Source organism: Paenalcaligenes sp. DL 463, assembly GCF_057475185.1.
The window spans coordinates 2,064,741-2,110,812 of the sequence record NZ_JBYBKX010000001.1; the positions used below are offsets into that span (position 1 = coordinate 2,064,741).

The following is a 46,072-nucleotide window of genomic DNA, read 5'->3' on the forward strand; positions in this document are numbered from 1 at the left end:
GAAGCTGAGGCACGGGATCGCCGTTTTTCCCGGTAGGGATCGGGGCACTAAGCTTGAAATTAAAAAAGTCGGTAGCGGGGTTACCTTCTAAATCAAAACCCTCGGCATGCACCTTGTTAACTTGGTCTGCAATACCGATGGCCAATCGACCCAACGCATTTTGTGTCGCATCTAAACTTTGGGCACGGTACTGCAACAACCCGCCTAATTGCCCACCGCTAAATGCCGTATCTTTTAACTGCACCGTTTGTGCCACGCCATCAACAAAGGCCGAGGTATACGCTATGACGCTTCGTGAAGGATCGGTATGAGACGCTTGAACTTCAAGCGGGAACACTTTGGTTCCACCCAGTACCACTTGGCCGTTGCCAATGCTGAGGTTAAATACACCGTCTTGCTCGTGAACCTTCACATCAACCAGTTGATTTAGTTCCGAGACCAACTGATCGCGTTGGTCGAGTAAATCGTTAGGGGCATGATGTGGGCTAGACGCTTTGGCTGCCGTAACTTGTAAGTTGAGATCGTTAATACGTTCTAAGTAACTATTGACTTGCGAGACGGTCGTGTTCAACTGCAAGTTAATATTTTCACGCTGATTTTGTAAAAACGCGTTGGCATCATTTAACTGCGTGACTAGACTTTCTGCGCGGCCCAGTAGCTCTTGCCGTGCGGCAGGGTCGGCTGGCGTCGAAGCCATGGCGTGCATACCATCAAAAAAGTTTTGAATCGCGGGATTAATACCTACCGTGCGATCGGAGAACAAGTTGGTAACCTGAGCAATTTCATGCCCATATGAAACCAGTGCCGCCCCCGTGCTTTGTGCTTTAACCAACTGGCCAGATAAAAAACCATCGTATGCACGTTGTACCGTAACGGCTTGCACCCCCCGACCGATATAGCCAGCCCCGGTACTGGTTGCACCGGAGGTTTGGGACAGCACCGTTTGTCGACTGTAACCTTCAACGGCTGCATTGTTAATGTTGTGGCCGATGGTTTGTAGGTTGTTTTGTGCGTTGACTAACGCCGACTTACCCAGACTGGAGAGGTTCATAACGCGTTCCGTGATCTGATGTGCCGTCGATTAGAGCGAGTAACAGCACATCGTGAATAGTATTACCTTGCTTAACGGCCACTTAAGCGAAAGCTTTAGGCCGATTAGCGAGGCGTTGAATCAAAATACGACATAATTGAAATAAGCTTCTGCGCATAAGAAGGATCGGTCGCATAACCTGCCTCTTGAATTCGTTGCGCGGCCTCTTGTGGCGTACTCGCCCGTAGAACCGATTCGTAACGAGGGCTGTTGCTTACCAATTTTGCATAGTCTAAGAACGAGTCGGTGTAGGAGTCATAAGCCCTAAAGGGTTGGCTTAGTTTTTGTGCTTTACCGTTCTCAAACTCGGTGGTCATAACGTTAACCACTTTCCCTGACCAACTTTTTCCGGCTTTAATACCAAACAGGTTATGCGAGGTTTGTCCGTTATCGTGTTTAATTTCTCGCTTACCCCACCCCGACTCTAGCGCCGCCTGACTGAGTATTAACTGTGCCGGCAAACCGGTATTTGCCGCGACTTCGGTGGCAGCGTCACGCATTTTTGACACGAACTCGCGCACATGCGCTGGCGCGCCACGAATGGCTGAATACACTTGATCTAACCCCACCGGCCCCGTTAGCTTATTAATCAACGCTGAAATCGTTGGGGCATCAATAATGCGCGCTTTCTCGCCCAGATGTGATTGCAGCTCGGGCAATCGAGAGGTGTTGACGTCGGGATCGCTACGTGTGGGCAATGCCACGGTGGCGTCACCCTGATTACGTCTCATTTGTTCCATTAACGCATCGGCCAAACCCATTCCCGGGTTTGAAAGCTGCAAAGCTAACTGCTCATCCCCCATACTTTGGGCCATTTGTACTTGCTGGCTATCAAACAGGCCATTTCCTGAGGCCACTGCACGGGCTTGTTTTAGTAGCTGCTGTATGAATAAGGCTTCGAACTGCTCCGCGACTTGGCGTTGCTGGTCCTGCGTGCCGCCTTGATTTTCACTGACTCCGCGACGCAATTGCGCCAACTGATCGGCGTCAAACATCGAAACGGGTTGGCTCTGGCCGGGGCGTGGATAGAAATTAACAGACATAAGGCGTTTAAATAATTTCCAGATCGGCACGTAATGCGCCTGCACTTTTTAGGTTCTGCAAAATAGACAGCAGGTCTTGTGGCGTAGCGCCTAAGGCATTCAGCCCTCTGACCACGTCGGCTAAATTCGCGCTGGTGCTGATGCGTTGCAAGCTACCGCTTTCAGAACGCAGTTCAATGTCGGTACGATCCGTAACAACCGTTTGACCTCCACCGAAAGGAGTATCGGGCTGATTCACCTCAGCTTGTCGGCTGATAATGACGGACAAATTACCGTATGCGATGGCAGCTTCATCAATCGTAACGGTACGATTCATGACCACTGACCCTGTTCGGGCATTGATCACCACTCGGGCACGTGCAGGCGGTAAATTAACGTGTAGGTTTTCGATTCGCGATAAAAATGCCGCTTGCTCATGCGGGTTAAGGGGGGCACGTACCTGAATAACGCGTGCGTTCATGGCGGTCGCGGTATGGCTGCCTAAATGATCATTTAGCGCCGTCACGACATTTTGGGCGGTACCGAAATCTGAGCTGTTTAGCTCAAGATTAATCAAACCATCTTGGATATAAGTGGTGGGCACATCGCGCTCGACGATTGCCCCACTGGGGATGGTCCCACCGTTTAACTGATTAATTTGTACGCTGGACCCACCTGCTTCGGCACCTGCGCCACCCACTAGCAAATTACCTTGCGCCATTGCGTAGACCTGTCCGTTCGCTCCTTTGAGTGGGGTCATCAATAACGTCCCCCCTCTTAAGCTTTTCGCATTCCCCATTGAGGAGACCACGACATCAACCGATTGTCCTGGTCGCGCAAAAGCCGGAAGCCGTGCTGTCACCATTACGGCAGCTACGTTACGAAGCTGCATATTGCTACCTTGCGGAATGGTGACCCCAAGCTGCGAAAGCATATTGGTTAAGCTTTGCTGGGTAAACGGCGCTTGACGCACTTGATCACCGCTGCCGTCCAAGCCCACAACAAGGCCATAACCGATAAGCTGGTTCTCGCGCACCCCTTGTATAGTCGCTAAGTCTTTAATGCGCTCGGCACTAACAGGCGTTGTCCACAACACCGCGCCCCCTAGTAATAGGGCACCCAAACTTTGGGAAAGTAAACGTAGGGCGGCACGCGAAAACATTGACATGAACCTAATTAAAATGGCGATATATTAAGGAAAAAGCGCTGTAACCAGCCCATTGTTTGGACCTCGTCCATCACACCTTTACTGCGAAACTCGATACGCGCATCGGCAACTTGCGTTGAAAGCACCGTGTTAGAGCCCGTGATTGAGCGAGGGTCGATCACCCCAGAGAAGCGCATGTACTCACTTCCTCGATTGATCGCGATTTGCTTCTCACCTGCTAACTGCAAGTTTCCGTTAGGCAACACACCAATAACCGTGGTGGTTAAGGTGCCGGTGAACATGTTGTCAGCGCGGCTGCTACCCGTACCCGTCGCTTGGTTTGAACCCTCGACGCCGAAATTCTGCCTAGCCCCTAAATCACCGGGTAAAAAGCTAGGTGCTGTACCGAAATCAAGCCCTGCTGCGGAGTTTCTGTTGGTGCTGGTGGATACGTTTTTCGCGGCGTTAGTACGCTCTTGAATCAGAATGGTGACCACATCGCCTACATTACGCGGGCGTCTATCTTCAAATAAAGGGTAACTTCCGTACGCACTGGGCTGATAGATAGCGCCGTTCGCCACGACTTCGGGGGCGATGGGTGCAGGCGGTGGTGCAGTCAATGGGCCTGTCACCACCGGTTCGGGTGGAACCATCGCGCAGCCGTGAAACACGAACACGGCCACCATCATGATGCTACGAAAGAATGTGCTTTTTTTCATTGCCCGATTTGACCGGTAAAAGACGAGATCATTACAGTTGAGTTAAACGGGCAAGCATCTGATCAGACGTTTGTACCGCTTTACTGTTCATTTCGTAAGCGCGCTGCGTTGTGATCATATTGACCAGCTCTTCAGCCACGTTTACGTTAGACGTTTCTGTGTATTCTTGTAATACCAGCCCTGCCCCATCCAACCCAGGCTGCAAGAAGTTAGCTACGCCTGAAGCATCGGTTTCCACATACAGGTTTTCCCCCATACTTTGCAAACCGCTGGTGTTCACGAACGTGGTCAATTGCAACTGCCCCACTTCTACGCTGGTACCGACGGCGCCGGGCTGAGTGACCGACACGATACCGTCTCGGCTAATCGAGATTTGCAAGGCGTTATCGGGAATCATGATGGGGGGCTGAATGGGATAACCACCCGCCGTTACCAGTTGACCATCTTGATCAATTTGCAGACTGCCATCGCGGGTATACGCGAAGGTACCGTCTGGCATTTCTACCTGCAGGAAACCTCGTCCTTGAATCGCGATATCTAACTCGTGACCGGTGTTTTTAAGGTCGCCTTGAGAATGGATGCGCTCGGTAGCCACGGTACGCACACCAGTCCCTAGTTGCAGGCCGGTGGGCAATTGGTTTGCTGCACCCACTTGCGCGCCAGGCTGACGTAAGGTTTGAAACATCAGGTCTTCAAAGACAGCTCGGCTACGTTTAAACCCTGCGGTATTAACGTTAGCCAAGTTATTCGAAATGACATCCATATTGGTCTGCTGTGCTTCCAGACCTGTTTTCGCAATCCATAGTGAGCGAATCATAATGCGTCCTTAGCAACGGTTACAGCACTACCGTCACATTAATAAAAACTAACCGTTAAATGAAAGAATAGAGTTGGCCCGTTCGGCATTGGTGCTTGCATCTTGAATGACCTTCATTTGCATCTCAAAACGTCTGGAGTTATTGATCATGCCCACCATGGCTTCTGCCGTACTGACATTACTTTTCTCAACAAAACCCGAAACAATGTGCACCGAAGGGTCTGGCTGTAACACAGGAGCCACAGCGCTTCTAAATAAACCGTCTGCACCACGCTCTAAGGTGTTCACATCAGGGTTCACAAGTTTCAGTTGCCCTAAAATCTGAATATCTCGGGGATTATCCCCTGCACCCAAGGCCGTAATTTGCCCATCGCTTGAAAAGGTAATCACACCTTGATCGGGCACCTCGATGGGCATGCCATCAGCCGATAACACGGGTAAGCCCGTTTTGCTAACTAAAAGGTTATCTACACCAACAGAGAAGTCTCCGGCTCGGGTATAGGCCTCGCCCTCTGGCGTTTGAAGTGCAAAAAAACCTTGATCAGAGATGGCCACATCTAAGGCGTGACCCGTTTCAGCTAAGGCACCCAACTGAAAGTTGGTGCCCGCAGTAACGGTGGCAGTCGAGACACGTGTGGGCAAACCCGGAGGGCCCTCTACGGGTACGGCTCGCTGTAACGCAAGCTGCTCACGGAAACCCGGCGTGTTTACGTTCGCCAAATTATTACTAATGGCTGACTGCTGCTCTAGCAAGCGCTGAGCACCATTCATTGCCGTGTAAATCATACGATCCATAATGGGCCCAAGCCTTAACGCATGGTGATCAGAGTCTGAAGAATCTGATCTTGGGTTTTAATGGTTTGCGCGTTAGCTTGATACGTGCGCTGCGCAATAATCATATTGACTAGCTCTTGGCTCATGTCTACGTTGGACTCTTCAACAGATTGTCCACGTATCACCGCCAAACCGTTCTCGCCAGGGCGACCTAATAGCGGCTGACCTGAGGTAGAGGTTTCTGCCCAAGCGTTGCCACCCAAGGCTTGTAACCCTTGCAAGTTATTGAAATCAGCTAAAACCAAGGTGCCCACATTCACGGTTTCACCGTTGGTGTAGTTCGCCATAATGGCGCCATCGGCAGCGACCGACATACTGGCGTACTCGCCCGTTGGGTAACCATCTTGAAGCGGAGTGGTGTTGAAATTACCGCCAAACTGGGTTGAGTTTGCATAGGAAACAGCCAAATCAATTTGTTCAGCGGGCGAATTGCCTGCCGGTATATCAATGGCTAAGTTAAAACTGCCCGTAGGCTGTGTTAAACGTCCGGCACTGCTAAAGCGCAACTCTTGAGGGTTAGCATCGTCACCCACGACGGCCCCGTTTAAGCGGTAATACACATCCCACACTGACTCGGTACCGGCATCGCCTTCGCGTTTTACGAAGTACTGCGTTAGCTGATGCGAGTTACCCAGCGAGTCATAAATATTAAGGGGGTAAGAGTTGGTGTAGGTATCGGGGTCTTCAGCGTCAAAATTGATAACAGTGGGATCCGTATCACGAGGCTTAGCGATCTCGTTAGCATTAAAGTTGGCGGGAAAATCGAGACGCGTTGTGGCTTTGGGATCGATATTACCGATGGGCACGCGAATGGGTGAAGGGGTATTTGAACCGGGTGCGTATCCGGTTAACTTATGACCTTGCGCGTTCACCAAAAACAGATCTTTGTTGGGCGCAAATTGCCCGTTTCGCGAATAAACAATGGCCCCACTGTGATCTTCTAGCCTGAATAAGCCTTTAGGGCCATCAATAGCCATATCAAACTGATTACCTGTGGTACTAACGTTACCCACCGTAAAACGCTGGTTAATACTGGCCACCCCTACCCCTAGACCCACCTTAGAGCTAGCGTAAACGTCAGCAAAGTTTACGGTTCCGGTTTTAAACCCTACCGTACTTGAGTTGGCGATGTTATTACCAATGACATCTAAGTTTTGTGAGGCGGCGTTTAAACCGCTAAGACCTTGTCCGAAGCCCATTATTTCCTCGCTTATTCTGTTTAACGACGACTGCCACCATTGGCGAGCCGGTCAGCCAAAATTACATAATTTTCCGTATATCGAGCAGGGAATAACTTCCTGCCAGACCCAAATCAAGCTGTAAGCCCTTAGAGCTATATGCCACACTCGAGACCCTGCCCGAGGTTAAGGCTTCGGCATACACATGCTGATTTTCTGCATCAAACGCATCGACCCGAACTTCGTAGGCACCATCTGCCAATGGGTTACCCGAGTCGTCATAGCCATCCCACTCGACGTCGTACACTCCCACCTGAAGTGGTTCGAGTTCGATCTGGCGTACCGCTTTACCGCTTTTATCGGTAATCGTGACCAATGTTTTCGCAGCGGGAGACACAATATCCACCCCAAAAGCGGTGGCCGTTTTAACATTAGGATTGTCTGGGTCGCTACCTAACAACACCTTGCTGCCAGGCACCAACACGTCTTTACCGATCATGGCCGCAGCCTGCATGGATTGCGAGACGTCGATCTGGCCTGACACCGCTAACAACGTGTCGTTTAATTGCTTAATACCGTTTACCGTCGATAGCTGCGCAATTTGTGTTGTGACCTGCGCGTTATCCATCGGGTTTAAGGGGTCCTGATTTTGCAGTTGGGTGACCAACAGCGTCAGGAAACGATCTTGGGTATCACCCAACAAATCGTTGTTTTGAGTACGTGCTAGCGCTAAGGCATCGGCTGCCGGATTCGCGCCATAAGTACTGTTGTTTACCACTGTCATTAACCAGACTCCTTATTGACCCAGCGTTAGCGTACGCATCATCAAATTCTTAGCGGTATTAACCACTTCGATATTGGCTTGATACGAGCGCGAGGCCGAAATCATGTTGACGGTTTCAGCAACCACATCGACATTGGGCATCGTCACATAGCCTTGCTCGTTAGCAAGGGGATGTTGCGGCTGATACTGCAAACGAGCCGGCGCATCACTTTGTATGACAGAAGCCACTTTGACCCCACCGACCTCTGCGGCATAGCCTTGATTTTCAAGGGGTGTAACTTGAAAAACCACGTGTCGGGCTTGGTACGGCATGCCATCTGGCCCCGCTGCGCTATCCGCGTTAGCGATATTGCTGGCGGTTACGTTCATACGTTGCGACTGCGCGCTAAGCGCTGAGCCCGCAATCTGAAAAATACTAAAACTGCTCATGTGGTCCCCGTACGTTATTGCTGCAAGGCAGCCATTAAGGTTTTAATACGCTGTGAAAGCACATTCAGATTGCTTTGGTAGTGCATGGTGTTGTCGGCGAAAGCCATTCGTTCGGTGTCCATGTCAACGGTATTGCCATCGAGACTAGGCTGCAAAGGCTGTCTGTATAACAACTCGGCACTAGGTGCCCCTTTTGCGGCACCCGGAATATGTTTGCTGGACGTCAAACTAAGCTGCGTGTTGGGCAGGGTTTTCTGATCCGACATCGCCTTATTCATGGCTTGGCTAAAGTCAAAGTCGCGTGCTTTGTAGTTTGGCGTGTCAGCATTCGCGATGTTGGCGGCTAACACTTCCTGTCGCTGCTGACGCAGATCTAAGGCCGTTTTATAGAAACTGAATTCGTCACCAATACGGTCAATCATGAGTGATCTCTGGTAAGGCCCAATAAAAGTATGGGCAACAATTAATGACTAATACGGCCGAACTGCAACCAATAGTCACCGAATAACGTAATGGTAACGGTTGGCTATCCGCTATAAAGGTAGAAATAGGCCACTAATAGTTAGTTAGTTCTATCGTTGCACTTGCCAGAGTCTTTTTAAAATAGCGGTATGCTTGCACTACGTCATACCCTATCTGGTCTTTTCATTATGGCTTTGTTATCAATAAGCCAGGCCGGTGCGTCCACCCAAAACGTGAATGACGTGATGGATGTGGTCGAAGACCACCTTTATACCCGCGCAAGTGCCTACCCCGGCACCCCTAGCATTACAGTCAGCACCCCTCAAATTCGTCAGCAAGCCAGTTGTGACAACTTAGACGTTCAGTCGCCTGCGGGCCAGCGGTTGCGCTCACGCATGACCGTTACGGTGCGTTGTAGTGCGCCCGAAAATTGGAGCCTTCACGTGCAGGCCGAGGTCTCAGTGGAAGGGTATTATTATGTAAGCAACCGTCGTCTTAACGTGGGCGAAATTATTTCGCTAGACGACCTTAACCCACGCGAAGGCGATATTTTACGACTGGCTTCAAGTGTAGTGACCGACCCCAGTCATATTATTGGCTTCATGGCCGGACAGCGTATCGCTGCGGGTAGTATGATTAAGGCATCAGCCTTACGCGACCCGCAATCTGTATTACGTGGCCAAACAGTACGTACCATTGCTCGAGGGCATGGTTTTATGGTTAGTAGCGAAGGTCAAACCCTACAAGCGGGGGCACCCGGCAGTCAAGTTCAGGTGCGCGTAGGAGCAGGCAATGTCATTACCGCAACAGTGCTGGATTCAAGCACAGTTCAGGTATTAATGTAAGTATCTATAACATGCCTAAAGTTCTTATCGTCGTAGCCGTTACTACGCTAAGCTTAACAACAACTCACTTGGCAGTTACTGCTCCTATACCGGAGACACCATGAAAATCACGCCCACTACCGTACAACACAATGCTAGCGATCGCGTTAGCACCACCCGTTCTTCTTCGGGCGCTGCTGCCTATGCTCAACAAGGCCAACAATCTGGCCGTGGCGAGCAAGCTGCCAGCGTAGACCTTAGCGCTACGGCACGGCAATTACAGCAACTGCAATCTTCTGACAACGATATTAATATTGAGCGCGTGCAAGAAATCAAAGATGCGATTGCCGCGGGTAAATTAAAAGTTGATACCAGCCGTATTGCCGACTCTCTGATTGCTAGCGCCCGCGAACTTCTTAAATAACGATTCATTATGACGGCGTCAAACTTGGACAATACTGCCCTACAACAAGCTCTGCAAAGCGAAATTGAGTTGCTGAATGCTTTTAATAACGCCTTAAGCCAAGAGGCCGAGCTTTTACTGGGCGAGCACGATAACGATGCACTTCATCACGTTACGCAGCAAAAAGTGCAATTTTCCGAGAAGCTCGCACAAGCGCACCAACAGCGTGACGACGCACTAAAAAACTTAGACCTACCCAATACTTCGGCTGGGTTGCAAGCCGCTGTCAACAAGCACGACACCCTCGCCCCATTGGTTGACGAGCTCTATCGCTTAGCGGATCAAGCTAAGACTCAGAACGAAAGTAACGGCATGCTAATCGATACGTTCTTACAGCATAACGAACAAGCGCTTAACGCCCTGTCTCAGCTTATCCAGCCAGCCGAGAAGGTATATGATGCGCGCGGCAAGGCCACAATACAACGTAGTAATAGCCGCGCATCCATTAAAGCCTAATCAATCGGGCTGCGTAGCCTGATCGTATTATTCCAGAACGTTTTTCAACATAAAGAGCTTAATGAAGGCTTCTATCGTCTTCGGCACACTTAAGGCCGTAGCACGACCAGAATGACTAAGCTGCTCAAGTGCCGCTAATAATGCCGCCTTATCAGCCATTAATAGAACGTTAGTTGTCGCCGCACTCAACAATGTGGTCATTCGAGCCTGCTCTGCCACTGACAACGATGACTGGCCTGCCCATTGCGCACTTAAGGCCCATGCGGCACTGACAGCACGTTGCGCTACCTTTAGCTCTGACTGCGCCACCATCCAATCCGCAACATTTGCAAAACTAGCGCTTGAGGCAGGTGTATGCATCACTGCAAAGTGGTCACGTACAACGTGATGCGTGTTGCGATCAATCAGTCGTAAACACACCAGTTTTAAGCTTAAGGCAGGAAGATTTCGAGTGCGAAGCTCGATGGGTTCAACAGCTAGCCATACGCCGACATCGCTCTTGGGTAGGCCGGCTACTTTGGTGTAATGCAAGTTCGATTCGGCGCTAGTTATGATCTGAAAAGCCACCTGCTTAGACAACGCCTTAGGAGTGGTGTGCCCATCTTTGTGCCACAACTTAAGTGAAGCAGGCAACGTTGATAGGAAAGCCGTTTGTGCTGCGACCAGTTCGCGCCAAAGTGCTGCATTCCCGCCGTCAAAAGCGTGTATTAGCTCACGGTCCGCCAAACTCTCGCCAACCCAATTCAGCGACTCTTTGGTTAGCTCTGCATTATTCCGATGGGTTAAACGATGCGCCCCCGAGGTGGACTGCCACTCGGACTCAGCCGCGATTTGTTGGTATGGAACGCTATAAATGCTGCCATTCGTGCCACATAAATAGGTGGTGGCAACGCGCGCTGAGCCCTGATTCGATTTTGGTGTTGAGGCCACTTGGTGCACACACAATAACGGTCGTTGCGCCTCTTCACTTAACTCGTGTTTCACGTCTCGCAACAGATCTTCGCCTTGTTGCAATAAATTGGCTGCCTCTGCACCCTCAATTTGTAGATCACGCCAATAATCAAAGACCGACGATAAGCTTAGGCATTGATCGATGGAGGCAATTTGTGCACGTAACTCGTCGACACTCATGGCCGCCGAAGTCGAATTACTGAGCAGTAGCTTTGTCATCATGGCGGTACGTTGTGTGTCATCTACCGACGACGATTCCGTCTGCTCGGGCATCGCTGCCGACAATAAAGCTGCCACGTCGCCCGCCGTGGGCGCATACAAGGCTTTAGCGTTACTGGATATTTTCGTAAACGCCATGTCGACTAATTGTTTAGCCGTCAAAAACTGCAGGTGTTCAGGTACTTTTTGCCCATTAGAAATGTAATGTATAGGCAGTTGATAACGTATGGCAGTGTCCAGTGCAGGGCCTATGCGGCTTGCTTCATCAACTTTTGTAATGATGCAGCCAATAAGGGGACTGCCCCCATCCGTTTTATATACCCTAGCCACCTCATCCAAGGTGTCACCATGGCTGGATGCGTTCAACGCCAATAAACGCTGAACACGGCGCCCTGAGCTGGCCAACAAGGTAGCCTGATCACCCACATAGCGATCACGCTGGCTAATGCCCACGTTATCGATCAGCACCACTTGCTCTGGGCGGATGCCCAACATGACCTGTCGCAACGCTTGCGCATCTTGAACCACATGCACTGGTACGCGCAATATGTCCGCATAAATTTTAAGCTGTTCGTGCGCACCGATTCTATAGGTATCGGTGGTGATAAGAACAAGCTTATCCGGGCCAAAGCGTTTAACGCAGCGTGCCGCAAGCTTTGCGATGGTGGTCGTTTTCCCCACGCCAGTGGGCCCCACTAAGGCCAAGGCGGTTCCAGGCTGCCACAGTAAATCTTCGTTAGCCACCACAGGAAGATGGGTATCTAGTTCATTGCGCGCCCATTCAAACGCTCGCCTGCCAGTTAGATGAGGCGGCAACCGTTTGAGCATAGCGCGTAACAGCGTGGTGCTAAACCCATAGGCAAGCAGGGTTTGAAACAACGCAATCGTTTCAGGCGTACGTTGAAGCTGATGACTCCAAAGCAACTCATCAATTCGGCTTTCCAAGGCGCCTTGCATGGCCCCAATTGCCCCCATTAGTTCAGCGCGTGGGGACGGCTCTGGTGCTCGATTTTGACTGCCAGTCGACGTAGGGGCCGCACTAACTGGCCGTTGTGGAGCCGATTGCGTTCGTGTGGGCTCTTGTGCCGTAGCCACGGCTGTTGCAGACTCTACCGAGGTGGCATCGGTGGCCATAATCTCAACCCCACCGTTAACACGACGGTTGGAAACGATCATGGCATCTGGCCCAAGAGCCATGCGCACCTGACGCATGGCTTCACGACTGGTGCTACCAAAAAAACGACTTATGTTCATGCATTATTCCCTATCACGGCGGTCACACGAATTGTGCGCTCGTCTGGAATTTCTTGATTAGACAACACTCCAAGCTGAGGAATGTGATGGCGTAAGAAACGCGACAATGATGCGCGTAATAGCGGAGGCACCACCAAAACAGGTGCATCGCCAGCCTCTTCCTGATGATGTGCTGTACGTTGCGCTTCGGTTAATAAGGTCTCTGCTAAGCCCGGCTCCAGTGCTCCACTGGTGGTCAATGCCTGAGTTAGCACACGTTCAAGACGCGCATCCAAACCAATCACCCGAAGTTCGCCATCGCCAGGGAACCATTGCTGCGTAATGGCTCGGCCTAGAGAGACGCGTGTTAGCGCTAAAAGCTCGGCCGCTTCATCCACATTGGTATGCGCCTGACTTTGAGCCTGGATACGAGGCGCATTTTCTGAAACCACTTCAACAATGCTACGCATATCACGTATGGGAACCTCTTCTGCCAGTAGGCCTCGTAGCACTTTATGGAACAAACTAAGACTAATGGTTTTGGGCACGAAGTCTTCAACCAAGCGCGGTTGATCACGAGCCACCCGATCCAGTAACTGTTGTACTTCCTGACGCCCCAACAAATCGGCACCATGGCGATGGAAAAGGTGATTTAAATGCGTGGCGATAACCGTGCTGGCATCGACAACGGTGTAACCAGCAATTTGAGCTTGCTCGCGCATTTCCACATCAATCCACACCGCTGGCAACCCGAAAGCAGGATCCGTTGTGGGGGTACCAGGAAGGCTCATCGCCACACCGCCGGGATCAATGGCTAGCCATTGGCCAGGCGTTGCCACACCACGCCCCACTTCGACCCCGAACAGTAAAATACGGTAGTCGTTCGGCTTAAGCTCAAGGTTGTCACGAATATGAACGACCGGAGGTAAGAAACCTACGTCTTGCGCAAACTTTTTACGCAGACTGCGAATACGATGTAATAGCTCTCCGTTCTGCGCATGGTCCACCAAAGAGATCAATCGGTAACCCACTTCAAGCTCTAAGGGGTCAACCATCGAGACATCATCCCAACTGGCTTCCGCTGCGGCCTCATCGGCAGCGGCCAAGGCCTCTTGTGGCCCAACACTCTCGGCCAGTAGCTCGGCTTTTTGGCGTTGTAATATCGCCCACCCGATGCCACCCACAATGATGGCTAAAGATAAAAACGACACATGAGGCATGTTCGGAATAATGCCTATTAGCGCAAGGATTCCAGCTGTTAAAAACATCACGTTAGGGTTGGCAAATAGCTGACTGACCATTTGCTCGCCCACGTCTTCGTCCGTAGCGACGCGAGACACCACCACACCCGCAGCAGTAGAAATCACCAACGCAGGAATTTGTGCCACTAAACCATCGCCGATGGTCAGTATGGTATAGACGCGTCCTGCATCGGAAAAACTCAGACCATGCTGCATTACACCGACAATTAGCCCCCCGACCAAGCTGATAACCATGATCAGCAACCCGGCTACAGCGTCACCCCTTACAAACTTACTTGCCCCATCCATCGAACCATAAAACTCAGCCTCTTGAGAGACTTCCTGACGACGTTTACGCGCCTCTTCTTCCCCAATCAAGCCGGCGTTCAAATCAGCATCAATGGCCATTTGCTTACCGGGCATGGCATCAAGGGTAAACCGTGCGCCTACTTCTGCAATACGCCCTGCACCCTTCGTGATCACAACAAAGTTGATCAGAACCAAAATGACAAAAACGACAATACCTACCGCAAAGTTTCCACCGACCAGAAAATGGCCAAAGGCTTCGATTACTTGCCCTGCTGCATCCGGCCCCTTGTGACCATTCAACAAAACCACACGCGTTGAGGCGACGTTTAACGCCAAACGTAATAAGGTGGCAAACAACAACACCGCAGGAAAGGCAGCAAAATCGAGCGGCTTTTTCGTAAACATCGCCACCAGCAATATCATGACGGCCAGTGCGATATTGAAGGTAAAAAATAGATCCAACAAGAACGGCGGCAGCGGCAGAATCATCATGGCTAATACCATGAGGATAAGCACCGGCCCAGCTAGCAAGCGTGCTTGACTGGAGCCATTCGTTTTAATTAATGCCAAAATGCTGTTCATGAATGCGGTTTACGTAGTTGACTGCAAAGGATCAAAACCTTCGGGCAGTGTTAAATCGGATGGCTGGGGAGGAGCAGCGCCAATGCCTTGACGCCAATTACGCAGTTGAAATACCCAGGCTAAAACCTCGGCGACAGCAGCGTATAGCTCGAGGGGGATCTCAAAGCCAATCTCGACATGTTTATGCAGCGCCCTAGCAAGAGGCGGAGACTCTAGTGTGGGTACGTGATGCTCGGCAGCAATCTCTTTAATACGCTGCGCCACCAACCCCGTGCCTTTAGCCACGACTTTGGGCGCGCCCTGCTCAGACTCTGCATAGCGCAGCGCCACCGCATAATGCGTTGGGTTCGTAATGATGACATCAGCCGTTGGTACATCAGACATCATCCTGCGCTGTGCCATACTGCGTTGCTGAGAACGTATGCGCCCTTTAACGTGTGGGTCACCCTCGCTTTCTTTATGCTCTTCTTTCATGTCTTGTTTAGACATGCGCATTTTTTTATGAAAGCTGAATAACTGCCACGGCGCATCGATCAACACAATCACCAAAAGACTGGCAACAATAAGGCCACAACTTAAGGCGACTAAGCCCATGCCTTTAATTAGCGCCTCGGTGGGATTCACGTGCATTAAGCTTGTCATTTGATCGCGATAGTGCCAAATAACCATGACAGCGACCCCACCAATCAGCCCAGCCTTAGCAAGCGCCTTGAGCAACTCGATCAAGGTTTGCGCTGAAAACATACGCTTGATCCCGGACAAGGGATTTAGCTTTTCAAACTTAGGTTCTAAGGATTTCCACGAGAACATAAGACCGCCCAGCAACGCTGAACCTAGAATAGCCGTCACAACGAGCGCCACAAACAGTGGAAACAAACTGAACACTGCTTCAATGGCCGACTGGGCCGCACTGGCAACCATTACGTCACTTTCACGGCCTATACGCGGATCAAACCACATACTATTGCGCATAATGCCGTCTAATGAGCGAAACATAAAACCGCCTGAAAACCACAACGTGCTAACGCCCACAGCTAGCAATAAGAACGTTGTTAGCTCTCTGGAGCGCGCAACTTGCCCTTCCTCGCGCGCTTTCTCTAAGCGCCGGGGGGTAGCCGGTTCGGTTTTTTCTAGATCGCTTTCCTCTGCCATGGATGAGAGATATCAGTCAGTGTGGTTACGCCATGCTTTGGTGTCTCGTCACATGCGTACGCACCCTAGCTTTGAAATTTTAGTTCACTGACGAATTCGCTAACCGCAGAGTAATAGCTATAAAACGGCCCTGTTCCCAGAGCCGATCTTTCTTAGGCCTCGTAAGAAAGGGTTTAGGGCCTAAAAGCCCAGACTCGACAATAGATCATCAACCTGATCTTGTCCGGTCACCACATCAGAGGCTTCCGGGTTCACCACCGGCCCATTTAACAAACTGCTTGTCTCTTCCCGACGCTCGGGAGGAACGCTGTCGATCAGCACCTGAACCAGTTCGGTTTCAATATTGCCAATCAATTGAAGCATGCGTTGTATTACCTGACCCGTCAGATCTTGGAAATCTTGGGCCATGATAATTTCAAGCAGATTATCTTGTGTTTGCTTAGTGTTGTTCTGCACAAAATCGAAAAAATCACGTGTGTCATCAACTAACTCACGCGCCACGGGCAGCTCAGCAGGTTCTTCAAACCAGTTTTCCCAACGCTCATCTAAGAACTTGGCTTCTTTCGCTAAGCCTTCTTGCAATGGCCCGGTTTGTTCTGCGGCGGTTAACACGCGATTGGCTGCTTGTTCGGTCATGCGGCCGACATAACGCAAGCGATCACGTGCATCAGGAATGGCATGTGCCGCATCCTTAACCGCCTGGTCCAGACCCAGCTCTCGCATACTGGCACGCACTTCGCGCGTTAGATGGGCGATGCGCTGAACTACATCGACAGGCATCTGTGTTGCTGCTGCCGCTGTTTCAGCGGCTTGCACAGCGTCGATTTCTTCAGGGGTATCCGTCTTGTGGAGCTTATCCATCAGACTCTCCTCGTTACACTAGCCCATTTTCTCGAAAATTTTATTTAATTTTTCTTCTAATGTAGCGGCAGTAAAAGGTTTAACCACATAACCATTAGCGCCAGCCTGTGCTGCCGCGATAATGTTTTCTTTCTTTGCTTCAGCCGTGACCATTAATACCGGCATGGATGACAAGTTCGCATCCGCCCGTATCTGCTTCAACATTTCCAAACCATCTAAATTAGGCATGTTCCAGTCGGACACAACAAAATCGAAACTTCCGTTGCGCAGTTTCTCTAGTCCCATTAACCCGTCTTCAGCCTCATCCACATTCTCATAACCTAAGTCTTTCAATAGGTTGCGGATAATACGCCGCATCGTGGGAAAGTCGTCTACGACGAGAATCTTTATATTTTTATTAGCCATTCATTAATTCTCCGTAATTAAGTAAGCCACGCTGAGCCGATGACATCGTTAAACTCGATGTCCGTAAGAGCCAGCGCTTGCCAATAATTTTTCACTAATTTCATTTAAGGGTAAGGCTTCACTTGCTGCACCAATGGCTAATGCCTCACGCGGCATGCCAAAAACCACACTGGTGGCCTCATCTTGAGCAAAGGTAATCGCTCCTGCATTTTTCATCGCCAGTAAACCCTGTGCACCGTCTTTACCCATACCGGTTAACACAACACCCACGGCATTCTTTCCCGCCACATTCGCGGCCGACATAAAGAGGACATCAACAGCAGGACGATGACGATTGACCGGTTCGCTTGGGTCGAGTTCGACCACATAGTTAGCCCCGGAACGCGCTAATTTCATGTGAGCCACACCGCCCGGTGCCAAATACACATGCCCTGGTAGGACTCGTTGGCCATGTTCTGCCTCGTGCACCTGCATGGCGCAAAGCGAATCTAAGCGTTGAACAAAAGAGCGCGTGAAGCCGGCAGGCATATGCTGAGTGATTAGAATCGCAGGGCTGTTCGCTGGCATGGGCTCTAAAACTTGTCGAATAGCTTCAGTGCCTCCTGTGGAAGCCCCTATCAAAATCAGCTTTTCTGTGGTCGCAAAGCGATGTGCCAAGGGTGTGCGTCGAACCGGAGGTTTGGCTGCAGCCTCTTTACGGTGAGGCTTAGACATGGCGGCGGCACGAATTTTATCGGCAATCAAATCTGAGTATTCGAGCAACCCATCACGCAGCCCCAGTCTGGGTTTTGTCACAAAATCGACAGCTCCGAGTTCAAGTGCACGAATAGTGACTTCTGAGTTTCGCTCGGTTAACGACGACACCATGACGACGGGCATTGGGCGCAAACGCATTAAACGCTCTAGGAAATCCAGCCCGTCCATACGAGGCATTTCCACATCAAGAGTTAATACGTCAGGATTCACTTCTTTTATTAGCTCTCGTGCAACTAACGGGTCTGGCGCCACAGCTACCACTTCCATGTCTGGGTGGCTGTTAATAATTTCAACCATCAAACTACGGACTAAAGCAGAGTCATCAACACATAAAACTCGTATTTTTTTCATGTTTGCCAACTACAAAATAAATTTAGCGAGAACCCTATACCCGCACGTATACCGTTTGCCCTTGCAATCGAAAAGCGGTACTTAACTGGGATATATTCTCTGAGTGCCCGACAAACAGCAGTGCCCCAGGCTTCATTAACTGGGCAAACCGCTCAAGCAGCTTAATTTGCGTATTCTTCTCGAAGTAAATCATGGTATTACGACAGAAAACCGCGTCAAATTGCTGTGACGAGGGCCAGTTTTCGGCGGAAATGAGATTCACGTTCTCGAACGTAACCATGTTTCGTAAAAGCGGTTTCACTCGCACTTTCCCGACATTACGCCCTGTGCCCCGTTGAAAATACTTCTTCAATAATGCTTCAGGTACGGGCTTAACTCGATCCATGGAGTACACCCCTTGCTGAGCATGTGCCAACGCCGTAGTATCAATATCAGACGCTAGAATGGTGACGGATGAATCGGCGTTTACTACCGACTCACGTAATGTCATCGCGATGCTGTAGGCTTCCTCGCCCGTTGATGCCGCACTGCTCCACACCGAAATAGGCTTACTTCGATTCGTCACAAACTTGGCTAAGACATCAAAGTGATGACGCTCACGATAAAAAGCCGTGTGATTAATCGTGAAAGTATTAATAAAATTAGACCACTCGTCAGCACGAGGATTAAATTCAAGGTGCTCAAGGTACTGTTGAACTGACCCATGGCCTAATTTTTTTGCACGCATACCCAAACTACGCGCAATCATGTCCTCTTTGTGTGAACCCAAAATAATGCCAGCACGCTCGTGTAATAACGCTGTTGCTCGAACGCAATCCGCAGAGGTCGCTCTGGGAAGCGTTGGCAAAGAATAAGCGAAGGTTTGGGCGGAGTTAGTCATAAGCAACGTTAATTACTCAACACATGCGAATGAAGGGACAGGCTCGCATTATTCGCAGACGCGTAGCCCAAACTTCCAGAGGAAGATTCGATGACCTCATCAGAATGGATGCGGAAAGCGGCCACGACATCCGTTAAACGTGAGGCCTGATGCTGCAACGCCGAAGCCGCACTTGCTGCCTGTTCGACTAAAGCAGCATTTTGCTGAACCACGGTATCCATTTGAGACACGGCCAAATTAACCTGAACAATACCGTCTGACTGCTCTTGTGACGCCGAGGATATTTCATCCATTAAGGTAGTGACCCCTTGAACTGAGCTCACAACGTCTCGCATTACGGCACCAGCATCTGCAACCTGTCGCGTTCCTGCACCGACTTTAGTTAATGAGGATTCAATTAAGGTTTTGATTTCACGGGCTGCCTGTGCGCTACGTTGTGCCAGCGAACGTACCTCGCCAGCCACCACAGCAAAGCCCCGCCCTTGTTCGCCTGCCCGTGCGGCTTCTACCGCTGCATTCAGCGCTAAAATATTGGTTTGAAAAGCAATACCGTCAATGACGTTCACAATGGCAGCGATCTGAGTAGAACCATCTGAGATATCGTCCATGGTGGTGACCACAGCGGCTACCGCTTGCCCTCCATTGGATGCAACATTTGACGCTTCGTGTGCTACTTGGTCTGCCTGCTTAGCGTTCTCTGCATTTTGACGTACCGTGCTAGAGAGCTGTTCCATGCTGGCTGCTGTTTGCTGCAACGCCGCCGCCTGTTGTTCGGTACGGCTGCTTAGATCAACGTTTCCTAAGTAGATTTCTTGTGAGCTTATGTTGATTTCCTCTACACCCTCGCGCACGGCAACCACCATTCGACGCAAGCTTTCTTGCATTTTTCGGACGGCTTCATAAAGGACACCAATTTCGTTGTCTGACGACACATCCACTCGGCGGGTGAGATCACCACTGGCAATGCGATCAAAATGCTCGCCGGCTTGCCGCAAAGGACGTAAAACCAAGCGATTCAAGAATACATAAACAAACGCGCAAATTAACGCACATAAAGCCAACGCGAAACCAACCAACTGAATAACCAGCGCATATTGAGCCGCTTCTTTCTCGTACTGCTCGGCAATAATCTCACTCTGTTGACGATTTAGCTCTTCAAGCGAGCTCATCAAGTTAAGTTCGAGGCCTACGGCCAAGGACGACAACCCCACATCGAATTCACTTAGCTTACCTTCGCGTAACAGTTGAATAAGCGGGGGTACCTCTTTGGTAAGAATGGTGCTAAACACGTCATTCACACGTCTATAGGTACCCGTCGGGTCAGCTAGTGTTGTACTGAGCTCTTTAAACTCGTCAAAAGCAGACACCGCTCGCGCAAGCTCAAGCTGGCTGCGATTAAGCAAAGCGGTTGTGCCACTGTCTAATGTTGTGAGGCCTCCAGCCCCCTCTTCCACCCATTCGCTAGTGGTGGTGTAATTGTGTTTCGCATGATGCACCACGTAACTGGCGACCGAGCGTCCTAAGTAGGTTTGCGTGTCTTTATAACGCTCAACGGCTTGCGTTAACGCCACACCCGCACGCTGGTTAGAGACGATAGTTTCCAACGCATGATTATTCGCTTTTAACGACAGAATACCCAATGCTGCTCCTGCTACCAGCATCAGCATAAAGAAGATCAGCACAATTATCAGGCTCGACCGCACTTTCAAATTCGAAAGTTTGAAGCGCTTAAACATGAGGTATTCCTTAGAATGTAAATCGAAAAACCAAACAGAGAGAACAACCTAAGCCGTTAAACAACCATCGCGCTATCAACTAGCGCCATTTCTTCACTTGTCATTAATTTTTCTATGTCGACCAAAATCAACATACGCTCATCGACCGTACCGATGCCGGTTAAATAGTCCGTTGAAAACGCTGTCCCAAATTGGGGGGCATCGCTGATTTGCGAGTTTTGCAGTACCAACACATCGGATACGCCATCCACCACCACACCGACGACTCGCGATTCGAGGTTCAGGATGACCACCACCGTTTGATGCGTGTAACTGGCATCTTTTAGATCGAACTTAATGCGTAGATCGACAATAGGAACAATGACGCCTCGTAAATTCGTCACGCCCTTAACAAAGGAAGGAACGTTAGCGATACGTGTTACTGACTGAGCGTCATAGCCGCGAATTTCTTGCACTTTTAAGATATCGATGCCGTACTCTTGCTCTTCGAGTATGAACACCAAATATTCTTTTCCAGCCCCTTCGTTTTGCTGATTGCTTGTTGCTGCTTGATTAGTCATAAATCTCTCCGCACAGGTATTTTTTACTTAAATTTCAACGCGCTGACGTGTAAGGCGGTGTAGCGCAAACACATCGACAATCAGTGCAACACTGCCATCGCCTAAAATAGTGGCGGCTGAAATCCCCGGAATTTTCCGGTAGTTCGCTTCTAAGTTTTTTACTACCACTTGGTGCTGTCCAAGCAAGTGATCAACGAGTAAAGCGAAGCGCATATCCTCGGCTTGCAGAATGACCGCGATGGCTTTCGTCATATCGGTCTCTGCCCCATCTACCGCAAACACATCGCCTAAAGCAATAACGGGTAAATACTCACCGCGAACATGTAAAACACGGTCATCGTTAGATAAGCTACGTATTTGCTCTTCGGTAGGCTGCATGGACTCGGTCACATGACTAAGTGGCAAGATGAAGGTTTCGTCTCCAACTTGCACAGACATACCATCTAAAATAGCAAGCGTAAGTGGTAAAACGATGCGGGTAGTGGTGCCGTGACCTTCTCGAGACGACATTTGTACGTGGCCGCCCATACTTTGAATATTGCGTCGTACTACATCCATACCTACCCCACGGCCTGAGATCTCAGTCACCTGCTCTGCCGTAGAGAAACCGGGAGCAAATAGCAACTGCCACAGTTCGTCGTCAGGGAGATTCTCGTTTGTAGTCAGGCCTTGAGATAAGGCTTTCTTCAGAATTTTTTCACGATTCAAACCACCGCCATCGTCAATGATCTCAAGAACGATGTGCCCCCCTTGGTGCTGAGCGGACAAGGTAAGCGTGCCTTCACTGGATTTACCCGCTGCTATCCGCTTTTCTGGCATTTCGATGCCGTGATCAATACTGTTACGCACTAAATGCGTAAGGGGATCAATAATGCGCTCGATTAAGCTTTTATCAAGCTCCGTACTTTGCCCTTTCGTAACCAGTCGGATTTCTTTGCCTAAGCGCGCCGCGTTCTCGCGCACAACGCGAGGAAAACGACTAAAGACGTAATCCATGGGCATCATCCGAATGGACATCACCGATTCTTGTAAATCACGGGCATTACGCTCAAGCTGCTCGATGCCGTTTAGCAATCGATCGTGTACAACAGGGTCTAAGGTGGAAGCCGTTTGCACTAGCATGGCCTGTGTAATCACGAGCTCTCCGACCAAATTAATAATTTGATCTACACGTTCTACGCCCACACGAATGCTGCCCGTTTCGCTACGTGACGATGCTGACTTTGCTTTGGGTGGCTTCGCCGCTTTGCTTTGATTGGTATCGCTTGGCGTGGCTGGCGCAACGTCGCTTGCAGGCACTGCTGGAGGCTCAACACGATCTACTGTATTGTCTGCTGCCACTTGTGCTTCGGTGTTCGTTGCACTTACGGCTTCTGCCGGTAAGGCCTCGGGCCCAACTGACACCTGATCGTCATTCACCACAAAGCAACACACGGCAACGAGATCGTCAGCACTGGCTGTGGTATGGAGCCATATGACTAACTCGGAGTCGCTAACGATTTCGTGTAGCACATCGCCCATTAGCGCCATTTCGTCTTTTAAAACAGCGATATCTTTAGGGTTCGTACGCACGACCTTCAAACACAAAGGCAATGAAGACGAGTCGCTCGCGGCGCCGGCTTCAATAACGGGCTCAGGTTCAGGTTCTGACTCAAGGGCTGCTGGCTCTGTGACTTGGCCGCTTTTTTGCTCTGCCGCTAACGCTTTTAACTGTTCACAAATGCGGACGTATGCGGCCTCGTCGGGGTCTTGTTCGTCTCTGTAAGCAGACACTTGATCACTCAGCACGTCTTTGGTCTCGAGAAATAGATCCACCATATCTTTGCGCAGCGTCATTTCGCCATTTCGCACCAAATCAAGGAGGTTTTCTAGTAAGTGGGTGGTATCAGCCAAATGCCCGAAACACCCAAAGGTTCCCGCGCCCCCTTTTATCGAGTGGGCAGCACGAAAAATGCCATTTAGCTTATCGACATCAGGATTATCCAAGTCGAGCTCAAGCAAAATGGTTTCCATTTCAGCTAATAATTCATCAGCCTCATCGAAAAAGGTGTCAAAGAATTGACTTAAATCGACGCCGGAGCTCATGCATGCTTCCTTCGTAACAGTTAACCAGATACATTTGTTATGCGCCTTAATCTGGAGTGAAGGCGACATATAAACCGCAAGCGGACTAAGCGTTTAGCGCATTACTCTGACGACGCTGGCTCGCCAAAAATTGAGCTTTCGAACATGGCTGGATGATCCGAGAACTCGTAGCCCATTTCATCAAATTCGTTTTGGGCATCTAAACGTCGTTCAGCCCGCTGATTTAGTACAACAATACTGATACGACGATTAACGGCTGCGGCCGGATTATCTTTAACTAAACTAATTGTTGCCGCCAAACCGAGAATTTGCTTGATTTTTGCTTCTGCCAAACCACCTGCTACTAGCTCTTGTCGAGCCGCGTTCGCGCGATCAGCCGAGAGCTCCCAATTCGAATATTCGCGCTCGCCGCTTGCGTATTGGAATGAATCAGTATGACCGGCCACTTGCAGACGGTTAGGCATCTCGTTTAAAGGGTTACTTAACGCCCGTAAGATATTGCGCATATAAGGCTGAATACTAGCGCTACCCATCGCAAACATCGGGCGGTTTTGCTGATCCACAATTTGAATACGCAGGCCGTCGGGCGTCATATCAATGAGAAGTTGCTCACGGAACTCACCAAGCACAGGATCGCGCTGAATCAGACGTTCTAATTCATCTTTAAGGTCTTGCAAACGCTCAACATCTCGCCGATGGCTATCTGGCTCGCCACCATTTAAAGGATGCACATTGGGAATCACACTTGGGTCGCCACCCGGCACAACACTTCGTGAATGGTCGCCCCTCATACCACCAGAAATCGCTTCGACTAAAGGCATGCGAAAGTAATCGGCAATTTGGCTAAGCTCTTCGCGTGGCACCAACGATAATATCCACATCACCAAAAAGAACGCCATCATTGCTGTCATGAAGTCAGCATAAGCAATCTTCCAGCTACCGCCCCGATGGGGTTGCCGGGTTACTTTCTTGCGACGAACTACAATTCGATCGGGCCTAGAGGTACTCATTGATTACCCTTGCCTGTTCACCGTACTGCGTGATTGACGCACATGCTCTTCGAGTTCGAGAAAGGAAGGCCGGTCAGTAGCAAATAACACCTTACGACCGAATTCGACGGCAAGCTGCGGCGGATAACCATTCATATTGGCCAACAAAGTGACTTTAATACACTCTAAAACCTTGGCTGCTGCCTCGGTCCGACGTTCGATCACATTGGCAAAGGGGCCGACAAAACCATACGCCAACAGAATACCTAAAAAGGTACCCACCATCGCTTTAGAAATGAGGTCTGCCAGTACGGCTGGAGGTTGATCAACCGAAGCCAAGGCTTTAATTACGCCCAACACCGCAGCCACAATACCAAAAGCAGGTAACGCATCCGCCACTACATGCATGGCATTGGCGGGGCTGTTTCGTTCAGCCATGAACGCTTCGATTTCTTGGTCCATTAGCGTTTCGATTTCGAAGGAGCTCATGTTGCCACTAATCATGAGACGCATGTAATCGGACACGAATTCTACAATTGCGGCGTCTTTAATGACCGTAGGGTAAGCCGTGAAGATAGGGCTTTCGGAGGGATCTTCGATATCGGCTTCGATAGACATTAAGCCGTCACGACGCGCCTTATTAAGCAACACGTAAAGCAGCCCCATTAGCTCCATGTACAAGGCTTTGCTATAAGGCGTGCGCTTAATCGCCATGGGTATCGCTGCCAGCATGAGTTTTGCGGAGCGAGTGCTGTTAGCTGCTATGTATGCACCGACTGCTGCTCCACCAATCAGCAAAAGCTCAAAGGGTTGGTAGAGTGCGCCAAGGTGGCCGCCTAATGCGACGTAGCTGCCAAAAACGGAGAAGAAAACAATGAGGTAGCCAAGCAGTATAAACACAAGCACGCCTTTATCTAGTACACAACCCTATGATCGCCGCAATGAAGGGAGTCAAAAGCGTCTTTAAGACGGGTCTTTTGTGGATATTTCTACGCTTCACTCGTAAAACCTCCCATGAACGGGGCCAAGCCCCCCACAACTTCACTGCAGTGAGCTCTTTTTTACGATGGAGCCGATTGGCGCTGTATCGTAGGTTCAGTCCGTTTTTTTGCTCCCGCCCCATCCCTAGAGCTGGTTTTACTTATTGACTCTGGCGAGCCTGTCTTGCCCTGTTTTACGGCGACTTTCTTTGCGGCTACACGCACTTTCTTACTGGCTCTGGTTTTGCCTGCTCGGGGAGGAGGCCTACAAATAGCACACACAAAGTCGGCTTTAGGATCATGCGCATGCGCAACAAATTGCCCAGCACATTGCGTGCACGTGGATAGCTGCACCATCCCGCTTTCAAAAAAGCGAATAAGCATCCATGCACGAGTAAAGCTTAATACCGGCTCGTCCGAAACAACCTCGTAGCGTCCAGCATTAGCTTGCTCTAGGTATAAGCGGTAACTTTCCACCAACGCTTGTGCACTTTGAGCGGGCGTAAGCTGGTCCATATAGCGGTAGACGCTGTAAAACATACTGGAATGTATGTTAGGCAACCAAGTCATGAACCAGTCTACCGAGAACGGCAACATACCTTTGGGAGGCGAACAGCCCCGTATTTCACGATACAAGCGAGCCAACCGGTCGTAGCTGAGTGAGGTTTCAGCCTGAAGCACCTGCAATCTGGCCCCTAGCTCAATCATCTCAGTGGCTAAGCCTATATCTTGCGCTTCTTTCGAGACACTTCGAGTCGCCATAATTAGATGCTCTTAGGCTTCTTCTACCGCCGCCGCTGTGGCACGCTGCGAAAGTAAGATCGTTGAGTGAGCTTGTTGAAGCACGCCCCCGAGCACATCTTGGGTGAGCGTGGACAATAAATCGTAGTCGTTCAGTCTAAATGCGCAAACTAGCGCGTTGGAACCCGATAACTTAACAAGTTGTGCGGGAGATAAGCGTAATACTGTCTCTGCTACATCAGCATCGAACCCGAGCCTATACATACCAGCGGCGAAGTTCTCTCGTAGTAGACGCTGAGCCAACATAAGATAGGACAGATTTACCTCTTGAATATCATTCAGCAAAGAGTTTTCTGTGATGGGCATGTAACCCTCCTTACATTAAGCAAAAATTCATTAACAACTCAAGCATCCAAACAATGCTTCTTGTTACAGATAAGCCACTATATATGACTTATATGTGGATTACATGACACTAAAAAATACAAAACAAGTAAACAAACACAAAAACGAATAATAATCTTATGGATTACTGCGTTTATATGCGTATTTAGCATGAATCGGTTGACTAATATTAACAGACGCTACCTAAAAGAAACATATTGCATGTCTTTTGTTACCTGATATAGATCAACAAAAGCCAAGATAATGCGTCTAAAAACAGTTTGCTAACTGATTTATCGCTGATTTAAGCTTGAATAATTACAATCTGTATACTCTGCACATAGAAAAACAATACCCGTCATAAGACCCTCACTTTTGGTCATACTTAGAACGCAAAGGATCAAAAAACGCCTTGTTTTTACATAGAAGCAAAGTTATCTGTATGTAACAAAGCAGGTCATGAAGATTGCTGAGGCTACTCTAGGGCGTGATGAACAAAACAAGACACAGAGCTCAGTTTGTAAATTCAGGGTGTACGCTTATTTATTTTATTTGCACCCTTTAATCCCTCAGGGAAAACCTCTAGCTTACCGTGTCCGGAATATGAGCGTATTGAGCAGCAAGCGACATGAATTGCTCAAGTTGTGGATCGCTTTCCGCTTCTTCTTGCAGTAGCTCAGCAACACGGGGGGCAATGCGCGCCGCCAACTTCGCATCTAAAAACAAGATGCGTGTTCGTCTTGCCAATACATCTTCGACAGTTAACGCGTATTCGTAACGTGCGGCAAAGCGCACCATCGCTTCGCTCAGTTCGGGCGTAATCCAAACATCATGACCCGTTGTCGTATCAACCCAACTGGCTTCGTCCCCGTAAGCCTGTATGGTGATTGGGCTTGTTAGCTCTCTTTTTCCACCTTGTCTGAGGGCACCAACTAATGGATGGCTTGCGGTAGAACAAGGCGCTAAGGGCGAGACGAGCCCATGCTGTTGGCAATGTTTCAATACATCGTCTGCAATCGACCTATAGGTCGTCCACTTCCCTCCCGTTACGGTGACGAGCCCACTTGGACTGATCACCACCGTATGTTCTCGACTAATACTTTTTGTATTTGTGGCATCGACGGCCTCTCGCACCAAAGGGCGTAGCCCGACCCAGACACTACGTACATCGGCTCGGGTGGGCGCTTTTTCTAGATAGTTAGCGGCCTCTTTTAATATAAAGTCTATCTCTTCTGGATACGCCATCGGCTCAGCGTGCAGCCCATCTGTGGGCGTGTCGGTCGTGCCTAAAATCAGTTTCCCCAGCCATGGAACGGCAAATAACACGCGTCCATCCTTGGTTTTGGGTACGAGTAACGCGTGCTTACTGGGCATAAAAGATTGGTCAACGACAACGTGCACCCCTTGGCTGGGGCTGACCAAAGGCTTATTGTGCCGCTCTGACACCTTTTGATCTAATTGGCGAATATTATCGACCCACACTCCCGTCGCATTAATCACACAAGGGGCCCGAACGGTGAACTCTCGTTGTGTGTGTGTGTCAACGCAACGCACGCCATCAAGCTTATCGTTACTATGCAGCAACTCGGTCACTCTACAGTGATTAACAACCAATGCCGAAGCAGCGGCAGCGCTGCGTGCTAGTGCTAAAGCCATACGAGCGTCATCAAACTGGCCATCCCAGTACATGACGCCACCTTTCAAGCCCTCACGCTTCACCCCAGGTAGTTCTTTTTGTGTTTGGTAGGCGTGTAAAAAACGAGTTGTTCCTAGCCCTTCTTTTCCCGCTAAGGCATCATAAGCTTTAAGGCCCACCCCATAGAATGGAGTTTCCCAGCACTTATAACTGGGCATAACGAAACCCAGTGGCTGCGCCAAATGCGGTGCGATGCGCATAAACGTCGCCCGTTCACGTAAAGCCTCTCGCACTAATGACACATTGCCCTGAGCCAGGTAACGGATACCTCCGTGGACCAGCTTTGTCGCACGTGACGAAGTGCCCGACGCAAAATCATTGCCTTCCAGCAACACGACTTTTAATCCGCGCAAGGCGGCATCAAGCGCAATACCCAATCCGGTTGCCCCCCCTCCGATAATCACCACATCGGCTTGTTCAGTTCGCGCTAGCGCTGCCAAGAGTTGAGTGCGCTCAGTGGCTAAAGGAGAAGTTCTGAAATTCATTGGAAATCGCAATAGTAAAGGGAGAAGTGCCCCCTACAGTTTAAAGCAGCTAGAGCAGAGTTTGTAGCGACTTGCCCATTTAACGCTGCAACACGTCTAACACCTTCAGCACTACAATCATGACAAACTCTGTTTACGATCCCAGTTACGGCTACGCTTATGACTTATATTCTTTCGTTGGACCAAGGTACATCCAGCTCTAGAAGTATTATCTTTAACCCAGAGGGCGACATCATCGCGGAAGCCCAACAAGAGTTCAGTCAGCATTTCCCGCAGTCTGGATGGGTCGAACACGATGCCCTAGAGATCTGGCAGTCACAACGGCATACAGCCCGTCAAGCCATCGCCAAAGCGAATATCTCGGCATCAAGCATTAGCGCTGTGGGTATTACAAATCAACGCGAAACCACCGTCATTTGGGACCGACAAACCGGCCAGCCAATTTACCCCGCCATCGTTTGGCAAGACCGTCGGACAGAACCCCTTTGCGCGAAATTACGTGCTGAGCATCATGATGATTTAGTCTACGAACGCACAGGCCTACGCATCGATTCTTATTTTTCCGCCACCAAAATACGCTGGATACTCGATCATGTCGCTGGTGCTCAAGAGCGAGCCGAGCGCGGTGAACTTGCATTTGGGACCATTGATAGCTGGTTACTGTGGAATTTAAGTAACGGAAAACATCACTGCACGGATGTGAGCAATGCATCGCGCACGATGCTTTTTAACATTCGTAGTAACCAATGGGATGAGACCTTATTAAAATTACTAAACATCCCCGCCGCCCTACTTCCCACCGTGCAGGCCTCAAGCTCTTATTTTTTTCATACCGCTGCCGAACATTTTAATGCTCCCCTGCCTATTCATGGTGTCGCCGGCGATCAACAATCAGCGCTATTCGGACAAGCTTGTTTTAAGCCGGGCATGGCTAAGAATACGTACGGAACGGGGTGTTTCATGCTGATGCACCTTGGAACGGAATTCACCTTATCCAAGAACGGCTTGCTCACCACCCGTGCCGCGCAAGAGGGTTCAGTGCCTGAGTTTGCTTTAGAAGGTAGTGTGTTTATCGGAGGCGCCGTAGTGCAATGGCTTCGCGATGGCTTGAAAGCCATTTCCGCTAGCCACGAGGTTGAAGCCTTAGCCGCTACGGTTAGCAATGCAAATGGCGTAGTACTGGTACCTGCTTTCACAGGTCTCGGCGCCCCCTATTGGGATGCCGAAGCCAGAGGCAGCATCACCGGTATCACTCGAGGAACCACTATGGCACACATTGCATACGCCGCTCTGGAAAGTATCGCTTTTCAAAGCACTGCACTATTGCGCGCCATGAGCGCCGACGCCAGCGCCAATAACCACTCATTAATCGAATTACGCGTCGACGGCGGTGCCAGTGAGAACGATACGCTGATGCAATTACAAGCGGACCTGTTAGGTATCGATGTGGTTCGTCCTGCCATGGTGGAAACCACCGCACTTGGCGCGGCTTATTTAGCAGGCTTAAGCTGTGGCTTGTTTCATAATAAAGACGAACTTGAGGCGCAGTGGCGAGTCGAACAACGCTTTACACCGCGCATCAGTGAAGACGAACGTAACACGCGACTTGAAGCGTGGGAACATGCAGTCCGTAAAACCTGCGCCCCTTAAACCATAGATCCCATCGACTATGATACAAAAATTTATTTTGGCTGTTGCCATTTTTCTTATTATTTTGCTTGCGCTGAGCTTCGGGGAGACAGCTTTTGCTGTGTTTTTCTCATGGCTAACGTGGATTAGCGGTAGCGCTATCCATAGCTTCTCAGAGCTATATCATCACGTTGTCGCCTATGCACAAGCGAATGCCCTTAAAGTTGTTATTGCTCTAGCCCTAACCATCCCAATCAGTTATTGGATCAGTCGACGCCATAAAAGCGCTTCCCCCTCTACACTTTCTAAACGTAAGCTAAGCATTGTTTTAGCCATTTTTCTAGGTTGGATAGGAATACATCGCTTTTACATAGGACAGTACTTCGTTGGGCTACTCTATATCGTTCTTTTCGTTATTTTTGCTCCCGTTGCCGTGCTCTTTGCTCTGATCGATGCCGTGCGCTTTTTCAGCATGGACGATGACGAATTTCTTCTACGCTATCGATGAGCCCTACATACACAGTTTCTGACCAAACAGCCCGCCATCTTTCACCGCTTGCAGATGAACAGTTAGTCGAAGCCTGTTTAATTGACGCACAACCCAAAGCGTTACTGTGGCAGCCTTTACAATCGCTGGTTGTGCCCCGTAGCTACACACGCCATGCTACATTTAACCAAGCCTGTCAGGCCATGCAACAACAGGGTTGGCCAGTGTACGTACGACAGTCAGGCGGTGGGGTTGTGCCCCAGCTATCAGGCATCATGAATGTAAGTCTCTGTTGGGTCGATTACGGTCGGCCGCTGGATTTATCAAACCAAGCCTACGAGCACCTTTGCTCGATTCTGCAAACAATCCTTGCGCGTCAACACATAGAAAGTGAAGCCCAAGAAGTTCAGGGCTCTTTTTGCGACGGGCGATACAATTTGGCAATTAAAGACCAGATCGGGTCCTACGTTAAGGTTGCAGGCACCGCCCAACATTGGCGCAACGCCCGCGCAGCCGCATGGTATACCAAAGGCCAGCGTCAGGCAGGCGACCCAGCAGATTGGCACATTGTATTGGCCCATGCCTTACTATTTATCGATAGTGATCTCGTTAGCGGAACTCGTCAGGCAAATCGCTTAGAAGAGCTACTTGGCACCGAACGTCGGTACGATGCAAGCAAAGTCATTTCATTAGCCACGCTAGGACTGAAACCAGACCCGTTTAAAAACGATATCATCACTGAATTAGCGCAACGTCACCCCCCAGCCCTCCACACACCTAACACCATTTAGTATCATGGAAAAGAAAACCGCACGCCTTACGATCTTGATTGATCCTAAAAAGAAAAAAGCCCTTGAAGACCTTTGCGCTTCGCAAGACCTTACCCCCTCGCAAGTGGTTAGGCAGCTAATACGCGACTATCTCACTAAGCACGAGGTTTCCTATTCTTCCAGCGGTAAGCCCAACCCAAAAGTGTAGGTTACACCTTAGCGTCAGACCGTAATTTAAGGGCGACATTCACCGACAACAGAGCTGACTCAAGGTCATCAAACAAGGCCTGATAACCTAATTTCTTAACCAGCCCGGTGCGTGACAATTCTGAGTACAAGCGCGAGTTTAAATCGCCCAGCGCGATATGCACGCCCTGAGCATGCAACGCAAGTACCGTTTTTTCTAAGGCTTGCAAGCCAGTCCCGTCGATAAAGGGCACATAACGTAAACGTATGACGACGGCCTTGGGTAGAGCAGATAACTTATCCACTGCACTTTCAAGCACATCCACACCCGCGTAAAAATAGGGCCCTTCCACTGACAGCACCACGACATCATTAGAGGTGGCCTCAACTAATTCCGTGGACGTTAAATGCTTAAGGTGGCTCTTGGTCAGCGGCACTACCCTCACGCTGTCTGACATACGTTTTAGAAAGTGCAACATCGCCAGCACCACCCCTATATTCACCGCGATAACAAGGTTAGCGAATACGGTTAAGGCCAAGGTCACCAACAAAATAATGGTATCGGCACGTGGGGCTTGGCGTATTAACGACAGCACGAGCTTGGGCTGACTCATGTTCCAGGCCACCATAAATAATATGGCCGCTAAGGTCGCTAAAGGAATGTGCACGGCTAATGGCGCCAAAGCCACCAACACCAGCACCAAAGTCAATACATGCACAACACCTGCCAACGGGCTAGTGCCCCCATTGCGTATATTCGTCGCCGTGCGAGCAATGGCTCCGGTAGCGGCGATGCCTCCGAAAAAAGGTACCGCTATGTTCGCAATGCCTTGCCCTATTAACTCTTGATTTGAATTATGTCGTGTGCCGCTCATGTTATCGGCCACCACAGCGGACAACAGGGACTCGATCGCACCTAGCATGGCAATGGCAAAAGCGGGGCCCACCAAATCTAGCATTCGAGCTAGACTTAGCTCGGGCACGGTAAAAGCAGGTAAACCACGAGGAATCGCACCAAAAGCCGTACCAATGGTAGCAAGGCTTTCAAACGAAAATATCGCTTGCACCACGCTTAATAGGACAAGCGCAACAAGCGGCCCCGGCACTCGTCTCAGCTTCTTGATCTTTGGGGTAAGAATAACCAACGCTAAGGACACAATAGCGACCAATGTCGTTGCGATATCAAGCGAAGGCAAAGCGCGTATCAACTGCCACAACTGTTGATGAAAATGCTCGCCTTGGGGTGCGGGAAGACCAAAGAAATACCGCCACTGCCCTACCCAAATGATGATACCAATGCCCGCGGTAAAGCCGACAATAACCGAGGTAGGAATAAATTTGATGACCATTCCCATGCGGCTGACACCCAAAAACAGCAGTATAAAGCCAGCCATCAAGGTGGCGATTTGTAGACCTTCAACTCCGTGCTGAGCCACCACCCCCGATAAAATCACAATAAAAGCCCCAGTAGGCCCTGCAATTTGTAATCGGCTGCCACCCAATAGCGAGACCGCCAAGCCCGCTACGATCGCGGTGTAAATACCCTGCTCTGGCGCCACCCCTGACGCAATAGCAAACGCCATCGCTAACGGTAGGGCGACTACCCCGACAATCACGCCCGCCACGATATTAGGTAACCAGTGCTGGCGCGCTAATAAACCGGCTCGTTTAGCTTCTAAAATGGCGATCATCGGCATATCCTTAGTCATTCAATGTGCATAACATTATAATATGACGCACATAAATATCGAGGAGACGAACTTTAGACTTTTACGACTACCGCAACAAACGCAAACTATTCAGCACAACCAACAAGCTCGCCCCCACATCAGCGAAAACCGCCATCCACATCGTCGCGCCGCCCAGAATGGCCCAAAGCAAAAAGACCGCTTTAATGGCTAGAGCAGCACTGATATTCTGCACCAATACGCGGTGTAACCGTGTCGACAACACTAAGACATCAGCAAGCTTATTGAGGTCATCATTTAAAATCGTAATGTCTGCCGTATCGATCGCAATATCTGAGCCCATGGCTCCCATCGCAAAGCTGATGTCCGCTTGTGCTAAAGCAGGCGCATCGTTTATGCCATCGCCTACCATCGCAACAAGCCCCTTCTTTTGATGCTGAGTTATTAAATCCAGTTTTTGCTCGGGCAAGAGTTCGGCATGAAAGTGGCTCAACCCCACCATTGCGGCCACCGAACTCACTGCGTGCCGGTTATCTCCCGAGGCCATGCTTACCGTCACACCGCGCGACGCCAAACGCTTCAGTGCTTGCGCTGCCCCTTCTTTGACTACATCGTTAATAGCGAAAGCAGCCATCACAGTCTGTGCCTCGTACAAGTACACAAAACTCGCCCCCTGAGCCTGCCACTTCGCTTCCCATGCTGTAAGTAATGGTACGGGCTCAGCCTCAGCAGAAGCCCATGCGCGACTACCCAAGCGATACAGGCGTCCCTCTATAACGCCCTCCACACCCTGACCGGGTATGGCGCTGAAACCGCTCACCTCAAGTGCTGAACCTTCCGGCTGCGCAAGCACCAACGCTTGCGAAGCGGGATGATCGGATCGTAAGGCCAAGCTGTAGGCCAATGTTTGAACGTAATCGTTGTGGGCTGTGCTGACAAAAACGTCTTGCACACGCGGCATACCTTGCGTCAACGTACCGGTTTTATCAAGAATGACATGTTGAATTCGACGGGCACGTTCCAGATACACGCCTCCCTTAACTAACAAGCCTTGCCGAGCACTAGCGGTTAATGCACTGACTACCGCCACCGGGGTAGATATCACCAACGCGCACGGACACGCAATAACCAACAACACCAATGCCCTGTATACCCATTCAGTAAACGCCCCCCACCCCACTAAGGGAGGAATCACGGCAATGCCGGCCGCCAGCACTACCACGATAGGCGTATACACTCGCGAGAACGCGTCCACAAAACGCTGAGTCGGCGCTTTATTTTGTTGAGCTTGTTGAACAGCATGTGTGATACGAGCTAATAAACTGTGGTCATAATCCGTTGTGACGCGATACTGCAGTTCACCTAAGCCATTGATGGATCCGGCATACACCTGATCGCCTGCAGCTTTTGTCACCCCTGCACTTTCTCCCGTAATAGGAGCCTGATTCACAACAGAACTTCCCGACTCTACCTGACCGTCTAAGCCCAAACGCTGGCCGGGCAGCACCTTGATTAACGCCCCCAACTGAACATCCCGTGCCGATACGCTTTTCCAGTCTTCCGCCCCCTCCTTCACACTGACCAAGTCCGGCGTTAAATTAAGCAAGCTATCCACCGCAGCACGCGCCCGGTCCAAGGATCTGGCCTCGATCAGTTCCGCAAGGGTAAACAAGCTCATTACCATCGCCGCCTCAGGCCACTCCCCCAACAACATCGCGCCCGTTACCGCAATACTCATCAACGCATTAATATTTAAATCGCGATATCGTATGGCTATCCAACCTTTTTTATAGACACTAAAGCCACATAGCGCGATCGCAACTATCGACAACGGGGCGGTCAACCAAAGCGACACACTCAGCCACGACAGTAGTTCTGCAACCAACGCCAGCGCCACAGCGGCACCTGTACGCAGCCAAGGTTTCCAATATGCTGCCGCGGTATCTTTCTTGGATGGCTCATGGTCCTGCGTCTGCAACTGGCCAACCATCCCGACGTTACTAATAAGTTTCTGTAGTTCCCCCCTGAAACCCATGTCATGAATGACATTTAACTTACGATGCAACAAATCGAATTCGAGCTTACGGACTTCCTTTCGAGGCTCTAACACCTTTCTTAGCAAACTCTCTTCAGTAGGACAGTCCATTTCATCAATGTAAAACACAGATTGCTCGGCGTTCTCCGGTGCGGTAGAAAAAAAGAGGGGCCCAGCCTCAGCAGTGGACTGCAGAGAGCAGCATCCGTGAGAAACGCTGTGTGACTCGTGACGGTGTTGTCCGTGATGATGTGAGGTGTTCATGACCCATCCTTCAAACTAAGATAGTTCAGTACACACCTTATAGTAGCTTTAAGGTCAAGAAGAACGTATAACTAAGTATCTGACTTTTTAGCTTGCCCTGTGGCATCCAAGGAGATGCGCCATGAAAATAGGCGAACTTGCGCAGCAAAGCCGTTGCAGCACCGAAACCATACGTTATTACGAAAAAATCGGCCTATTGCACGCGCCAAACCGAGGCTTAAATAACTATCGACGATACAGCGCTGCCCATGCCGAGCGCTTGCGTTTTATACGTAACTGTCGAAGTTTAGATATGACTCACGATGAAATTCGCGAGCTACTCAATTACATGGACTCTCCTGACGAAAACTGTGCTCCCATTAATAACCTTGTTAAAGAGCACTTAAACCATGTCACGACCCGAATCACTGAGCTGCAATACTTAGAGCAACAGCTACATGAGCTTCATCAACATTGCCTACATCAAGGTAACGTCAGACATTGCGGAATTCTTGAGACACTGAATCAATCGAAACTAAGCCCTAAAGGTGGCAACACCCATCTCGGTTAATTTTTCAATTACGGTGGAAGGCTTATGACATCTCGCCCCTCGCTTAAGGTCTTTTTCGACGAAGACACCTCTACTTTTTCCTATGTCGTGCACGACTCCAGCAGCCCACTATGCGCCATTATTGACCCAGTGCTGGATTACGATGCGGCATCTGCTCGTACCAGCACGCATTCAGCGCAAGCCATTCTTGATTACATTAGTACCCATAACCTTGAGGTGGAATGGATCTTAGAAACCCATGCCCACGCTGACCACCTATCCGCTGCTGCTTGGCTAAAAGAGCAACGCGGAGGCAAAATCGCCATTGGCTCTTATATTGATAAAGTGCAGCACACCTTTAAGGCCATTTACAACTTGGCAGACGATACACCGTTAACCTCAGCATTTGACGTACTGCTTGAACCCGGAAAACCCTTTACTATCGGTCAACTTGAAGTTGACGTCCTTCATGTACCCGGCCACACCCCCGCCGACATGGCTTACCATGTCAAAGGCTTAGGCATTTTTGTGGGTGACACCTTATTTATGCCTGATGGTGGAACGGCTCGCTGTGATTTCCCCGGGGGTGATGCCAGACAAATGTATCGCTCTATACAAAAAATCCTGAGCTTCCCCAAGGCCACTTCACTCTTTTTCTGTCACGATTATCCCCCTGCCGACCGTGAGCCCAGCCATCACTGCACGGTGCAAGAGCAACGACTTCACAATATTCACGTACGTGATGGTATTAGCGAAGATGAGTTTGTTTCGATGCGACAAAAACGAGATGCCACCTTATCGCTACCCCGTTTAATGCTGCCTGCACTTCAAGTTAATATTCGTGCAGGACACCTGCCCGACGCTGAAGACAATGGGCAACAGTATTTGAAGATCCCCCTCAACCGTTTCTAACTTTACTATTAGCCGCTCGGAGTTTTTATTATGTATTTTGCCATCAAACACTTACACGTCACCGCTGCGGCGCTGAGTATTCTATTTTTTATTGTGCGCGCCTGTTGGTCCGTCACCGAGTCTGCAATGCTACAGCGCAAATTTGTACGTGTTGCACCACACATTATTGATACGGTTTTTCTTGTCGCCGGCTTGGCACTAGCGGGAATGCTCGGGGCCGGTGCAGCCGCTCCGTGGCTATATACGAAGATTGCCTTATTAGTTGTCTATATTGTGGTGGGCACCTACGCCATTAAGCGCGGATCAACGCCCTTACACCGAGGCGTGGCCGCTATTATTGCGGTATTAATTTTTATCTACATCGTAGGCATTGCGCTGACGCATAACCCAGCATCGTGGTTTGCCTAAACCGTAAGAAGTAAAAAGCCCTTGCGCGTTCCGAAGCTTCGGTCATACACGCAAGGGCTACTACAACACAATGAACAAACTCTGGACTCTACCAACTACCGCTTAAATACTGCACACCCAAACTACTCACCGAGACCGAAACCCATACACCCAAGCCTAGAGCCAAAGGTTTCCATCCGGTTCGAGCGATACTTCTTAGATCAGTAGTAAGGCCCACGGCAGCCAGTGCCATTACCATTACAAACAACGCCACTTGCTGTATGTACCCCAACATGCTTTCCGGAAGCAATCCAGTACTACGTATTGCTGAAGCCAGTAGAAAACCAATAATGAACCAGGGCACTACGCGTTTTAAATTAAGCCCATTTCCCGCCTTGCTTTCCGCACGAGCCTGCAAGAACGCTAATAAAATACACATGGGAATAATCATGCTGGCACGGGTTAGCTTAACGATCGTGGCATGATCGCCCGCTTCACTACTGTAACTATAGGCAGCAGCGACCACTGATGACGTATCGTTAATCGCCGTACCCGCCCATAAACCAAATCCCAGATCACTCATCTGCAAGGCGTGACCCATCACAGGGAAAATCACCACAGCAGCAATATTGAATAAAAAGATGGTTGAGATCGCTAAAGCAGTTTCATGATCTTCAGGTTTAATAATGGGCGCAACCGCAGCAATCGCCGAACCACCACAGATCGCCGTGCCAGCACCAATCAATGTGCGCATATTTCGTTCTATTTTTAGCGCTCGCCCCAAAAAATAAGCCACGGCGAATGCGACAGCGATTGTGACCAACGTAACGGTCAATGAATCAGCGCCGGTCTGAATCACTTGGGTAAAACTTAAGCCAAAGCCTAAGCCGATAATCGACCACTGCAATAAGGTTTTAGAGGTAAACGTAATACCCGAGGCAATGCTGGGATTCACACCTATCGTGTTTCGCCATGTTATGCCAATCAAAATAGCAAAAACAGGACCACCCACCATCGGAAGCCAGCGCCCTAACACCGTCGCTATCGTCGCAATAATGGCTGCCAGCACCATCCCTTTCCATAATGAAGGCGGTTGTGGCGCCACACCGACTTCCCGGCTCGCATCTGCCGATACGGTAGTAAACTGCGAAGCAAAGGGGTTGCGCTGTACATGCTCTCGCACGGTGATCTCCAGATTCAAAATAACGTAAAGTAATTTTAAACCCTATATAACTAAAATCACACTCATCATTACTTATGGTAAGTATAAATAAAATTGATTTATGATTCCTATTAGCATACGTCATTTAGAAGTGTTCGCCGCCGTCGCCTCAAGCGGCACAGTCAAAGCGGCGGCCGCAAGCCTATTCATCACCCAGCCCGCAGCAAGCATGGCGCTCGCTGAACTGGAGCGGCAAATTAGTACCCCGCTGTTTGACCGTTTACGCGGGAAAATGCAGTTAACCCCAAAAGGCAGAGAATTGCTGCCGCAGGCTCAGGAAATTCTTGAGCGTCTACAAGAACTTCAACACACTGCATTGGTTGATCACACACAGCTACGCGGAGAGTTGCGGATTGGTACTAGCAATACCGTTGGCAATTATTTAATCGGTGACTTATTAGATGGATTCGTAAAAAATCATCCGTTGGTATCGTTACACGTAGAGGTGGCCAATACTGAACTCATCGTCAAAGCGCTTTTAGAACACAAAAGCGATGTCATTTGTGTAGAAGGTCCTGTGCATCATCCAGAGCTAGAAAGCCAAGTCTGGCGAGAAGACAGTTTGTATGTTTGCGCTTCAGCCAACCACCCCCTCGCCGGCAAAGAAACACTACAAAAGGAAGATTTTGCTGGCGCAAACTGGATTATGCGAGAGCACGGTTCGGCCTCAAGAGCCCTTACTGAACTGGCTATCGCTGAGCTTCCTCGCGGAAATATTCTGCTTGAGCTTGGTCAGGTGGAAGCGATTAAACAAGCAACCATTGCAGGCTGGGGTATTTCCTGTCTGCCTAAAGCCGCGACCATTGATGCCGTACAAGCCGGCCGACTGGTATTGCTCGACACCCCTTTTCTGGATCTAAAAAGATACCTTTCACTGGTCATCCATCAATCGCGATATCAGGGTCAAATTTTGCAAGCCTTCTTACGCCAGCAAGGATGGAAGTTAAATCAATAAGGAAGCCGCCGACCTTAGCGTCGGCTTAACACCATGGCCCCGGTTAATACCAATACCGTTCCCGCGATTTGTAAGGAGGTGATCGGCTCCCCCAAGAACCAGTTGGCGAGGAATAAAATTGAGACGGGTCCCAACAAACCAAGCTGCGATGTCATCGGAGCCCCGATGCGCTCAACCGACCACATAATCATAAAGGTCGGCGCCACCGTGTTAAAAACAGCATGAATCAGTGATAACCCATAAACGGCCGATGGCTGCTGCAACCCTTCCCAACCAAATACATAAAAGAAATGGATAAGCGTGTAAATCGCCGACGTACTCATGGCATAAGCCACCAAGCGGGTCGCGCCAATACGCTTTAACAATTCACCTGAACTGATCAGATACACCGCATACGACAAGGCGGATCCTAAAACACAGGCGGCACCTAATAAGACGTCATCACCACTTAGCGATAAATCTTGAACAAAAACAAGACTAACCCCTAAGTAGGCCAAAGCCAGTGCTAGCCATTGCTTAGGTAAAATTCGCTTCTTCAAAAAAACGGATGAAAACAGCAACACAAACGTCGGCGATAAAAACAAGATCAATCGCTCTAAGCCTGCAGTGATGTATTGCAAACCGATGAAATCCAATAGGCTCGCAAGGTAGTACCCAATAAAACCCAAGAAAATCATTTGTAATTGTTGCGTACCACTTAATTTCGGAATCTCTCCTTTCATGGCTTTGCGAGCCTGCCACAAAGCAATCAACAAGAAAAACGGTAAGGCCAACAGCATTCTAAAGCCGATGACGGTTAATGCGTCCGGTCCGTAGGCGTAAGTCAGTTTGGCAACAATCGCCTTAGCAGAAAACAAAACAGAGCCTAAACCGGCTAAAAAAAAGCCAATCCAGAACTCTCTGCGCGAACTAACGCCTGCATTACTGATGCTCGTCATAAAAGAGGTTTTACCTAGTACGTATAATGAAGCGACTGATAAGAATAAAAATTACCCTTGTATTTTACAGCCGCATGCCTAAACAGTTGCTGCTTAGACCACCAAATAGAGACAAAAGCATTCTATGGACAATAAATCCAACTCTTCTTTTGCTTCCGAAAACGGTAACGCTTTCTATGAAGCCACCCCCAGCGCGCTTGCTACCTCGAATAACATCAGTTATTTATTACGGCTTAGCACCGCATCGATCCATCATATGATTAATAACAAGGTCAGCCATTTAGGCCTAACTGCCATGCAATGGCGTCCATTGGTCATTATTAAATATGTTGGGTTAAACACTGCCGCCGATATTGCACGGCGAGAAAGCACAGACACCGGCTCGATGACCCGAGCCATCGATAGACTTGAAGCCAAAGGCTTTTTAACCCGAGAACGTTGTGAAGAAGATAGACGCGTACAGCGACTGCACTTAACAGATAAGGGCAACGAGGTGTGTGAAAAGATCTTGCCTGCTGTCGCTTCAACCTTGAACAATCATTTAAACGGTTTTAGCCAAGACGAAACTCAACTCTTAATTAGCCTTTTAAAGCGGCTTATCGAGAACGGCACTAAAAATTAGATAATTGGCAGCATTCTCTTGCACCGAAATGGCAGTTCATGCTATATTACTTTTCTTTGCAAATCCCCGATAGCTCAGTCGGTAGAGCGACGGACTGTTAATCCGCAGGTCACAGGTTCGAGCCCTGTTCGGGGAGCCAAAATTTAAAAAGCCCTTCAGTATTTTTACTGAAGGGCTTTTTCTATTCATACGATGTAACGGCGAAAAACCACTACCTAATCAGGTCGCCCCTTAAGACGACGTATCCATCGCTTTCCGTTATTGAAAATCGGCCCCATTATCGGATGATGCCCATAAAACAAACGTTTACCCAAGGTTCGTCCTGGACGGTTACGCACGGCAAAACGATGAATACGCAATGGCGATGTCTGTTGAGTATTTCGACCAAACGCCAAGGTTGTGTAGAGGGAAGTAAAACCAGCCTCTTTTGCAATCTCAACGTAGTCCTCGTCGAAATAACCTTGCGGCCAACACAAATGTGGCGAACACTCACCTAATTCGCGCTGTAGGGTAAGCCTTGAAAGGTCTAACTCGGTTCGCATTCGCGCGTTTTTATCTTCATGAGGCATCAAGTCCCAGCGTGTATGGGTGTGAGTATGACTATGGAACTCGACCACCCCACTTTCGCGCATCGCCTGCACCTCACTCCAACGCAAGATCACCTCATCGGTGCGATCTTGTTCAACCAACGCTTCGCACTCGTAATGCTCAGGGCAAGTCGGCAAATCACCTTGCCCCAGATGTGAACGTAAAGGCCCATGATTCAACCACGATGTCACCAAAAATATGGTGGCGTTGAACTGATACTTTTGCAGCAAAGGATAGGCATAAACCCAATTATCCAAATAACCATCATCAAAGGTAATCAACACGGCTTTACCCACATCTTTACCGTTCAAATGCTCGTTAAACTCAGCCAATGTCAACGACCGATAACCCTGCTTCTGAAGCCAACGCAACTGATCTTCGAAGTTTTCAGGCGTACAAGCAATCATGCCCGCCTCTGGACGAACGTGGTGATACATCAGAACGGGTACGGAATGCTTAACCATTTGAAACTTGCTCCAGCCAGCGTAAGTAATGGCGCTCTGTTTCTTGCCCCATACTCTCAAGAACAAAACGCTTATCAGTAATACAGTACTTATAACCTGCACGCCCCATTTGTTGGCGTAAGACAGGGTCAGTGATCAACGTATCTAGTGCCTCCGTTAAGGCTGGGATATCTCCCAACGGCACAAGTAAACCACTCTCGCCTGCACATAACATCTCTGACACGCCACCCACATCCGTCGCTACCACTGGAACCGATGCCGCGCCGGCTTCCGCAATGGCCGTTCCAGAAGCCTCTATGTGTGTCGCTAAGGCAAAAACGTCAAAATCTCCAATCAACTCAGGCACATCATTGCGTTCCCCCAAAAAGTGCACCTGCTCTTGCACCTGTTCGCGACTGACCTGTTGCTGCAATTCTGACAGCATCTCGCCATTTCCGATGAGCACCAAATACAGTGCCGAGTTTTTACGTAGCAGCGGGGCCATGGCTGCAATCAGCGCATCCATTCCTTTAGGACGGCGCAATACGGCGATACTGCCCACCACTGTCGCTGAGTCACTTAGGCCCAACTCTAAACGTAACTTCTGAGGCGGTAAGGGATCAGGCAAATCCACAGCAGGTGGAACGATGCCCACGTGATCGGGCGAGATCCCACGTGCCGTTATTTGTCCCAACACAAAGTTACTGACCGTGATCAAGCGCTGTGGGATCCAGCTATAACTTAATAATGAACCAATAGGACGAGCCAGATGTCGACTTCTAACAACCAGCGGTATCTTAGCCATACGGGCAGGTAACCCCACCTGCAAGGTATCGACTCGACTCGTTGTGTTAACCACATCATAACGATGCTTACGCAAGAAACGGGTCACCTTGACGAGATTACGCCAAAAACACCAGCCTTTACGCATCAGTACTGTATGCACGACAAAACCGTCTTGCTTCAGATAATGGCAGAGCTCAGCATCAGGCTGGCACAACATCTCTACCACATGCCCCCGTTTACGCATTTCCAGCATTAAACGATGTAAATAACGCTCTTGACCACCATAGCCTGTCGCCGCTTCCGCATAAAGCACCCGTAACTTTCTCATCTATACGACTCATTTTTTATTTTTAAGACAAACATAATAGTCCAAGAATCGGCGTAAGGGGACTTCGCCAAGTCAGCAGCCCATTCAGGCGCCAGAGGTGGCCGATAAATCGATCTTAATGAAAAAATCCGCACAATATTTATGTAAGTTATGTTATAGTTGTTGATTAGCTAATCCCCGATAGCTCAGTCGGTAGAGCGACGGACTGTTAATCCGCAGGTCACAGGTTCGAGCCCTGTTCGGGGAGCCAAAATTTAAAAAGCCCTTCAGTTAAAACACTGAGGGGCTTTTTGCTGTACGCTATATTGATATAGAGCTCTCCTTCCTACGCCGTGCCGTAGTGCTGGCCGCCTTTACGACAATCATCAAAACATAACAATTCAGCCTAAGCAAAGACACCAGTAAATGCGTACAATCGCAACTACCTATTTCACTTAACTTTGGGCGTGAAATGACTACCGAAAATTCTTTATTTTTTCGCAGTTTTCTATTGCTTCTATCGATCGTCACCTTAGCCTTCATTTGGCTATTAGTACCGTTTTATGGTGCTATTTTTTGGGGCGTCATCCTCGCTATTATTTTTTCACCGCTACAACGCCGTCTGTTAGCAAAGACAAAAGGAAAACAGACCCTTTCCGCGCTTATTAGCCTATTAATCATTACGCTAATTGTCATTATTCCGGTCATCCTGATTACCGGAGCCTTAATACAAGAGGTTGCCACGCTCTACAAATCAATGGAACGAGGCGAACTGAATGTGGGTCGCTACTTAGAACAGATATTAAGTGTCATGCCAGCTAGCTTACAGTCCGCAGTAGACCGTCTGGTCGGTGGCGACGTTGAACAGCTACGAGAGCGTTTTTCTGATTTCGCCTTAAGTTCGGGGCAGTTTTTAACAAAACAAGCTGTCAGCATTGGTTCCAACACTTTCCAGTTTCTTGTTAGCCTAGGCATCATGCTGTACCTGCTATTTTTCTTACTACGTGATGGTACAGAACTAGCACGTCATTGCCGAAGCCTTATCCCTTTAAGTGAGGACCAGAAGGCTCACTTAATGCGTAAATTCACCACCGTAGTCCGAGCTACCGTTAAGGGAAACATCGCCGTGGCCGCCGTACAAGGGGCCCTTGGCGGAATCATGTTTTTTATCCTAGGGATACAAGGTGCCTTATTTTGGGGCGTAGTGATGGCGATTTTATCGCTATTGCCCGCTGTAGGCGCAGCACTTATTTGGGCGCCTGTGGCCATTTACTTCTTTGCCACTGGCGCTATCCTGCAAGGCGTAATCTTAACGGCCTTCGGCGTGTTTGTTATTGGCCTTGTCGATAACATCTTACGCCCCATACTGGTTGGTAAAGACACCAAAATTCCAGACTATATCATTCTGATTTCTACACTTGGCGGCATTTCTATCTTTGGCCTAAATGGCTTCGTCATTGGTCCACTGATCGCCGCCATATTCATGGCTTGCTGGGATCTCTTTCCCTCAGCCATTAAACGACAAAACGACATCATTGAGCGCTAAACCTTCTCGCTAATTCGTAGGCTATCAATGATCCGTTAACAAACATTGCCATTATCTCTACACCCATGAAAAAGCCAAGCATCACCGCTTGGCTTTTTTTTGCTTATGGAAAACGAACAAATCATTAAACACCCATTCACTGGATGAATACTAACTCTTAATTCGTTACAGCCTATGCATCGTGCCGGTTACGCTAAATGCAATACGGACACTAGATAAATAGAATCCAAATATTGATTACAAAAGCCAGAGCCCACACAGCACTTCGCAACGTCGCCATGTCTTTCACGTAGACAAAAATATAAAACAATCGCAATGCGAGCCACACAAATCCCAACGTGATTAATAGTTCACTTTGGCCTTGCGAAAAAAATGAGTACAGAAAAGCCGCATAGAAAAAAGCCAATGACTCGAAGCTATTAGCCTGTGCTGCATTGGCTCTAGCACGCCAGCCATCCTGATCGGCAAGCCAAGCTCGAGGCGTGTGATTTTGAAAGCCACTGCCCCCCGCTTTTGCACTAACCGCCGCAATAAAAGGTAAAAAGGCAGCCAACAATAAAATAAGCTTCACCATAATAAACACCCCAAAGCAGCTAAGAAAGAGAAGAAAAGCAGAAATGAAAGTATTGTTAACACATTAGGTTGCCTACTGCTCATCAACGAATAATACGTATCAGAACACGTGAGGGTACATACATTTTACGCAGAAAACCCAACAAACGCTTCCTGCGGCGATACGTCGAGCCTTGGATGCCGATCACCGCATTGTGTATGCGCTGCTCGATGAGCACAGCTTATTGGGTGAGTAAGGGGAACCCGAGCCACAGAGAGGGGCGGTATCGAACAGGCATAAAAAAACCCCCACTTGATCACAAGCGGGGGTTTTTCGGTATAAGAGCCTGACGATGACCTACTTTCACACACGTCCGTGCACTATCATCGGCGCAAAGGCGTTTC

Annotated in this window: 45 protein-coding genes and 2 tRNA genes (1 of these 47 running past the window's edge); 15 read left to right on the forward strand and 32 right to left on the reverse strand. The window is 49.4% G+C overall.

From position 1 onward, the window contains the following. The 10 genes from flgK to flgB form a co-directional block, all read right to left on the reverse strand. On the reverse strand, window positions 1-1,051 hold the 5' portion of the coding sequence (flgK, locus tag AC2UZI_RS09900) for a flagellar hook-associated protein FlgK (RefSeq protein WP_486943636.1). 623 nt of this gene lie to the left of the window's left edge; only the first 1,051 of its 1,674 coding nucleotides appear in the window; its start codon is at window positions 1,049-1,051; the stop codon falls past the left edge of the window. 104 nt (window positions 1,052-1,155) lie between these two features. After that, entirely contained in the window at window positions 1,156-2,133 is a 978-nt protein-coding gene (gene flgJ / locus AC2UZI_RS09905; protein WP_486943637.1) for a flagellar assembly peptidoglycan hydrolase FlgJ, read from the reverse strand. Between the two features lie 7 nt (window positions 2,134-2,140). Then, complete coding sequence (locus tag AC2UZI_RS09910; protein ID WP_486943638.1) at window positions 2,141-3,280, reverse strand: flagellar basal body P-ring protein FlgI; 1,140 nt, start codon at window positions 3,278-3,280, stop codon at window positions 2,141-2,143. Between the two features lie 8 nt (window positions 3,281-3,288). Continuing rightward, complete coding sequence (locus AC2UZI_RS09915) at window positions 3,289-3,978, reverse strand: flagellar basal body L-ring protein FlgH (RefSeq protein WP_486943639.1); 690 nt, start codon at window positions 3,976-3,978, stop codon at window positions 3,289-3,291. Between the two features lie 31 nt (window positions 3,979-4,009). Continuing rightward, a complete protein-coding gene (flgG, locus tag AC2UZI_RS09920) occupies window positions 4,010-4,795 on the reverse strand; it encodes a flagellar basal-body rod protein FlgG (RefSeq protein ID WP_486943640.1) in 786 nt (261 codons plus the stop codon). A 48-nt stretch (window positions 4,796-4,843) separates the two neighbouring features. Further along, a complete protein-coding gene (flgF, locus tag AC2UZI_RS09925; RefSeq protein ID WP_486943641.1) occupies window positions 4,844-5,590 on the reverse strand; it encodes a flagellar basal-body rod protein FlgF in 747 nt (248 codons plus the stop codon). Window positions 5,591-5,604: 14 nt separating this feature from the next. Beyond that, window positions 5,605-6,828 carry a flagellar hook protein FlgE gene (gene flgE, locus AC2UZI_RS09930; protein WP_486943642.1) on the reverse strand — a complete coding sequence of 408 codons (1,224 nt, stop codon included), beginning with the start codon at window positions 6,826-6,828 and terminating at the stop codon, window positions 5,605-5,607. A 61-nt stretch (window positions 6,829-6,889) separates the two neighbouring features. Beyond that, window positions 6,890-7,591: a flagellar hook capping FlgD N-terminal domain-containing protein gene (locus tag AC2UZI_RS09935; protein ID WP_486943643.1), complete on the reverse strand. Its 702-nt coding sequence runs from the start codon at window positions 7,589-7,591 to the stop codon at window positions 6,890-6,892. Between the two features lie 12 nt (window positions 7,592-7,603). After that, entirely contained in the window at window positions 7,604-8,020 is a 417-nt protein-coding gene (gene flgC, locus AC2UZI_RS09940) for a flagellar basal body rod protein FlgC (RefSeq protein ID WP_486943644.1), read from the reverse strand. A 14-nt stretch (window positions 8,021-8,034) separates the two neighbouring features. After that, window positions 8,035-8,442 (reverse strand): flagellar basal body rod protein FlgB, encoded by a 408-nt coding sequence (gene flgB / locus AC2UZI_RS09945; protein ID WP_486943645.1) that lies wholly within the window; start codon window positions 8,440-8,442, stop codon window positions 8,035-8,037. A gap of 189 nt (window positions 8,443-8,631) precedes the next feature. On the opposite strand from flgB, the gene flgA reads away from it, so the two are divergent. From flgA to AC2UZI_RS09960, 3 genes are all read left to right on the forward strand, one after another. Then, a complete protein-coding gene (flgA, locus tag AC2UZI_RS09950) occupies window positions 8,632-9,327 on the forward strand; it encodes a flagellar basal body P-ring formation chaperone FlgA (protein WP_486943646.1) in 696 nt (231 codons plus the stop codon). 100 nt (window positions 9,328-9,427) lie between these two features. Beyond that, window positions 9,428-9,730 carry a flagellar biosynthesis anti-sigma factor FlgM gene (flgM, locus tag AC2UZI_RS09955; RefSeq protein WP_486943647.1) on the forward strand — a complete coding sequence of 101 codons (303 nt, stop codon included), beginning with the start codon at window positions 9,428-9,430 and terminating at the stop codon, window positions 9,728-9,730. Between the two features lie 9 nt (window positions 9,731-9,739). Then, complete coding sequence (locus tag AC2UZI_RS09960) at window positions 9,740-10,225, forward strand: flagella synthesis protein FlgN (RefSeq protein ID WP_486943648.1); 486 nt, start codon at window positions 9,740-9,742, stop codon at window positions 10,223-10,225. A 27-nt stretch (window positions 10,226-10,252) separates the two neighbouring features. Here AC2UZI_RS09960 and flhF read toward each other — a convergent pair whose 3' ends face one another. From flhF to AC2UZI_RS10035, 15 genes are all read right to left on the reverse strand, one after another. Further along, entirely contained in the window at window positions 10,253-12,649 is a 2,397-nt protein-coding gene (flhF, locus tag AC2UZI_RS09965; RefSeq protein ID WP_486943649.1) for a flagellar biosynthesis GTPase FlhF, read from the reverse strand. Beyond that, entirely contained in the window at window positions 12,646-14,760 is a 2,115-nt protein-coding gene (gene flhA / locus AC2UZI_RS09970) for a flagellar biosynthesis protein FlhA (protein ID WP_486943650.1), read from the reverse strand. The genes flhF and flhA overlap by 4 nt, the downstream gene beginning before the upstream one ends. 9 nt (window positions 14,761-14,769) lie before the next feature. Further along, a complete protein-coding gene (gene flhB / locus AC2UZI_RS09975; RefSeq protein ID WP_486943651.1) occupies window positions 14,770-15,912 on the reverse strand; it encodes a flagellar biosynthesis protein FlhB in 1,143 nt (380 codons plus the stop codon). Window positions 15,913-16,092: 180 nt separating this feature from the next. Beyond that, the gene (gene cheZ / locus AC2UZI_RS09980) at window positions 16,093-16,776 is read right to left on the reverse strand and encodes a protein phosphatase CheZ (protein WP_486943754.1); all 684 of its coding nucleotides are present in this window, start codon (window positions 16,774-16,776) and stop codon (window positions 16,093-16,095) included. A gap of 15 nt (window positions 16,777-16,791) precedes the next feature. Beyond that, complete coding sequence (gene cheY, locus AC2UZI_RS09985; RefSeq protein WP_486943652.1) at window positions 16,792-17,178, reverse strand: chemotaxis response regulator CheY; 387 nt, start codon at window positions 17,176-17,178, stop codon at window positions 16,792-16,794. Window positions 17,179-17,226: 48 nt separating this feature from the next. After that, window positions 17,227-18,285 (reverse strand): protein-glutamate methylesterase/protein-glutamine glutaminase, encoded by a 1,059-nt coding sequence (locus AC2UZI_RS09990; protein WP_486943653.1) that lies wholly within the window; start codon window positions 18,283-18,285, stop codon window positions 17,227-17,229. 34 nt (window positions 18,286-18,319) lie between these two features. Next, entirely contained in the window at window positions 18,320-19,165 is an 846-nt protein-coding gene (locus AC2UZI_RS09995; protein ID WP_486943654.1) for a CheR family methyltransferase, read from the reverse strand. Between the two features lie 8 nt (window positions 19,166-19,173). Further along, on the reverse strand, window positions 19,174-20,901 hold the full coding sequence (locus AC2UZI_RS10000; protein WP_486943655.1) for a methyl-accepting chemotaxis protein: 1,728 nt from the start codon (window positions 20,899-20,901) through the stop codon (window positions 19,174-19,176). A gap of 56 nt (window positions 20,902-20,957) precedes the next feature. Further along, the gene (locus tag AC2UZI_RS10005; protein WP_486943656.1) at window positions 20,958-21,461 is read right to left on the reverse strand and encodes a chemotaxis protein CheW; all 504 of its coding nucleotides are present in this window, start codon (window positions 21,459-21,461) and stop codon (window positions 20,958-20,960) included. A 27-nt stretch (window positions 21,462-21,488) separates the two neighbouring features. Continuing rightward, window positions 21,489-23,546, reverse strand: a complete 2,058-nt coding sequence (cheA, locus tag AC2UZI_RS10010; RefSeq protein ID WP_486943657.1) for a chemotaxis protein CheA — start codon at window positions 23,544-23,546, stop codon at window positions 21,489-21,491. 101 nt (window positions 23,547-23,647) lie between these two features. Continuing rightward, a complete protein-coding gene (gene motB, locus AC2UZI_RS10015) occupies window positions 23,648-24,556 on the reverse strand; it encodes a flagellar motor protein MotB (protein WP_486943658.1) in 909 nt (302 codons plus the stop codon). 3 nt (window positions 24,557-24,559) lie between these two features. Beyond that, window positions 24,560-25,435 carry a flagellar motor stator protein MotA gene (gene motA, locus AC2UZI_RS10020; protein WP_486943659.1) on the reverse strand — a complete coding sequence of 292 codons (876 nt, stop codon included), beginning with the start codon at window positions 25,433-25,435 and terminating at the stop codon, window positions 24,560-24,562. A gap of 161 nt (window positions 25,436-25,596) precedes the next feature. Continuing rightward, the gene (gene flhC, locus AC2UZI_RS10025) at window positions 25,597-26,277 is read right to left on the reverse strand and encodes a flagellar transcriptional regulator FlhC (RefSeq protein ID WP_486943660.1); all 681 of its coding nucleotides are present in this window, start codon (window positions 26,275-26,277) and stop codon (window positions 25,597-25,599) included. A gap of 12 nt (window positions 26,278-26,289) precedes the next feature. Beyond that, a complete protein-coding gene (flhD, locus tag AC2UZI_RS10030) occupies window positions 26,290-26,622 on the reverse strand; it encodes a flagellar transcriptional regulator FlhD (RefSeq protein WP_486943661.1) in 333 nt (110 codons plus the stop codon). Window positions 26,623-27,222: 600 nt separating this feature from the next. After that, entirely contained in the window at window positions 27,223-28,821 is a 1,599-nt protein-coding gene (locus AC2UZI_RS10035; RefSeq protein WP_486943662.1) for a glycerol-3-phosphate dehydrogenase/oxidase, read from the reverse strand. Between the two features lie 159 nt (window positions 28,822-28,980). Here AC2UZI_RS10035 and glpK point away from each other — a divergent pair, with 159 nt between their 5' ends. Genes glpK through AC2UZI_RS10055 form a run of 4 tightly spaced genes read left to right on the forward strand, consistent with a single transcriptional unit; the run spans window position 28,981 to window position 31,915 of the window. Then, window positions 28,981-30,471, forward strand: coding sequence for a glycerol kinase GlpK (gene glpK / locus AC2UZI_RS10040; protein ID WP_486943663.1), 1,491 nt, complete (start codon window positions 28,981-28,983; stop codon window positions 30,469-30,471). Between the two features lie 19 nt (window positions 30,472-30,490). Next, complete coding sequence (locus AC2UZI_RS10045) at window positions 30,491-30,958, forward strand: TM2 domain-containing protein (protein ID WP_486943664.1); 468 nt, start codon at window positions 30,491-30,493, stop codon at window positions 30,956-30,958. Continuing rightward, window positions 30,955-31,728, forward strand: a complete 774-nt coding sequence (locus AC2UZI_RS10050) for a lipoyl protein ligase domain-containing protein (protein WP_486943665.1) — start codon at window positions 30,955-30,957, stop codon at window positions 31,726-31,728. The genes AC2UZI_RS10045 and AC2UZI_RS10050 overlap by 4 nt, the downstream gene beginning before the upstream one ends. Window positions 31,729-31,732: 4 nt before the next feature. After that, window positions 31,733-31,915, forward strand: coding sequence for a ribbon-helix-helix protein (locus AC2UZI_RS10055; protein WP_486943666.1), 183 nt, complete (start codon window positions 31,733-31,735; stop codon window positions 31,913-31,915). Between the two features lies 1 nt (window position 31,916). Here AC2UZI_RS10055 and AC2UZI_RS10060 read toward each other — a convergent pair whose 3' ends face one another. Further along, window positions 31,917-33,584 carry a SulP family inorganic anion transporter gene (locus AC2UZI_RS10060; RefSeq protein ID WP_486943667.1) on the reverse strand — a complete coding sequence of 556 codons (1,668 nt, stop codon included), beginning with the start codon at window positions 33,582-33,584 and terminating at the stop codon, window positions 31,917-31,919. Window positions 33,585-33,669: 85 nt separating this feature from the next. Then, window positions 33,670-35,880 (reverse strand): heavy metal translocating P-type ATPase, encoded by a 2,211-nt coding sequence (locus AC2UZI_RS10065; protein WP_486943668.1) that lies wholly within the window; start codon window positions 35,878-35,880, stop codon window positions 33,670-33,672. Window positions 35,881-36,001: 121 nt separating this feature from the next. On the opposite strand from AC2UZI_RS10065, the gene cadR reads away from it, so the two are divergent. Genes cadR through AC2UZI_RS10080 form a run of 3 tightly spaced genes read left to right on the forward strand, consistent with a single transcriptional unit; the run spans window position 36,002 to window position 37,729 of the window. Continuing rightward, complete coding sequence (gene cadR / locus AC2UZI_RS10070) at window positions 36,002-36,430, forward strand: Cd(II)/Pb(II)-responsive transcriptional regulator (RefSeq protein WP_486943669.1); 429 nt, start codon at window positions 36,002-36,004, stop codon at window positions 36,428-36,430. Window positions 36,431-36,454: 24 nt separating this feature from the next. After that, the gene (locus AC2UZI_RS10075) at window positions 36,455-37,321 is read left to right on the forward strand and encodes an MBL fold metallo-hydrolase (protein WP_486943670.1); all 867 of its coding nucleotides are present in this window, start codon (window positions 36,455-36,457) and stop codon (window positions 37,319-37,321) included. Between the two features lie 30 nt (window positions 37,322-37,351). After that, window positions 37,352-37,729 carry a SirB2 family protein gene (locus tag AC2UZI_RS10080; protein ID WP_486943671.1) on the forward strand — a complete coding sequence of 126 codons (378 nt, stop codon included), beginning with the start codon at window positions 37,352-37,354 and terminating at the stop codon, window positions 37,727-37,729. A gap of 88 nt (window positions 37,730-37,817) precedes the next feature. On the opposite strand, the gene AC2UZI_RS10085 is transcribed toward AC2UZI_RS10080, so the two are convergent. Further along, window positions 37,818-38,891 (reverse strand): YeiH family protein, encoded by a 1,074-nt coding sequence (locus AC2UZI_RS10085; protein WP_486943672.1) that lies wholly within the window; start codon window positions 38,889-38,891, stop codon window positions 37,818-37,820. 100 nt (window positions 38,892-38,991) lie between these two features. On the opposite strand from AC2UZI_RS10085, the gene AC2UZI_RS10090 reads away from it, so the two are divergent. After that, the gene (locus AC2UZI_RS10090; RefSeq protein ID WP_486943673.1) at window positions 38,992-39,885 is read left to right on the forward strand and encodes a LysR substrate-binding domain-containing protein; all 894 of its coding nucleotides are present in this window, start codon (window positions 38,992-38,994) and stop codon (window positions 39,883-39,885) included. A gap of 14 nt (window positions 39,886-39,899) precedes the next feature. Here the strand turns inward: AC2UZI_RS10090 and AC2UZI_RS10095 are convergent, their stop codons facing one another. Continuing rightward, the gene (locus AC2UZI_RS10095; RefSeq protein ID WP_486943674.1) at window positions 39,900-40,823 is read right to left on the reverse strand and encodes a DMT family transporter; all 924 of its coding nucleotides are present in this window, start codon (window positions 40,821-40,823) and stop codon (window positions 39,900-39,902) included. Window positions 40,824-40,947: 124 nt separating this feature from the next. Here AC2UZI_RS10095 and AC2UZI_RS10100 point away from each other — a divergent pair, with 124 nt between their 5' ends. Continuing rightward, window positions 40,948-41,445 carry a MarR family winged helix-turn-helix transcriptional regulator gene (locus tag AC2UZI_RS10100; protein ID WP_486943675.1) on the forward strand — a complete coding sequence of 166 codons (498 nt, stop codon included), beginning with the start codon at window positions 40,948-40,950 and terminating at the stop codon, window positions 41,443-41,445. A 63-nt stretch (window positions 41,446-41,508) separates the two neighbouring features. Next, window positions 41,509-41,584 (forward strand) — tRNA-Asn (locus AC2UZI_RS10105). Window positions 41,585-41,660: 76 nt separating this feature from the next. Here the strand turns inward: AC2UZI_RS10105 and AC2UZI_RS10110 are convergent. Continuing rightward, window positions 41,661-42,497, reverse strand: coding sequence for a polysaccharide deacetylase family protein (locus tag AC2UZI_RS10110; protein ID WP_486943676.1), 837 nt, complete (start codon window positions 42,495-42,497; stop codon window positions 41,661-41,663). Beyond that, window positions 42,490-43,590, reverse strand: a complete 1,101-nt coding sequence (locus AC2UZI_RS10115; RefSeq protein WP_486943677.1) for a glycosyltransferase family 4 protein — start codon at window positions 43,588-43,590, stop codon at window positions 42,490-42,492. Before AC2UZI_RS10115 ends, AC2UZI_RS10110 begins: the two co-directional genes overlap by 8 nt. Window positions 43,591-43,764: 174 nt before the next feature. Here AC2UZI_RS10115 and AC2UZI_RS10120 point away from each other — a divergent pair. Together AC2UZI_RS10120 and AC2UZI_RS10125 are read left to right on the forward strand one after the other, a co-directional pair. Continuing rightward, a tRNA-Asn gene (locus tag AC2UZI_RS10120) sits at window positions 43,765-43,840 on the forward strand. Between the two features lie 201 nt (window positions 43,841-44,041). Next, complete coding sequence (locus tag AC2UZI_RS10125; protein WP_486943678.1) at window positions 44,042-45,115, forward strand: AI-2E family transporter; 1,074 nt, start codon at window positions 44,042-44,044, stop codon at window positions 45,113-45,115. Between the two features lie 211 nt (window positions 45,116-45,326). Here the strand turns inward: AC2UZI_RS10125 and AC2UZI_RS10130 are convergent, their stop codons facing one another. Continuing rightward, window positions 45,327-45,689 (reverse strand): MAPEG family protein, encoded by a 363-nt coding sequence (locus AC2UZI_RS10130; protein ID WP_486943679.1) that lies wholly within the window; start codon window positions 45,687-45,689, stop codon window positions 45,327-45,329. Between the last annotated feature and the right edge of the window lie 383 nt (window positions 45,690-46,072).

Excerpts from the sequence above, each read along its gene's own strand:
- AC2UZI_RS10080 (WP_486943671.1), top strand. The coding sequence starts at position 37,352 with ATGTATTTTGCCATCAAACACTTACACGTCACCGCTGCGGCGCTGAGT.
- flhA (WP_486943650.1), bottom strand. The coding sequence starts at position 14,760 with ATGAACAGCATTTTGGCATTAATTAAAACGAATGGCTCCAGTCAAGCA.
- flhC (WP_486943660.1), bottom strand. The coding sequence starts at position 26,277 with ATGGCGACTCGAAGTGTCTCGAAAGAAGCGCAAGATATAGGCTTAGCC.
- flhB (WP_486943651.1), bottom strand. The coding sequence starts at position 15,912 with ATGGCAGAGGAAAGCGATCTAGAAAAAACCGAACCGGCTACCCCCCGG.
- flhD (WP_486943661.1), bottom strand. The coding sequence starts at position 26,622 with ATGCCCATCACAGAAAACTCTTTGCTGAATGATATTCAAGAGGTAAAT.
- flgJ (WP_486943637.1), bottom strand. The coding sequence starts at position 2,133 with ATGTCTGTTAATTTCTATCCACGCCCCGGCCAGAGCCAACCCGTTTCG.
- AC2UZI_RS10115 (WP_486943677.1), bottom strand. The coding sequence starts at position 43,590 with ATGAGAAAGTTACGGGTGCTTTATGCGGAAGCGGCGACAGGCTATGGT.
- glpK (WP_486943663.1), top strand. The coding sequence starts at position 28,981 with ATGACTTATATTCTTTCGTTGGACCAAGGTACATCCAGCTCTAGAAGT.
- flgF (WP_486943641.1), bottom strand. The coding sequence starts at position 5,590 with ATGGATCGTATGATTTACACGGCAATGAATGGTGCTCAGCGCTTGCTA.
- AC2UZI_RS09990 (WP_486943653.1), bottom strand. The coding sequence starts at position 18,285 with ATGAAAAAAATACGAGTTTTATGTGTTGATGACTCTGCTTTAGTCCGT.
- flgM (WP_486943647.1), top strand. The coding sequence starts at position 9,428 with ATGAAAATCACGCCCACTACCGTACAACACAATGCTAGCGATCGCGTT.
- AC2UZI_RS09935 (WP_486943643.1), bottom strand. The coding sequence starts at position 7,591 with ATGACAGTGGTAAACAACAGTACTTATGGCGCGAATCCGGCAGCCGAT.
- AC2UZI_RS10055 (WP_486943666.1), top strand. The coding sequence starts at position 31,733 with ATGGAAAAGAAAACCGCACGCCTTACGATCTTGATTGATCCTAAAAAG.
- flgC (WP_486943644.1), bottom strand. The coding sequence starts at position 8,020 with ATGAGCAGTTTTAGTATTTTTCAGATTGCGGGCTCAGCGCTTAGCGCG.
- AC2UZI_RS10065 (WP_486943668.1), bottom strand. The coding sequence starts at position 35,880 with ATGAACACCTCACATCATCACGGACAACACCGTCACGAGTCACACAGC.
- AC2UZI_RS10000 (WP_486943655.1), bottom strand. The coding sequence starts at position 20,901 with ATGTTTAAGCGCTTCAAACTTTCGAATTTGAAAGTGCGGTCGAGCCTG.
- flgB (WP_486943645.1), bottom strand. The coding sequence starts at position 8,442 with ATGATTGACCGTATTGGTGACGAATTCAGTTTCTATAAAACGGCCTTA.
- AC2UZI_RS09910 (WP_486943638.1), bottom strand. The coding sequence starts at position 3,280 with ATGTCAATGTTTTCGCGTGCCGCCCTACGTTTACTTTCCCAAAGTTTG.
- cheA (WP_486943657.1), bottom strand. The coding sequence starts at position 23,546 with ATGAGCTCCGGCGTCGATTTAAGTCAATTCTTTGACACCTTTTTCGAT.
- AC2UZI_RS10060 (WP_486943667.1), bottom strand. The coding sequence starts at position 33,584 with ATGATCGCCATTTTAGAAGCTAAACGAGCCGGTTTATTAGCGCGCCAG.
- AC2UZI_RS10035 (WP_486943662.1), bottom strand. The coding sequence starts at position 28,821 with ATGAATTTCAGAACTTCTCCTTTAGCCACTGAGCGCACTCAACTCTTG.
- cadR (WP_486943669.1), top strand. The coding sequence starts at position 36,002 with ATGAAAATAGGCGAACTTGCGCAGCAAAGCCGTTGCAGCACCGAAACC.
- AC2UZI_RS10045 (WP_486943664.1), top strand. The coding sequence starts at position 30,491 with ATGATACAAAAATTTATTTTGGCTGTTGCCATTTTTCTTATTATTTTG.
- flgA (WP_486943646.1), top strand. The coding sequence starts at position 8,632 with ATGCTTGCACTACGTCATACCCTATCTGGTCTTTTCATTATGGCTTTG.
- AC2UZI_RS10100 (WP_486943675.1), top strand. The coding sequence starts at position 40,948 with ATGGACAATAAATCCAACTCTTCTTTTGCTTCCGAAAACGGTAACGCT.
- flgE (WP_486943642.1), bottom strand. The coding sequence starts at position 6,828 with ATGGGCTTCGGACAAGGTCTTAGCGGTTTAAACGCCGCCTCACAAAAC.
- AC2UZI_RS10075 (WP_486943670.1), top strand. The coding sequence starts at position 36,455 with ATGACATCTCGCCCCTCGCTTAAGGTCTTTTTCGACGAAGACACCTCT.
- flhF (WP_486943649.1), bottom strand. The coding sequence starts at position 12,649 with ATGAACATAAGTCGTTTTTTTGGTAGCACCAGTCGTGAAGCCATGCGT.
- AC2UZI_RS10090 (WP_486943673.1), top strand. The coding sequence starts at position 38,992 with ATGATTCCTATTAGCATACGTCATTTAGAAGTGTTCGCCGCCGTCGCC.
- AC2UZI_RS10125 (WP_486943678.1), top strand. The coding sequence starts at position 44,042 with ATGACTACCGAAAATTCTTTATTTTTTCGCAGTTTTCTATTGCTTCTA.
- AC2UZI_RS10110 (WP_486943676.1), bottom strand. The coding sequence starts at position 42,497 with ATGGTTAAGCATTCCGTACCCGTTCTGATGTATCACCACGTTCGTCCA.
- cheY (WP_486943652.1), bottom strand. The coding sequence starts at position 17,178 with ATGGCTAATAAAAATATAAAGATTCTCGTCGTAGACGACTTTCCCACG.
- AC2UZI_RS09995 (WP_486943654.1), bottom strand. The coding sequence starts at position 19,165 with ATGACTAACTCCGCCCAAACCTTCGCTTATTCTTTGCCAACGCTTCCC.
- motB (WP_486943658.1), bottom strand. The coding sequence starts at position 24,556 with ATGAGTACCTCTAGGCCCGATCGAATTGTAGTTCGTCGCAAGAAAGTA.
- flgG (WP_486943640.1), bottom strand. The coding sequence starts at position 4,795 with ATGATTCGCTCACTATGGATTGCGAAAACAGGTCTGGAAGCACAGCAG.
- AC2UZI_RS09960 (WP_486943648.1), top strand. The coding sequence starts at position 9,740 with ATGACGGCGTCAAACTTGGACAATACTGCCCTACAACAAGCTCTGCAA.
- AC2UZI_RS10005 (WP_486943656.1), bottom strand. The coding sequence starts at position 21,461 with ATGACTAATCAAGCAGCAACAAGCAATCAGCAAAACGAAGGGGCTGGA.
- AC2UZI_RS10130 (WP_486943679.1), bottom strand. The coding sequence starts at position 45,689 with ATGGTGAAGCTTATTTTATTGTTGGCTGCCTTTTTACCTTTTATTGCG.
- AC2UZI_RS10095 (WP_486943674.1), bottom strand. The coding sequence starts at position 40,823 with ATGACGAGCATCAGTAATGCAGGCGTTAGTTCGCGCAGAGAGTTCTGG.
- AC2UZI_RS10050 (WP_486943665.1), top strand. The coding sequence starts at position 30,955 with ATGAGCCCTACATACACAGTTTCTGACCAAACAGCCCGCCATCTTTCA.
- AC2UZI_RS09915 (WP_486943639.1), bottom strand. The coding sequence starts at position 3,978 with ATGAAAAAAAGCACATTCTTTCGTAGCATCATGATGGTGGCCGTGTTC.